Source organism: Pseudomonas sp. S36, assembly GCF_016647875.1.
GTDB lineage: Bacteria > Pseudomonadota > Gammaproteobacteria > Pseudomonadales > Pseudomonadaceae > Aquipseudomonas > Aquipseudomonas parafulva.
On sequence record NZ_JACVVG010000040.1, the window covers coordinates 1 to 42,911 of the forward strand.

Consider the following 42,911-nt stretch of genomic DNA (forward strand, 5'->3'; position numbering starts at 1 on the left):
CAGATCGAGCGCCGCCCGCGCGGCGCATCGCGAGCTGCGCTCGCTCCTACATTTGTTTCGGGCCAATGATGCCTGGGGCGTATGTGCGCGAACGCCTTTGCGCAGGGCGCGATATATTGCCGTACGAACCAGGCAGGCGCTGCGCAGCGCTGCCGCTCAGTGCCCCCCCAGGTAAGCGCTGCGCACCTCTTCGTTCACCAACAACTCCTGCCCCGTCCCGGTCATGCGGATCTGCCCGTTGACCATCACATAGGCGCGGTCCGACAGTTTCAGCGCATGGTTGGCGTTCTGCTCCACCAGAAAAATAGTCATCCCGGTCTTGGCCAGCTCACGCAGGGTGGCGAAAATCTGCTTGACCACAATCGGCGCCAGCCCCAGCGAAGGTTCGTCCAGCAGCAGCAACTTCGGCCGGCTCATCAGTGCGCGGGCAATCGCCAGCATCTGCTGCTCACCCCCGGACATGGTCATGGCACGCTGGTTGCGCCGCTCCTTGAGGCGCGGGAACAGTTCGTACATGCGCTGCATATCCTCGTCGGCGTGCTTGTCGCCGATGGGGATGGTGCCCATCATCAGGTTTTCTTCCACGCTCATGTCCGGGAACACCCGCCGCCCCTCGGGGGATTGGGCAATGCCGTTGGCCGCGATGTAGTGCGTGGACTTGCGGGTGATGTCCGTCCCCCGGTAAATGATCTGCCCGGCAGCGGCGCGCGGTTGGCCGAAGATGGACATCAACAAGGTGGACTTGCCTGCCCCGTTAGCGCCAATCAGGCTCACCGTCTCACCTTCATCGATGTGCATGGACACTTGCTTGAGGGCTTGGATCGGGCCGTAGAACACGTCCAGGTCGCGCAGCTCGAGAATGGGTGCAGTCATACCAGTTCCTCTTCGTCGGCACCCAGGTAGGCAGCGATCACGGTCGGGTTGTTGCGGATATCCTGCGGGGCGCCTTCGGCGATCACGTTGCCGTGGTCCAGCACGACGATATGGTCGGAAATGCTCATGACCATGCCCATGTCGTGCTCGATCAGCACCACCGTGATGTCGTGCTCGTCACGCAGCACCCGCACCATACGGCTGAGCGCCTCGGTTTCCTGCGGGTTCAGGCCGGCCGCCGGCTCGTCCAGGCAGATCACCTTGGGCCGCGTGCACATGGCCCGGGCAATCTCCAGGCGCCGCTGCTGCCCGTACGACAGCTCGCCAGCCAGGCGGTTGGCACAGTCGACCAGGTCGACCACCTCCAACCAGTAGAAGGCGTGGTCCAGCGCATCGCTCTCGGACTTGCGGTAGGCCTTGGTGTTGAGTACCCCGGCCAGCAGGTTGCGGTTTACCCACATGTGCTGCGCCACCAGCAGGTTCTCGATGACCGACATCTCCTTGAACAGGCGGATGTTCTGGAACGTACGGGCCAGGCCTGCGCGGTTCACCAGGTGTGTGCCACCGAACATCTTGTAGTACAGCCGGCTGGCGAAACGGGACGGGGAGACAAAATCCGCCGCCTGGAAGCTTTCGCCCAGCAACTGGATAACGTTGGTGTGGCCGCCCCGCACGTTCAGCTCGATGCGCCCGCCACTGGGCTTGTAGAAGCCGGTAAGGCAGTTGAAAACCGTGGTCTTGCCGGCGCCATTGGGGCCGATCAAGGCGAAGATCTGGTTGCGCCTGACCTTCAGGCTAACGTCGCTGAGCGCCTTGATGCCACCGAACTGCATCATCAGGTTATCCACAGACAGAATGATTTCGTCGCTCATGGCGCCACTCCTTTACGTGGGGTCACACCGGTACGGCTGATGCGAATCAGGCCCCGCGGTCGCCAGATCATCATCAGCACCATCAGCACGCCGAACAGCAGCACCCGGTATTCCGAGAAGCTGCGCAGCAACTCGGGGGCGACGGTGAGCACGAAGGCCGCGATGACCACGCCCACGGTCGAACCCATGCCGCCCAGCACGACGATGGCCAGAATGAGCGCCGACTCGAAGAAGGTGAACGAGGACGGGTTGACGAAGCCCTGGTAGGTGGCGAAAAACACACCGGCAAGGCCTGCAGTCGATGCGCCCAAAGTGAAGGCCGACAGCTTGACCAGCACATGGTTGAGCCCCATGGAACGGCAGGCGATCTCGTCCTCGCGCAGCGCTTCCCAGGCTCGCCCAACCGGCATCCGGGTTAGCCGGTGCTTGATGTAGAGCACCGCCAGCACGACCAGAAACAGCACACCATAAATGAACACGAACTTGAGGTTGGCGTTGTAATCGAAGCCGAAGAACTCGTGAATCGGCACGCCGCCGTCCTTGGCACGCCGCCCGAACTCCAGGCCGAAGAAGGTCGGCGAAGGCGCCGGCATGCCGTTGGGCCCGCCCGTGAACGACAACCAGTTGTTCAGCACCAGGCGGATGATTTCACCAAAGCCCAGGGTGACGATGGCCAGGTAGTCGCCGTGCATGCGTAATACCGGGAACCCCAGGATGCACCCGGCCAACGCAGCGGCGATGGCCGCAAGCGGCAGTACGCTCCAGAAGCCCAGCCCCAGGTACTGGTAACCCAGCGCCAGGCCATAGGCGCCGATGGCGTAGAACGCCACGTAGCCCAGGTCGAGCAGGCCTGCCAGGCCCACCACGATGTTCAACCCAAGGCCCAGCAAGACGTAGATCAGCCCCAGGATGACCACGGTCAGCAGGTACTTGTTGGCAAAGATGGGGAACACGATGGCGATGATCACCAGCGCCGGGATGATATAGCGCAGGCGCGACTTGTAGTCCGGTGCGTTGACGTGCACGCCCGAGCCACCGCTGTCGAAGCCCTGCAGCATGCGCCGGCCAGCGGCGGTCTGCAGGTACAGGCTGAGCAGAAAGCGCCCCACCATCACCCCGCCAACCAGCCAGGCCACACGGCGCGGCTCGGCGTTGAAACTGTAGCCATCGAGCACCACGCCCACTACCGGGCCAAACACGATCAGCGCCAGCAGCCCTGCGACCAGGGTTTCCAGCAGGCTGCGCTTCAGGTCGAAACCCTTGGTTTCGGAAACAGAGGCAATTTTGGCAACGGACATGATCACACCTTAGCCACGAGTGGGCGACCCAGCAGGCCTTGAGGGCGGAAGATAAGGATGAGCACCAGCAGCGAGAAGCTGAATACGTCCTTGTAGTCCGAGTTGATCAGCCCCGAGAACAGCGATTCGGAAATCCCCAGGATGATGCCGCCAAGCATCGCCCCCGGCAGCGAGCCGATGCCGCCGAGCACGGCGGCGGTAAATGCCTTGATGCCGATGATGAAGCCTGCATAGAAGTCGAAAGTGCCATAGTTCATGGTGATCAGCACACCGGCCAGCGCGGCCATCACCGCCCCGATCACGAATACGTAGGAAATCACCCGGTCGGTGTTGATCCCCAGAATCGACGCCATCTTGCGGTCCTGCTGGGTGGCACGGCACATGCGCCCAAGCTTGGTGTACTTGATGACATAGGTCAGCAGGCCCATGCCGACGAACGCAGCCACCAGGATGAAGATCTTGGTGTAGGTCAATTGTACGAAGCCACTGCCCACATCGACGCGCCAGGCGCCTTCGAGCAACGTAGGTACACCCTGCTGGCGGGCGCCCTGGCTGATCTGCGCATAGTTTTGCAGGATAAGCGAAATGCCGATGGCACTGATCAGCGGTGCCAGGCGGGTGGAGTTACGCAGGGGTTTATAAGCGATGCGCTCGATGGTGAAGCCATACACCCCGGTGACCACGATGGTGAACAACAGCGTGCCCAGCATCAACAGGGGGAAGGATTCGATACCGAAGTAAGCCAGCAATGCCAGGCTGATCGCCGCCAGGTAAGCGGAGATCATGTACACCTCGCCGTGCGCGAAGTTGATCATGCCGATGATGCCATAGACCATTGTGTAGCCGATGGCGATCAGGCCATAGACCGACCCAAGGGTCAGGCCATTGACCAGTTGCTGCAGGAAAATACCATCCATAACGCAATCTCACCTGATGGAGACTGCACGGGCGCCGCCCACGGCGGGCCCGGGTCAAGGCGGCCCTCGCAGTGCAGACCCGTGCAGGTCTACGAATAAAGACAGGTACCGCAGGGGCCCGGGCCCAGGGCGTGTGCACCTGGGCCTTGGGCCGTTGTTATTGTTGTTTTTCCAGCTGGTGGTACTTGCCGTCCTTATCCCACTGGTAGACCACGTAGTCGGACACCGTCAGGTCGCCCTTGCTGTCCCACTTCTTCTCACCCATCACGGTCTGCACCGGGTTGGCTTTCAGCCATTTGGCGGCGTCCTCGCCCTTGTTCGACTTGGCGCCGTTGAACGCCGCTGCCAACGCCTGCAGCGAGGCATAGGCATACAGGGTGTAGCCTTCAGGCTCGGTGCCGGCCTTGCGGAATGCTTCCACCACCGCCTTGCTGTCCGGCAGCAGGCGCGGGTCGGCGCCGAAGGTCATGTACACGCCATCGACGTACTGCGCGCCGCCAGCAGTAGACACCAGCTCGTCGGTGACGATGCCGTCGTCAGACATGAACTTCACGTCCTTCAGGCCCTGCTCGCGCAGTTGCCGAACCAGCGGCCCGGCCTCTGGGTGAAGGCCGCCGAAGTACACCACGTCGGCGCCCACGGAGCGGATCTTGGTGACCACGGCGCTGAAATCTTTTTCGCCACGGGTCAGGCCTTCATACAGCACCGGTTTCACGCCGCGCTTTTCCAGCTGCGCCTTGGTCGCATCGGCCAGGCCTTGGCCGTAGGTGTCCTTGTCGTGCAACACCGCCACCTTCTTGCCCTTGAGCACATCGACGATGTAGTTGCCCGCGACCACGCCCTGCTGGTCGTCCCGGCCGCACATGCGGAACATGGCAGAAAGGCCACGCTCGGTGACCTGCGGGTTGGTCGAGCCGGGGGTGATGGCGATCACGCCTGCTTCGTCATACACCTCCGAAGCCGGGATGGTGTTGGACGAACAGAAATGGCCGACCACGCCAATGACCTTGTCCTGGTCCACCAACCGGTTGGCCACGGCCACGGCCTGCTTGGGTTCGCAGGCATCATCGCCCTTCACCAGCACGATCTTCTCGCCGTTCACGCCACCTGCCGCGTTGATCTTGTCGGCGGCGGCCTGGGCCCCCTTCATGTACTGCTCGCCAAACGCTGCGTTCGCCCCGGTCATCGGGCCCGCGACACCGATCTTCACGTCGGCCTGAACATACGAAGAAACACCCAGTGCCGTGGCGACGGCCAGGGCCAGAAAACCTTTCTTGTAAAACGTCTGCGACATGAGGTGGTGCTCCTGAATTTTTTTAGTTGGCACTACAACGACTCAGCCCTGTCCTCCGAGCAAGGGCCGTGCCATCAGTTTTACATCGCTGTTAAACACTTCGTTTAACAGGCGTGCCAGCCCGGCATGGCCTTTTGTTACTGAGCGTGCAACCGTCTGCGACGCGCAAGGCGCCACCTTCATCCAGCAGCCAGGGCAACTCCACCCTGCCATCATTGCAACCCTGCCCCACACCACCGTGCAACCCGCCTGTAACAAACAACGTCACCGAACTGCACACACGTGGTGCGCCACTGCTACAGCCGGCACCGTTTCAAGGCTGGCCGAAACATCAAAGTGAAAAGGCTGGCACAATGGCCGCCATTCGCCGTTTCTGGAGTCACCCCTGATGAGCGAGAGCGCATTCGCCGAGCGCATCGTGCATAACCTGCTCGACACCGATTTCTACAAACTCACCATGATGCAGGCTGTGTTGCACAACTACCCGGATGCCGACGTGGAATGGGAGTTCCGCTGCCGCAACGGCGAGGACCTGCGCCCGTACCTTGGCGAAATCCGTCAGCAGCTCGAACGGCTCAGCGACCTGACCCTGGATGACGGGCAGTTGGGCTTCCTGGAACGCATCAGCTTTCTGAAGCCGGACTTTCTGCGGTTTCTGCGGTTGTTCCGCTTCAACCTGCGTTACGTCCAACTGGGCATCGAGGACGATCAGCTGTGCCTGCGCCTCAAAGGCCCCTGGCTGCATGTGATTCTGTTCGAAGTTCCGCTGCTGGCCATCATCAGCGAGGTCCGTAACCGCCACCTGCACCCGCACATGCGGCTGTCGGAGGCACGCGACCAGCTCTATCGCAAATTCGACTGGCTCAATGCCAATGCCAGCGGTGACGAGCTGGCCGAGATGCAGGTCGCCGACTTCGGTACCCGCCGGCGTTTTTCCAGCCGCGTGCAACAGGAGGTGGTGCGGGTGCTGCGCGATGACTTCCCGGCCCGCTTCGTGGGCACCAGCAACGTCGACCTAGCCTGGAAGCTGGATATCAAACCCCTGGGCACCATGGCCCACGAATGGATCATGGCCCATCAGCAGCTCGGCCCCCGGCTGATCGATAGCCAGATCGCCGCACTGGACTGCTGGGTGCGGGAGTACCGCGGCTTGCTGGGCATCGCCCTGACCGACTGCGTCACCATGGACGCCTTCCTCGGTGACTTCGACCTGTATTTCGCCAAGCTCTTCGACGGCCTGCGCCATGACTCTGGCGAGCCGGTGGCCTGGGCGGAAAAAGCCATCGCCCACTACCAGCACCTGGGCATCGACCCGATGACCAAGACCTTGGTGTTCTCCGATGGCCTGGACCTGCCCCGGGCGCTGCAAATCTTCCGTGCGCTGCGCGGTCGCATCAACGTAAGCTTTGGTATCGGCACCAACCTGACATGCGACATCCCGGGGGTGGCGCCGATGAGCATCGTGCTCAAGATGACCGACTGCAACGGCGCCCCGGTGGCGAAGATTTCCGACGAGGCGGCCAAGACCCAGTGCCGCGACCCGAATTTCGTCGCCTACTTGCGTCATGTATTCAAAGTCCCCAGCAAGGAGTAACCCATGCAAGCGGTTCAACAGGAAATTGCCCAGGCCCTGAAGGTACAGCCGCCGTTCGCCGACGCCGCTGCCCTGGACGCCGAAGTCGCCCGGCGTGTGGCGTTCATCAAGGGCTGCCTGGCCAACGCCCGCCTCAAGACCCTGGTGCTGGGCATCAGCGGCGGTGTCGATTCACTCACCGCTGCACTGCTCGCCCAGCGCGCCATCAACGAGCTGCGTGCAGAAACCGGCGACAAGGCCTACACCTTCATCGCCGTACGCCTGCCCTACCACGTCCAGCACGATGAACATGACGCCCAGGCCTGCCTGGAAGTGATCAAGGCCGACGAAGTACACACCGTCGACATTGCCCCTGCGGTGAAGGCACTGGCCGCCGAGGTGGTCGAGCTGAAGGCCGGTTCGCCCACCCTGGTGGACTTCGTGGTCGGCAACGTCAAGGCGCGTACGCGCATGGTGGCGCAATACACCATTGCCGGCGCCCGTGCGGGGCTGGTGATCGGTACCGACCACGCCGCCGAAGCGGTAATGGGCTTCTTTACCAAATTTGGTGACGGTGCCTGCGACCTGGCCCCGTTGAGCGGCCTGGTGAAGCGCCAGGTACGGGCGATTGCGCGCAGCTTCGGGGCGCCCGAGTCACTGGTGGAGAAGGTGCCAACGGCTGACCTGGAAGACCTGGAACCGGGCAAGCCGGACGAAGCGTCGCACGGTGTGACATACCAGCAGATCGACGACTTCCTGCAGGGGCAACCCATCGATCAGGCGGCGTTCGACATCATCGTCGCCAACTACCGCAAGACCCAGCACAAGCGCGAGCTGCCGTTTGCGCCGTAACAATGCATTGGGGCCGCAAAGCGGCCCCAATGACACGTACCCACGCGCTTTAGATCACTTGACGACAACCTTGCCCTTCATCATCGAGATGTGGCCAGGGAAGGTGCAGAAGAAGCTGTAGTCACCGCCGGCATCCAGCTTGGAGGTGTCGAACTTGATCTCGGTTTCTTTCTCAGGCGCACCAATCATCTTGGTGTGGGCAATGATCGCGGCGTTGTCGGCCTTGATGTAGTCCTTCTCCAGGCCCTGGCTCATGCCTTCGGTCGCAATGCCCTGCATGTCGGCAGTCTTGCTGATGACCAGGTTATGGCCCATGACGTTCTTCGGCAGGTTGCCGGAGTGCGTCAGTTTTACCGTGAACTCCTTGCAGCTCTTATCGACGGTAATTTCCTTGGTGTTGTACGACATCTGGTCGGTGGAATCGACAGTCACCGAACACTCGGCTGCGAAGACAGAGGCGCTGGCGAGGGTCAGCAGGGATACCGCTACAGCTTTCGCAAACATCATGAATCTCCTTGGCAGGGTTTTATCAATTGCGAGACTGCCTTAAACCGTTCAGCCCCTCGCTGATGTGGGTCAAGGGGGTGTCAATAGGCCAGGCAGTTGAATTGTTCAATGGATTGTATACAACCAATCTAAGGGCACATCATGCCCCTTTATTAGACGATGGGACAACCACTCATTTAGGAGCAATACCAAATGCCCATGTCCAGCCTCATCAACAGCCTGCTCGCCGCTTACGCACACGCAGCCACCGGGGCGATCTGCGAATTCTCGCGCCCGGAATAACAACTGATTGAAGGATTCACAGTGTTGCGGGGCCGCCAGGCGGCCCCGAACGAGGTCGACTAGCGCGGGATGACCGGCTGACGCGGTTTCTTGCCTTTGCCCGCTTTACCACCTTTGCCTGCATCCTTGCGCTCTTTGGCGGCTTGCTGGTTGCGCGCGAATGCTTCGGCCTTGGCCTTTTCTCGCTTGTCCCAAGGCTTGCTGCCATCACTGGCACGCGGCGGCAGGCCGGTGTGCTGGGTCAGCACCTTCTGCTCCTTGGCCACCTTGTGGCTACCTGCAGGCGTGGAGTTCTTGCGCCGAGCACTCTGGTAGGTGTCCGATTGCGGCTGGTGCAGGGGGATCAGCTGGTGCTTGCCCGGGCCGATCAGGTCGGCGCGGCCCATGCGCTCCAGCGCCTCACGCAACATCGGCCAGCCCTTGGGGTCGTGATAGCGCAAGAATGCCTTGTGCAGCCGGCGTTGCTCGTCGCTCTTGACGATATCCACGCCTTCGCTCTTGTAGGTCACCTTGCGCAGCGGGTTCTTGCCCGAATGGTACATGGCCGTGGCCGAGGCCATCGGCGAGGGGTAGAACGCCTGCACCTGGTCGGCGCGGAAGCCGTTGCCCTTGAGCCACAGGGCCAGGTTCATCATGTCTTCATCGGTGGTGCCTGGGTGCGCGGCGATGAAGTACGGGATCAGGTACTGCTCCTTGCCCGCTTCTTTCGAGAACTTCTCGAACATGCGCTTGAAGCGGTCGTAGGTGCCGATACCCGGCTTCATCATCTTGTCCAGCGGGCCACGCTCGGTGTGCTCCGGGGCAATCTTGAGGTAACCGCCCACGTGGTGGGTGACCAGCTCCTTCACGTATTCCGGCGACTCGACCGCCAGGTCGTAGCGCAGGCCCGAGGCAATCAGGATTTTCTTCACACCTGGCAAGGCACGGGCCTTGCGGTACAGCTCGATCAACGAGCTATGGTCGGTGTTGAGGTTCTCGCAAATACCGGGGAACACGCACGACGGCTTGCGGCAGTGCTTCTCGATGTCCGGGCTTTTACAGGCGATGCGGTACATGTTGGCGGTCGGGCCGCCCAGGTCAGACACCACGCCGGTGAAGCCAGGCACCTTGTCGCGCATTTCTTCGATCTCGTGGAGGATCGACTCGTGCGAACGGTTCTGGATGATCCGGCCTTCGTGCTCGGTGATCGAGCAGAAGGTGCAGCCGCCAAAGCAGCCGCGCATGATGTTCACCGAGAAACGGATCATCTCGTAGGCCGGAATGCGCTCCTTGCCGTAGGCAGGGTGCGGCACACGCGCATACGGCATGCCGAACACGTAGTCCATTTCTTCGGTGCTCATGGGGATGGGTGGCGGGTTGAACCACACATCCACTTCGCCGTGTTTTTGCACCAGGGCGCGGGCGTTGCCGGGGTTGGTCTCCAGGTGCAGCACGCGGTTGGCGTGGGCATACAGCACCGGGTCGTTGCGCACTTTCTCGAACGAGGGCAGGCGGATCACCGACTTGTCGCGGGTCATGCGCGGGCTGTCGAGAATCTGCACCACCTTGGCTTCGTTCGGGTCTTCCTGGTCGCCTTTGGCCTGCTCGATGGCGCAGGCCTGGGTGTCCTGCGTATTCACGTAGGGGTTGATGATCTTGTCGACACGGCCCGGGCGGTCGATGCGGGTGGAGTCGATCTCGTACCAGCCTTGCGGGGTATCGCGGCGCACGAACGCGGTGCCACGTACGTCGGTGATGGTGTCGATGCGCTCGCCGCTGGACAGGCGCTGGGCCACTTCGACCACGGCCCGCTCGGCGTTGCCGAACAGCAGGATGTCGGCGCTGGCGTCGATCAGGATCGAGTGCCGGACCTTGTCCTGCCAGTAGTCGTAATGCGCGATACGGCGCAGCGAGGCCTCGATGCCGCCCAGCACGATCGGCACGTGCTTGTAGGCTTCCTTGCAGCGCTGGCTGTACACCAAGCTGGCACGGTCAGGGCGGCTGCCGGCCAACCCGCCCGGGGTGTAGGCGTCATCGGAGCGGATTTTCTTGTCCGCGGTGTAGCGGTTGATCATCGAGTCCATGTTGCCTGCAGCCACCCCGAAGAACAGGTTCGGCTCGCCCAGTTTCATGAAGTCGTCTTTGGACTGCCAGTTCGGCTGGGCAATGATGCCCACACGGAAGCCCTGGGCCTCCAGCAGGCGACCGATGATGGCCATGCCGAACGACGGATGGTCGACGTAGGCGTCCCCGGTCACGATGATGATGTCGCAGGAATCCCAGCCGAGCAGATCCATCTCCTCCCTGCTCATTGGCAGGAAAGGTGCTGGCCCGAAGCATTCGGCCCAGTACTTGGGATAGTCGTAGAGTGGTTTGGCTGCTTGCATGTCAGTGACCGGTTCTGGTGTGCAGGAAAATCGCGGGCGCGAAATATAGCACAAATTTTAACCAAGTCCGACTGGAATCGTAGGGGATAGGTGGGTTGCGCGACAGTTGGTGTAAAGGCCTACGGGTACCCGCCGCGATGATGGCTTCGCTTGTCAGATCGAGCGCCGCCCTCGCGGCGCTTGAACTCAACAACACTGAAACTCCCAAGGCGAACGCCTGGTCGAGCCTTACTCGTCGTCGTCGAAGTTATACATCCCCGGCGCCAGGTTCTCGAAGCGGGTGTATTTACCAATAAACGCCAGCCGCACAAAACCAATCGGCCCGTTACGCTGTTTACCGATGATGATTTCCGCCACGCCCTTGTGTTCGGTTTCGGGGTGGTACACCTCGTCACGGTAGACGAACATGATCACGTCGGCGTCCTGCTCGATTGCACCGGATTCACGCAAGTCGGAGTTCACCGGGCGCTTGTTCGGGCGCTGCTCCAGGGATCGGTTCAGCTGGGAGAGCGCGATGACCGGGCAGTTGAACTCCTTCGCCAGCGCTTTCAGCGAGCGGGAAATCTCGGAAATTTCATTGGTACGGTTATCACCGGCCGACCCCGGGATCTGCATCAGCTGCAGGTAGTCGACCATGATCAGGGCAATTTCGCCGTGTTCGCGGGCCAGGCGCCGGGTACGCGCACGCATCTCCGATGGGCTGATGCCGGCGGTATCGTCGATGAACAGCTTGCGGTCGTTGAGCAGGTTCACAGCCGAGGTCAGGCGCGGCCAGTCGTCATCGTCCAGTTGCCCGGAACGCACCTTGGTCTGGTCGATACGGCCCAGCGACGACAGCATACGCATGACCAGCGATTCGCCTGGCATCTCCAGCGAGAACACCAGCACTGCCTTGTCGGTACGCAGCACCGCGTTTTCAACCAGGTTCATGGCGAAGGTGGTTTTACCCATGGAGGGTCGACCCGCAACGATGACCAGGTCGGCCGGCTGCAGGCCGCTGGTTTTCCCGTCCAGGTCGGTAAAGCCGGTGGATACCCCGGTGATATCGCTGTCGGAGTTGAACAGTGTATCGATACGGTCGATGGCCTTGGTCAACAGCTCGTTGACCCCCACCGGGCCACCGGTCTTGGGCCGCGCCTCGGCGATCTGGAAGATCTGCCGCTCGGCATCGTCGAGAATTTCCGCGGCATCGCGCCCCTGCGGGTTGAACGCGTTGTCGGCGATGTCGGTACTGATGCTGATCAGCTGGCGCAGCGTGGCCCGCTCGCGAATGATCGCGGCGTACGCCTTGATGTTGGCCACCGACGGCGTGTTCTTGGCCAGTTCGGCGAGGTACGCCAAGCCACCCACCTGCGTGGACAGGCCTTCCTTGTCCAGCTGCTCGTGCAGGGTCACCACGTCGAATGGCTGGTTGGCGTCGGCCAACTTGTGCACGGCACGGAAGATCAAACGGTGGTCATGCCGATAGAAGTCACCATCCGACACCTGGTCCAGCACACGCTCCCAGGCATTGTTATCCAGCATCAGGCCACCGAGCACGGCCTGTTCGGCCTCGATGGAATGCGGCGGCACCTTCAGGGCTGCGGTTTGCAGGTCAAGCTGTTCGGAGGAAGTGATCTCGTTCATGTCCACGGAAGAATTCTGGAGGATTAGAAACACAAAGGGCACGGCCTGTCGAAGACAGGACCGTGCCCGATGTTAACCGGCTGACACCTGACGGGCCAGCCGGTCAGCGCAGCTTAGGCAGCTACGACGACCACACGTACGGTGGCTTCAACGTCGCTGTGCAGGTGCACGGCTACGTCGTATTCGCCAACCTGACGGATGGTGCCGTTCGGCAGACGCACTTCAGCTTTGGCCACTTCAACGCCAGAGGCGGTCAGGGCGTCAGCGATGTCGTGGGTGCCGATCGAACCGAACAGCTTGCCTTCGTCGCCAGCGGTGGCAGTGATGGTCACTTCCAGCTCGGCCAGTTGGGCAGCGCGGCTTTCAGCCGAAGCTTTCTTGTCAGCGGCTGCTTTTTCCAGCTCGGCGCGACGCTCTTCGAACGCAGCCAGGTTGGCGGCGGTCGCAGCGGTGGCCTTGCCGAATGGCAGCAGGTAGTTACGGCCGTAGCCAGCCTTAACATTTACTTTGTCGCCCAGGTTACCCAGGTTGGCGACTTTTTCCAGCAGGATCAGTTCCATTTGGTAAAACCTCTTAACTTTTAACCTTCACCGTTCGCGGAGTCATTCCCCTTGGGGGACTTGCGACCGCGAAAATCAATCAGGCTGTCGACAATGGCCAAAACCACCAGCAACGGATAAATCAGCTGCATGATCAGCGGCAACGTCACGTACATCCCCACCAGCCAGAAACCAGCCAGTCGGCCCTGTGCCACGAGCCCATGCATCAACGCGATGCCGGCCAGCACCAGTACCAGGCTCGAAGCCGATGCCAGGATGATGAACTGCGGCCCGATGAACGGAGCCACCACCATCACTGCCACCAAGACCGCCATGGTCTGTTTCGGCAACTTCAGTGCGCGAAATTCGCGACCGAAGCCTCCAGGGTTGTACAACGCTGCCTGCCAATAACGCGCCAGCACCAAAGCCAGCACGCAGAACAATTGCACCGTCACGGCTGTGGAAGCGACCAGCACAGGGCGGATCGTTTCGCCGGAGAGCACCGGTTGCCCCTCGACCTGCGGCATGGCGTCGGAAAACGCCTTGGCCAGCGCATCGAAGGTCGGGGCCAGCGCCAGATCGAGCACGTGGCTGAAAACCACGGCGAACACGGCGCTGACCACCAGAACCCGGCTCCAGGAATGCTCGGCACGCAACATGGCGGCCAAGGCCAGGGCACCGGCGATCACCATGAAGGTGATCGGATCGCCCATGACCCACACGGCCAGCCCGGCGAGCAAGCCGCCGGCGATGACCGTTGTAGCATCCTTGAAACCCCGCCGCAGCAGCACAAGGCTGCCGGCAGCGGCACTCAACCAGAACAGCAGCGGCAGTACCGCGCTGATGACCACCACGAGGGTGGCCTGCACACGACCGCGCATGATGAAACTCGCTAACGCTCGCATGCTAATCCCTTACTGCTTGTCGACGACCCGGTCTCAGCGGCCGTGGCTGTCGGTGTAGGGCAGCAGGGCCAGGAAGCGGGCGCGCTTGATAGCGGTAGCCAGCTGACGCTGATAACGAGCTTTGGTACCGGTGATACGGCTTGGAACGATCTTGCCGGTTTCGGATACGTAAGCTTTCAGGGTGTTGAGATCTTTGAAGTCGATCTCTTTCACGTCTTCAGCAGTGAAGCGGCAGAATTTACGACGACGGAAGAAACGTGCCATTTAATAGGCTCCTCTAAAGGTCCGTGGATTACTCGTCAGCGTTATCGCTGGAGTCGCTGTCATTGCTGTCGTCGCCATCGGCGGACTCGGCATGCTCAGGACGCTCGCGACGCTCACGGCGCTCGCTGCGGTTTTCTTCAGCCTTCAGCATCTCGGACTGACCGGTAACGGCTTCGTCACGACGGATGACCAGGTTACGGATAACGGCATCGTTGTAGCGGAAGTTGTCTTCCAGCTCGGCCAGGGCCTTGCCAGTGCACTCAACGTTCAGCATCACGTAGTGAGCCTTGTGAACATTGTTGATTGCGTAGGCCAGTTGACGACGGCCCCAGTCTTCCAGGCGGTGGATCTTGCCACCATCTTCTTCGATCAGCTTGGTGTAACGCTCAACCATGCCGCCGACTTGCTCGCTCTGGTCCGGGTGAACCAGGAAGATGATTTCGTAATGACGCATGAATGCTCCTTACGGGTTAGTAGTCTGCCAGCGAATCTGGTCAGACAAGGAGTGAATGACACTGTATGTCTTGCACGGTGGGGAGGCACATGCGCGCCTGCCAGGTCGGCAAGGGGCGCAATTGTAGAGAAGGCCGCGCGTACAAGCAAGGTGATTGGTGATTATTTGAACAGCCAGGCGTGAGCTGCGATGAGATAGGGGCTGGGAGCTCACGCTCCGACACCGAACGCTGGCTTGTTCGCTTGAGCGACGACGTCGCCGTCCACTCTCCGTCCGCCTGCCGGGAAACTGGCCCATCCTGGTGAGCGGACCAGTACCTCGATCCTGTACAGCTAGGAAGCTCAGCACCCCGCCAGCTCATAGGCCGAGCGAAAGGGTATAAAAGCCCTGAGATGCCAAGCCCCACCCACTGCGCTTGAGCCCCTCAGGCAAAGGATTCAAGTTTTGAAACTGAGGAATGGAAAAGTCACCTCGGTAATCCCCGCCATAGCAGCGCCTGGTCCCCGTCCCTGAAAGGCATAACTGCCCCATGCTAGGCACATACCCACGCACTTTCATCGACATATAATAATTGTTGGCTTGACGAGGGCATTTCGACCTGTCGATCCACGTTTTCTCGGCCCCAGGCAGTACATAGAGCGAGCAGGCCTCACCGGTGTATGAATGCCCCCTGAAGAGTTCAACGTGCAGCGAATCATTCGGAGGGGGTGGCGCAGGCCCAAAGCGGACGAACGATTCGCCTGCATCTGCAGTATTTACGACATTCTTGACGTGAAGAATATTCTCGTGCCAATCAAAATACAGGGCAAGGTAGGACCGGTCGAGCAGCGCCCCCGTTTGAAAAACAGGCACTTTCCCAATCGTCGTCTTACGGCCAATTTGAGTATGATAGTGCCCCGCAAACACTGCGATCACCCCCGTCTCTTCCAGGAGGGCCCTGAACGCACCGGTCTGCACTTGCGGATCCTTCCAACCTGTTCGTTTATGCAAATTTACAATACTGACCTGACCTCGGCGTTTGGCATCGCGCAAATCTGCACTTAGCCAATTCATGGAATTCTGGATCTCGAAATAAATGGGATAATCAAGCGTGCCACCCTCAAACTGTCTTGTGTACGTGGGTTCGAGATTCAACTGCACGATGTGCAACTTCCCCACATCGACTGAGTACGAGAGGGACCCGGTATGTTTCGAGGGGGCTCCGCCGCCAGAGGTGAACCTGTGATCGAAATTGACCCCCCGGGATTTACTCTGGATTATCTCAACCCACGCAATATGGTCACACACCGCATCGCGAGCACACCCGTTATTGGTGCAATCATCTACATTTTGATCGTAATCATGGTTACCCAGTCCAGGCAAAATCAAGGGCCCTGGCTTCAAGGAGGGGGCCATTTTGAAGCGGCCCTGCACCGCGCTTCGCTCCTTACCATGCCCGAAGTCAGTTATATCGCCATTGATGATAAGGGGAACATACGCATCCCCCTGCCGCTGGATGCGTAAACTGGCCATGTAGCTTTCACCCAACACCGCCTTCCATTTTGTTTCATCCCTGGATTCATCATAGGGATTTCGGCTAGTGACTACACGAAACGCTTGGGGATCTGATGCGATGATTACTTTTTGCAACTGACCCGGGACTGGCGTCTGCCAGTCACCGGCTATGTAGGAGGCATAGTTGTCAGTGCTCGTTTGCGGACAACCACTTACCCCGCCTAACGGCTCAGTACTTGCGCCGGCCGCAACAGCCTGACCAGGTACCAGCGCAGAGAGCAACGACACTGTACAAAACATTTTCCACGTGTTCGAAACCCGCATGATGCAAATCTCCCATTTACCCCCAACGGCCCTTACCCGAAAGCAAACAGTGGCGACTAGATAGACGCATGGGTAATTAGTACAAGCAGATGGAGCGCCCCTCAACTGGCAGAACTGCCAGGTGTAAACGAAGGATGTTTGCAACCATGCAGCTATAATCGGACACAGGCGGCACTGCCACTCAGCCCACTAATGAAGGCACTCGGTAACACGCGACTGGCGTTGAAGACCAAGTGCCTTACATGTGGAGAATGGAGACAAGCAAGAGCGGACAGGAAGTATCAGCGCTTGGCCTGGCGCTGACGCACGGCTTCGAACAGGCAAACCCCGGTGGCCACCGACACATTCAGGCTGCTGACACTGCCGCCCATCGGCAACTTGACCAGGAAATCACAATGCTCACGGGTCAGGCGGCGCATGCCCCTGCCCTCTGCGCCCATGATCATCACCAGCGGGCCGGTCAGGTCCTGCTGGTAGATCTCCTGCTCAGCCTCACCGGCGGTACCCACGACCCACAAACCGCGTTGCTGCAGTTTCTCGAGCGTGCGTGCCAAATTGGTTACAGCTACCAGCGGGATCACCTCTGCGGCTCCGCAGGCCACCTTGCGCACCACGGGCGTCAGGGTGGCGGACTTGTCCTTGGGCACCACCACCGCCGTCGCACCGGCCGCATCGGCAGTGCGCAGGCAGGCGCCCAGGTTGTGCGGGTCGGTCACGCCATCGAGCACCAGGATCAGCGGCGGGGTTTCGGTGCGCTCGAGCAACTCTTCGAGCATCAACTCACCCCACACCTGGCTAGGGCTCACCTCGGCGACCACGCCCTGGTGAACGCCCTCGACCCAGGCATCAAGTTCGCGGCGCTCGGCCTGGCCGACCGCCACGCGGTTGTCGGCAGCCAGCGCCAGCAAGGCCTGCAGGCGCGGCTCGCTGCGCCCTTCCGACAGCCAGATCTGCTTGACCCGTTTCGGATGGTGCTGCAGCAATGCCTGCACGGCATGCACGCCGTAGATTTTTTCCAGCTGACTCATGACTTGCTCTTGCTCTTGCGTTGGGTACCGGACTTCGACGGGCCTTTACGGTGCTTGGTGGGCTTGCCGGTGGCCTTGCTGCCCTTGTCGGACTTGCCACTGGCACTACCGCCGCTGCGGGCCTCGGTCATCAACGCCTTTTTCATTTCGCGGCTTTTGCGCACTTCGCTGTTGCGCTGCACGGCGTCCTTGGGGAAGTACGCTTCGGCGGTTTCGCTCTTGCGGCTGCGCGGCTTCGGCGTGGCCTTGGCTTCCACCGGTTGCGCCTGCTCGGCCGGGGCGCCGGCAGGGACTGCGCCACGCTGCTTGCGGCCAATCGGCGCGGCCAGGGTCTTGTCGGCCACCTCGAAGTCGATCTTGCGCTCGTCCAGGTCGACGCGCATGACCTTCACCTCGATGGTGTCACCCAGGCGGAAGCTGCGGCCAGTGCGCTCGCCGGACAGGCGGTGGTGCACAGGGTCGAAGTGGTAGTAGTCGCCCGGCAGGGCGCTGACGTGCACCAGCCCTTCCACATAGATGTCAGTCAGCTCGACGAACAGGCCAAAGCCCGTCACCGCCGTGATTACACCCGGGAAGGTTTCGCCCACACGGTCCTTCATGAACTCGCACTTGAGCCAGTTGACCACGTCACGGGTCGCTTCATCGGCCCGGCGTTCGGTCATCGAGCACTGCTCACCCAACTGCTCGAGGGTGTTCTCGTCGTACGGGTAAATGCGGGCTTTGGGGATGCTCATGGCGCCGGCACGCTTGACGTGCGGGGTATCCACCTTGGAGCGGATGATGCTGCGGATGGCGCGGTGCACCAACAGGTCGGGGTAACGGCGAATCGGCGAGGTGAAGTGGGTGTACGCCTCGTAGTTCAGGCCGAAGTGGCCGTTGTTGTCGGTGCTGTACACCGCCTGGCTCAACGAGCGCAGCATCACCGTCTGGATCAGGTGGAAGTCCGGGCGCTCGGCAATGCTCGCCAGCAGGGCCTGGTAATCCTTCGGCGACGGGTCCTTGCCCTTGTGCAGCGACAGGCCCAGCTCGCCCAGGAAGGCGCGCAGTTTTTCCAGCCGCTCCGGCGGCGGGCCGTCGTGCACGCGGTACAGGGCCGGTACGCCGTGCTTCTGCAGGAACTCGGCAGTGGCCACGTTGGCAGCCAGCATGCACTCTTCGATCAGCTTGTGCGCATCGTTACGCACAGTGGGGCGAATTTCCGCGATTTTGCGTTCTTCGCCGAAGATGATGCGGGTTTCCTGGGTTTCGAAGTCGATGGCACCGCGGGTATGGCGGGCATCCAGAAGCACCTTGTACAGGTTGTAGAGGTTCTTCAGGTCTGGCACGACCGCCTTGTATTCCTCGCGCAGGGCTTTGCCTTCACGGGTGCGGGAATGCTCGAGCATGCTGCTGACCTTGTTGTAGGTCAGGCGGGCATGGGAATGGATCACCCCTTCATAGAACTGGTAGTCGACCATCTGCCCAGCCTTGTTCATGGTCATTTCGCACACCATGGCCAAGCGATCGACATGCGGGTTCAGCGAGCAGAGGCCGTTGGACAGCTCCTCCGGCAGCATCGGCACCACACGCTCCGGGAAGTACACCGAGTTACCCCGCTGCTGGGCTTCCACATCCAGGGCCGAACCCAGGCGAACGTAACTGGAGACGTCAGCGATGGCCACGTACAGGCGCCAGCCACCGGAGAACATGCGCAGCTTGCCCAGCGGCTCGCAATACACGGCATCGTCGAAGTCGCGGGCATCTTCGCCGTCGATGGTGACGAACGGCAGATGGCGCAGGTCAACGCGCTTCTCCTTGTCCTTCTCCTCGACTTCGGAGCGGAACTTGCGCGCTTCCTTGATCACGTCCTGGGGCCATACGTGGGGGATATCGTAGCTGCGCAGGGCAACGTCGATTTCCATGCCTGGGGCCATGTAGTTACCGATGACCTCCACCACGTCGCCTTGCGGCTGGAAGCGCGGGGTTGGCCAGTGGGTGATCTTGATCTCGACGAACTGGCCGATTTTTGCCCCGCCATTACGCCCCGCCGTTACCAGCACTTCCTGCTGGATCTTGGGGTTGTCGGGGGTCACGTAGCCGATGCCGCCTTCTTCGAAATAGCGGCCCACCACGCTTTCGTGGCCTCGGGAAATGACTTCGACCAGCACGCCTTCGCGCCGGCCGCGGCGGTCGACGCCCGAGACACGGGCAAGGCCGCGGTCGCCGTCGAACACCAGGCGCATCTGCGAGGGGCTGAGGAACAGGTCTTCGCTACCGTCATCGGGGATGAGGAAGCCGAAGCCATCGCGGTGGCCGGACACGCGGCCGCAGATCAAGTCCAGCTTGTCCACCGGGGCATAAGTGCCGCGCCGGGTATAGATAAGCTGGCCATCGCGCTCCATGGCCCGCAGGCGCCGACGCAGGGCTTCGATCTGGTCTTCTTCGTGCAGACCGAACTCTGCCGCCAGCTCCTCGCGTGCGGCCGGTTCGCCACGGTCGGCGAGGCGCTGCAGGATCAGCTCACGGCTGGGAATGGGGTTGTCGTATTTTTCCGCTTCGCGAGCGGCCTCGGGATCGAGGGATTGCCAATCGGCCATCAGAAGGGGTTCACCTTGGGGTATATAGATAGGAATTCTGGCATAGGCGTATTGAAACCGGAAATGTCAGCCTTGGACAGCCCCAGTGGCGTGTCCGGCGAACGGGAATAGGCTCGTGAAATCAACAAGTTGAATTTTTTGAGATTTTTTTTGATCGGGGGCTTTACAGCCCTCGGAGGCATCCGTATAGTGCGCACCACAACGACGGACAACCCCGCAGTTGTAGTAGAGATGAACGGCGCTGTAAAGCATCTTTTATCTCGAATGTGTGCCCAGGTGGCGGAATTGGTAGACGCGCTGGTTTCAGGTATCAGTGACTTAACGGTCGTGGAAGTTCGAGTCTTCTCCTGGGCACCAAGATTTTCAAGTAATAGATGACCAAGGATCTGTTACTACTGTGTGAAGCGAACAATAATCGCCTTCACCAGACGATGTAAAGCTTTGCCCAGGTGGCGGAATTGGTAGACGCGCTGGTTTCAGGTATCAGTGACTTAACGGTCGTGGAAGTTCGAGTCTTCTCCTGGGCACCATACAAAAACCCACTAGCTTGCTAGTGGGTTTTTTCTTGCCTGCTGGTTTTGTAATGTCCAGCCGGATTTGCAATACAGAATCATTCTCATCTAGCATCTGGCTTTCTCTCATGGAGCGAGCCTGCAATGAGCATGGACCTGACTACCCCTCACCCGCTTCAAGCCTGCTGGGACCTGCAACTGGCAGGCCTGGCCGCCGACGCCCTGCGCACGGCACTCACGGTTGAACTGTTCGATCACCTGCAGCACTTCACTGCCCCCGCGCAATTGGCCAAGGCGCTGGATCTTGAGCCCTTCAACACGGGCTACCTGCTGGAAATGCTCTGGGCCCAAGGGCTGCTGGAGCGTGATGAGCAAGGCAACCAGTACCGCAATGGCGATACAGCCCGCCGTTACCTGAGCCGCAGCGCCGATGATTACTGCGGTGACGCCCTACTGTTTCGACACCAGGTACTGCGCCAGGCAGGCGCTCCCCTGGAGCAGGCGCTACGTAACGGCCTGCCGCCGGCTGCAGCGCCCGGCCCAGAGATGGCCCGCCGCTGGGCAGAGGCAGCACGGGTGCAGATCGCCCAGGAGCAGCAAGCGGTGACAGCCGACGTTGCGTGCCAGTTGGTCGACCGGCTGCCGCACGCCACGCGCCTGAAACACATGCTGGACCTGGGCGGCGGGCCAGGCCTGGTTGCCATCGCCCTCGCTGAACGGTTCACGGCATTGCAGGGCACGGTGTTCGACTTCGCCGAAACCGCCGCCGTTGCCCAGGACAATATTCTGCGCGCCGGGCTGGAGAAGCGCCTGAATATCATTGGTGGTGATCTGGACCATGACGGGTTTGGCAGTGGCTATGACCTGATCTGGTGCTCGTCGGTGTTCCACTTCGCCCGTGACCTCGATGGGCTGATACGCCGACTTCATACGGCGCTCAACCCCGGCGGTGTGCTGATGTGCTGCCACGCCGAAGTGCCACGCAACCGGCACACGGCAGCGCGGGTACTGCCTTATTACCTGCATATGCGCATGCAAGGGCGGCATGTATTGCCAGCCGGCGAACTGGCGCAGCGGCTGCGCAATGCCGGGTTCGTGGATGTTCGCCAGGAGGATGGCCTGAGGTACCCGGTGGCGCCGGTGACGGCAGTGGTTGCCTGTAAGTGATGGCGGCACCCAACCATGAATTTCTTCTCACGTGGCCACTTGAGAAACGATTTCGTTTACCATTGTTTCCAAATATGTAGCCGTAAGCGAGGAAGTACCCGCATGACGATCCGCCCGCAACCGCTGATGCGCACCCTGGCTGCCGCCGTGCTGAGCCTGGTCATCGGCGCTCCGGCCGCCATGGCAGACGCCCCGGTCACCCTGACCATGTACAACGGTCAGCACAAGGAAATCGGCGAAGCCATCGCCAAGGCCTACGAGGCCAAGACCGGCATCCATATCAATATTCGCAAAGGCAGCAGTAACCAGCTGGCCAGCCAGATCATCGAGGAAGGCGACCGCTCGCCCGCCGACATCATCTACACCGAAGAGTCGCCGCCGCTGAACAACCTGGGCGAACTGGGCCTGCTGGCCAAGATCGACGACGCTACCCTGAACATGCTGCCCAAGGAATATGTGGCCGCCAACGGCAGCTGGATGGGCGTTACCGCCCGTACCCGTGTGGTGGTGTTCAACCCTAAGAAGATCGACGAGAAAGACCTGCCCACCACGGTAATGGACTTTGCCGACCCTGAATGGGACGGGCGCGTCGGCTTCGTGCCGACCAGCGGTGCATTCCAGGAGCAGGCCGTGGCCATCCTCAAGATGCATGGCCGCGAGGCCACCGAAGAATGGCTCACGGGCCTGAAAGCATTCGGCAAGACCTACACCAACAACATGGTGGCGCTGAAAGCCGTTGAAAAAGGTGAAGTGGCTGCGGTGCTGGTGAACAACTACTACTGGTACGCCCTGGAGCGCGAGCGCGGCAAGCTCGACTCCAAGCTGTACTACCTGGCCGATGGCGATGCCGGCAACCTGGTGACCATCTCTGGTGCTGCGGCCGTGAAGGCCAGCAAACACCCCAAGGAGGCCCAGGCCCTGCTGAACTGGATGGCCAGCGAAGAAGGCCAGCGGGTGATCACCCAGACCACCGCCGAGTACCCACTGCACAAAGGCATGGTGTCTGACCGCGGCCTCAAGCCGTTCGAAGACCTGCGCCCACCTAAGATATCGCCAGCCGACCTGGGCAACGCAGAGGAAGCGATTGAACTCGAACGTGAGGTCGGCCTGCTCTGATGACTGCCGCCTTGACCCAGCCGGCGCCGGTACGCTTCGTGCCGCGCCGCAAGCGCCCCTCTGTCTGGGTGGTGCTGCCCGTACTGTTCCTGGTCGCCATGAGCCTGCTGCCCTTGCTCTACGTGGCCATCAAGGCCTGGGAAGCCGGCTGGCGAGAGGCGCTGCACCTGCTGTGGCGGCCCTTCGTATGGGGGTTGATGCGCAACACCCTGCTGTTGATGGTGGGGGTAACGCTGACCTGCATGGTGGTGGGCCTGGCGCTGGCCTGGCTGCTCGAGCGCAGCAACCTGCGCGGTCGCAGGCTTTGGGGGGTAGTGCTGTGCCTGCCCTTTGCGGTGCCATCCTTTGTCAGCAGCTTCACCTGGGTATCGCTGAGCTCGGACTTCGAAGGCCTGGGCGGGGCGATCCTGGTAATGGCCCTGTCAAAGTACCCCTTGGTGTTCTTGCCCGTGGCAGCCACCCTGCGCAACCTCGACACCTCCCTGGAAGAGTCGGCGCGTACCCTGGGCTGCAGCCGCTGGGGGGTGTACCTCAAGGTCACCCTGCCACTGCTTTGGCCGTCGATGCTCGGTGGCGCACTGCTGATTGCCTTGCACATGCTGGTGGAATTCGGCGCCCTTTCGATCCTCGGTTTGCAGACCTTCACCACGGCGATTTACCAACAGTTCGAACTGGAGTTCAGCAACGCCAATGCCGCCATGCTGTCCGCCGTGCTGCTGGCAATGTGCCTGGTGATGCTGTGGCTGGAACTGCGTGTACGCGGCAAGGCTCGCCATGTGCGCATCGGCCAGGGCGTGGCGCGCCGGGCGCAACCTGTTCGGCTGGGCGGTTGGGCACTGCCCGCGCAGTTGTTCTGCCTGGGCCTGGCGGTACTGGGCAGCGGCATCCCATTGGCGATGCTCGGTTACTGGTTGAGTGTGGGTTCGTCGGCCGCCTTTCCGGTAGCAGCCATCTCCAAGGCCCTGTTCACATCGCTTTCGGTATCGCTGGGCGGCGCAGGCTTCTGCGTACTGCTGGCTTTGCCGATCAGCTTCCTGGTGGTGCGCTACAAAGGCCGCCTGGCCATCTGGGCAGAGCGCCTGCCGTACCTGCTGCACGCCCTGCCCGGGCTGGTGATCGCCCTGACGCTGGTGTTCTTCGCTCTGCACTACGTGCCGGCGCTGTACCAGACGTCGGCACTGTTGCTGCTGGCCTATGCGCTGCTGTTCCTGCCGTTGGCCCAGTCACCCGTACGCACCGCGCTGAACAAGGCCTCGCCGACGCTTGAAGAGGCCGCCAGAACGCTGGGCGCGAGCAGCTTCACGGCATTTTGCAGGGTCACGTTGCCGATCATCTTCCCCGCCATGGCGGCCGCCTTTGCCCTGGTGTTCCTGGATGCCATGAAGGAACTGACCGCCACATTGCTGCTAAGCCCGACCGGCATGACTACCCTGGCCACCGAGGTTTGGGCGCACACGGCCAATGTCGAGTTCGCGGCAGCGGCGCCGTATGCGGCGCTGCTGATTGTGGTGTCGGGGTTGCCGGTGTATTTGCTGACTACGCGGATGTATCTGAACAAGGCCTGACCAGCGCACAACGTCAGGCATAGCGCGGCGCGCTCCCACAGTGATTGCGCCAGCTTTGAGACCTTGTGGAAGACAGCTTCATCTACAAGGATTGCGCAATTTTTCTGACTAGCAGTGTGGGTGCCTCTATGGGAGCCTGATTCTGCTGTCTGTCTCGTTGGTGACCTTCTTCGTCTGGTACTTCAGCCGCCAACGCCCCGCAGCCCTGCTGCGACGCCAAGGCCAGTTGGGCGCTTCCGCCTGATCATGCGCTTTCGCCGGTGAACCCCCATCCTGTGGGAGCGGGCTCACCCGCGATGCAGGCAGCGCGGTGCATGGCACCGGCTTCGCCGGTGTTCGCGGGTAAACCCGCTCCCACAGTGATGGACTGCCCCACAAAAGTTGGACAGTTTCAGCTAGCAGCCTTGAGGCCATGAGTCCTGTATCCCACAGGGGTGGCGTGGGTGCCTGGGATAGCTCAGGCACGGAACTGGCCCAAGCTTGCCCGCAACTGCGCCGCCAGGTCATCCAGTACCTTGCTGCTGGCGGTGGTCTGCATCACCACCTCGGCCGAGCGCTCGGCCTGGACGTGGATGGTTTCGACCCGCCCCCGCACCGCCTGGGCCCCACTCGCCTGTTGCTCAGCCGCACGGGTGGCCAAACCGATGGCCGCGTGCACCTGCTCCACCGCCGCCTGTACCGACTGCTGACGGCGCTCGTTGTCACGCAGCACCAGCAACCCTTCATTGGCCTTCACCCCCGCTTGGCTGATAGTGGCGACGGCTTCCTTGGCACCCTTCTGCAGGGCGGCGATATGTGCCTGGATGTCCCCGGTAGAGCTCTGGGTCTTGCTCGCCAGGGCACGCACCTCGTCAGCGACCACGGCGAAGCCCCGGCCCGTTTCACCGGCACGCGCGGCTTCGATGGCGGCGTTCAAGGCCAACAGGTTGGTCTGCTCGGCGATGCCATGGATCACCGTCAGCACCACCTCGATCTGCTCGCTCTGCTTGGCCAGCCTTTCGATTACCTGGGAGCCCGCATCCACCTGGCCAGCCAGGTTCTCGATCAGGCCGGCCAACTGGGTAGAAGTGCGGGTGTTTTCATCGGTCGCCTGGCGGATATCCACCACCTGCTGCAGCGCGGCCTGCATCGCATGGCTTTCGGCCTGGGCCTCGTCGGCCATGCTCGACAAGTCGCGCAGGCTGGCAGCCACTTCATCACGCTGCAGCGCGGCAGCCGCATCGGCGCCGGCGTTACGCTGGGCCATGGCGCCGATCTCCACCCCGGTGCGCTGGGCCACCTCACCGGCCTCGCGAACGATGGGCTGCAACTTGTCGACAAAACGGTTCACGGCCGAGGCCATGTCGCCGATCTCGTCACGGCTGTCCATACGCACCCGCTTGGTCAGGTCGCCTTCACCGGCTGCCAGGTCGTCGAGCGCCGCAATCAGCAGGCGCAGCTTGCTCACTACCCGCCGGCCCAGCACCACGGCCACCACCAGCAACACCCCCAGCCCTACCATTACCAGGCCCAGGCCAATGCGCCAGCGCAGCTCGCCTGCTGCATCACGAACCGTCTGTGCGGTATTGGCCTGCATCGCGGCGGCGCTGCCTTGCGCCTTTTCCAGGCGCTCACGCAAGGTCTTGCCGCTGTCGGCGGCAGCGCCCACCAGGCTGTCGCCCACCAGCTGCTCGCCACTGGCAATCAGGGCAGCGAAACGTTGGTCGAGGGCCGCCAGCTGCTGGTCGATGCCCGCTGTCGACACCCCCATCAGTACCTTGCCGATCTCCGCACCATTGGGGTTGATGGGTGCCTCCACGACATACACAGCCGGGTCGCGGCGGGCCGCCTCGATGACCTTGTCCAGCGCACGCTCACCCTGCCCCTTTTCCATCAGGGCCTGGTTGATGGGGTTTTGCCGGTTCAGGTAGCGGGTCAGGTGCTGGCCCTGGGCGTCGTCGTAGATGACGAACAGCACGTTGGGGTTGCGCTGGGCACGCCGGGCGAAATCGGAAAGCACCGGTACATCGTTGTCCCAGATGGCCCGGGGCGCCACCGAAGCCAGCAGTTCGGCCATATCGTTGGCCGATTCCTTCAGGCTTTTTTCGAGGGTGGCGCGCAGTTGCTGCTGTTCGGCCTGCAGGCGCTCCGAAAGGCCTGCACTCAAGCGCTGGCGGGTACTGCTGGACAACCCGTCAAGGCCGGCGCGCACATCTTGCCCGGCCTGCTCCAGGTCGCCAGTGAGTTGCTGGCTGTCCTGGCCCAGCCGCTCGCTCAGGTCGGCCTCAAGGGCAGTGACTGTGCTTCGCGTGAGGGCAACAGCCACCAGTACCTGCACCAAAAGGGCGATACCCAGGGCCACAAAGACAGGCCGCAAGAGGCGGCTTCGTAACAGTGAGAGGATGGCAGACACGGTGTAACCCTCGTGTTTTCTGGCGCCACTATTTTGATGGCATCGACAGATATTTCTTACAGCAAGGGTTGTGCCGGGGCAGCGGGGATAAGCGCCAAGGTTGAGCAATCTGCGAGAGGGGGAGACGGTTGCCCGCAACAGGCATTGCACAATGTAAAACGCCGCGCCCCCTTGCAGGGACGCGGCGTCAGGTCAACCTGGCAGGCCGATCAGGCGAACGGATGGCGCAACACGATGGTTTCGTTGCGGTCCGGGCCGGTGGAGATGATGTCGATCGGCGCGCCAATCAGCTCCTCAATGCGGGTGATGTAGGCACGCGCATTGGCGGGCAGTTCTTCCAGGGTCTTGGCACCCAGGGTCGACTCGCTCCAGCCCGGCAGTTGCTCGTACACCGGCTGCAGGCCGATGTAGCTGTCGGCGTCGGTCGGTGCTTCGATCACTTCGCCGTTGGCATCCTTGTAACCTACGCAGATGCTGATGGTGTCCAGGCCGTCGAGCACGTCCAGCTTGGTCAGGCAGATGCCCGAGATGCTGTTGACGTCGATGGCGCGGCGCAGGATGACGGCGTCGAACCAGCCACAACGGCGGGCACGGCCAGTAGTGGAGCCAAACTCATGGCCACGCTTGGCCAGGGTAGCGCCAGTTTCATCGAACAGTTCGGTCGGGAACGGGCCAGAGCCCACGCGCGTGGTGTAGGCCTTGGTGATACCGAGGATGTAGTCCAGGTACATCGGGCCAACGCCGGAGCCGGTGGAAATACCGCCAGCGGTGGTGTTGGAGCTGGTGACGTACGGGTAGGTACCGTGGTCGATGTCCAGCAGCGAGCCTTGGGCGCCCTCGAACATGATGTCCTTGCCGGCACGGCGCAGCTTGTGCAGCTCGGCGGTGACGTCGAGCATCATCGGCTTGAGCTGCTCGGCATAGGCCATGCACTCGTCCAGGGTCTGCTGGAAGTCGATGGCAGGCTCTTTGTAGTAATTCACCAGCTGGAAGTTATGGTAGTCCAGCAGCTCACCCAGCTTGGCGGCGAAACGCTCACGGTGGAACAGGTCGCCCACGCGCAGGCCACGGCGTGCCACTTTGTCTTCGTAAGCGGGGCCGATACCACGGCCGGTGGTGCCAATCTTGGCTTCGCCACGGGCTTTTTCACGGGCCTGGTCCAGCGCCACGTGGTAAGACAGGATCAGCGGTGCAGCCGGGGAAATGCGCAGGCGCTCGCGCACCGGTACGCCCTTCTCTTCCAGCTTGGTGATTTCACGCATCAGTGCATCCGGGGCAACGACCACGCCGTTGCCGATCAGGCACTGCACGCCTTCACGCAGGATGCCGGACGGAATCAGGTGCAGAACGGTCTTTTCACCGTTGATCACCAGGGTGTGGCCCGCGTTGTGGCCACCCTGGTAGCGCACTACGGCGGCAGCATGTTCGGTCAGCAGATCGACGATCTTGCCTTTGCCCTCATCACCCCATTGGGTGCCCAGGACGACGACATTCTTACCCATTACATTGGTCCTCATTCACGCAAACTTGGTTGCCGGCCTTTGCCGACGCAGAAACTCACTGGGCCAGCGGCAGAACCTGCCAGCGCCCGTCTTGCTGAATCAATTGCCGATCACAATCCGCTTCGAAGGCAGCACTCAACGGCTGGCCAGGCAGCGCCTGGACCACTCGCTGGCCCTCGTTGCGCAACTGGCAGACTTGCTGCCAGAGGGCCGCATCGCCACTGTCCGGCATCCAGATGCCGCCCGTGGGCAATACGACCTCCGCTCGCCCCAGTGTGACCAGGGTCTTCAAATCCGTGGAGAAACCAGTGGCCGGGCGCGCCCGACCGAAATCAGCGCCAATGTCATCATAGCGCCCACCCTGGGCGATCGATTGACCTTCGCCCGGCACGAACACCGCAAACACCACACCCGTGTGGTAGTTGTAACCGCGCAACTCGCCCAGGTCGAAGTACAGCGGCAGGGCCGGGTAGCGCGACGCCAGGCGATCCGCGATCGCCAGCAGGTCGTCCAGCGCGGCCAGTACGCTGGCCGGAGCACGGCCCAGGCGTACGCGGGCCTCGGCCAGCACCTCGCGGCCGCCGCACAACTCGACCAACGCGCGCAACATGTTGCCCAGGTCTTTGGGCAAGTCGGCGGTCAAGGCCTGCACTTCATCCACGGCCTTGCGCTGCATGGCGTCGAACAGTTGCTGTTCCACAGCGCCGGACAACCCGGCAGCATGGGCCAGGCCGCGGTAGATGCCCACGTGGCCCAGGTCCATGTGCACGTCGGGCACATCGGCCAGTTGCAGCGTGGCCAGCATCAGGCTGATGACTTCGACGTCACTGGTGGGGCTGGCATCGCCGTACAGCTCTGCGCCCAACTGGATCGGGCTGCGCGAGGTGGACAAGGCCCGCGGCTGGGCATGCAGCACGCTGCCGGCGTAGCACAGGCGGCTTGGGCCTTCACGGCGCAAGGTATGGGCATCGATGCGTGCCACTTGCGGGGTGAAGTCGGCGCGGAAGCCCATCAGGCGGCCGGACTGCGGGTCCACCACCTTGAAGGTGCGTTGGTCCAGGTCCTGGCCGGCGCCGGTGAGCAGCGACTCCAGGTACTCGATATGCGGCGTGACGACCAGTTCGTAGCCCCAACTCTGGAACAGGTCCAACACCTGGCGCCGCGCGATTTCGATGCGCGCAGCCTCAGGTGGCAGTACTTCCTCGATGCCATCTGGCAGCAGCCAGCGGTCTACCGTTGCCATTACGCCATTTCCCCTCTGGTCCGGGCGGCCGCCCGCAGGCCAGCCGTCAGTAAAGCCGGTATCGCGCACAGCAACGGGCAGCACTGATCCCAGCGCAGCCACCGTACCCGATACCCTCGAATTGCCTTGCGCGCTGAGCAAACCGTCAACCGGCGCGTGCCAATCAACCTTGCAGACGCAAAAAAGCCGGGAAATTTCCCGGCTGACTCATGATACACCCGTTTTCATTCAGGATGCACCCCGCCAGGCGTTTTAGCTGCCAGGCGGGGCACCAACCCGAACGAGCCTCAGGGCCGGCTCTTGTCCATGAAGCGGAAGAACTCGTTCTTCGGGTCCAGGACCAATACATCGCTCTTGCTCGAGAAGCTGTCACGGTACGCTTGCAGGCTACGGTAGAACGCGTAGAAATCGGCGTCCTGGGTGTAGGCCTTGGCGTAGATGGCAGCGGCCTGGGCATCACCGTCACCGCGGGTTTCCTCGGCTTCACGGTAGGCCTCGGCCAGCAGTACGCGGCGCTGGCGATCAGCGTCGGCACGGATGCCTTCTGCCAACTCGTTACCCTTGGCGCGGTGCTCGCGGGCTTCACGCTCACGCTCGGTGCTCATGCGGTCGAACACGCTGCGGTTGACTTCCTTCGGCAGGTCGATGGCCTTGACGCGAACGTCGACAACCTCGATACCCAGCTCCTTGTTGGCCATGCGGTTGAGCGAAGCGGTGATGTCTGCCATCAACGCGTCACGCTCACCGGACACCACCTCGTGCAGGGTGCGTTTACCGAACTGGTCACGCAGGCCGCTTTCCAGGCGACGGGACAGACGCTCGTCGGCGATCTGCTTCATGCCGGAAGTGGCGGTATAGAAACGCTCGGCGTCCTTGACGCGCCATTTGGCGTACGCATCGACCATCACCGCTTTTTTCTCCAGGGTCAGGAACCGCTGAGTGGGGGCGTCGAGGGTCATGAGGCGTGCGTCGAACTTGCGCACCTGGTTCACGTACGGAATCTTCACGTGCAGGCCAGGCTGCACATCCGCCTGGACCACCTTACCGAAGCGCAGCAGCACTGCCCGTTCGGTCTGGGCGACGATGTAGAAGCTGTTCCAGGCCACAATACCCAGTACCACAGCGACGATCAGGGCGATCAGCGATCGGTTGCTCATCAGCGGCTCTCCCTAGTGCGCAGCGGTTGCTGTTGCTGTTGCGTGTCCTGCGCCGCACGGGCGGCGGCTGCATCATTCGCCGACGATACGCCGCTGCTTGGCGCGACCGGGTTGCGGCTGCCTTCGACCATCTTGTCCAGTGGCAGGTAGAGCAGGTTGTTCTGCCCGTCCTTGGTGGCCACCATGACTTTGCTCGAGTTGCTGTAAACCTCTTGCATGGTCTCCAGGTACAAACGCTGGCGGGTCACGTCAGGCGCCTTGCGGTACTCGGTGACCAGCTTGACGAAGCGGTCGGCCTCACCTTTGGCACGGGCGATGACTTCGTCTCGATAACCGTTGGCGTCTTCGATGATGCGCTGGGCCTGACCACGGGCCTCGGGTACCACGCCATTGGCGTAGGACTCGGCCTGGTTGCGGGCACGCTGCTCGTCTTCGCGGGCACGGATCACGTCATCGAAGGCTTCCTGCACTTCACGCGGGGCTGCCGCGCTCTGTACGTTGACCTGGGTCACGGTGATGCCGGTACGGTAGTTGTCGAGGAAGCGCTGCAGGCGTTCGCGGATATCCACGGCCATCTGCTCACGGCCTTCGGTCAGCACCTGGTCCATCGAAGTGGAGCCCACCACATGGCGCAGGGCACTGTCGGTCGCGTGCTGCAGGCTCACCTCAGGCTGGTCGACGTTGAGCACGAAGTCCTGCAAATTGGTGATCTTGTACTGCACGGTCAGCGGCACTTCGACGATGTTCTCGTCTTCGGTCAGCATCTGGCCCTGCTTGGTGTAGGCACGCTCACGCGTGACGTTTTCCATGTACTTGCGATCGATGGGCGGGAAGTAGATGTTCAGGCCGGGACCGACTGTTTCATAGTACTTGCCGAAGCGCAGCACCACGGCCTGCTCCTGCTCGTCGACCACGTAGACAGCGCTATACAGCCAGATGGCAGCCAGCACGGCCAGGCCGATGCCCAGCAGGCCCAGGCCACCACCCTTGCCGACATTGCGGTCACCGCCGCCGCCACGTTTTTTATTACCGCCGAACATGCCATTCAGGCTGTCCTGCAGTTTGCGGAAGGCCTCGTCCAGATCCGGTGGCCCTTTTTTGTCACCGCCACCGCCGCCGCCACCATTACCACGGCGACCGCCCCAGGGATCCTGATTGTTCGAGTTGCCACCCGGCTCGTTCCAAGCCATAGCGCTCTCCATCTGATAAAGCAAAGACGCGCCCACGGCGCGCCGTCCAATGCTACAGAATGCCTGTCATTGCTGCCCGGCGACGTCGACGAGCATTTATTGCAAAGTGTGTTGCTCGACAAACACTTGCGGCTCCATGCCTTCCCGGCTGACCAGGCGGTTGAGCTCGACCCAGGGCAGCCGCACACTCAGCAGGCTGCGCCCTTCTTCATCATGCGCTTCACTCTGCACCGCGCCCAGGTCAAAGAATTGCGCGCGCAAGCGGGCAAAACGCTGCTCCAGGCACAGGGTGCCAACAAACAGATCATCGCCGAGCAGCTCGGCAACCGCCTGGCCAACCAGCTCCAGGCCACGCCCATCGCGCGCCGACACCCAGACCCGCTCGGGTTTGCCGTCGGCATTGCGCTGGATCTGCGGCTCGACATCTTCAAGCAGGTCGAGTTTGTTATACACCTCGAGGATCGGCAAGCCTTCGGCGCCAATCTCTCCCAACACCGCCAGCACCTGCTCGATCTGCTCCATGCGCTCGGGCTCATGGGCATCGATGACGTGCAGCAGCAGGTCGGAGTTGCTCGACTCTTCGAGCGTAGCCCTAAAAGCCTCGACCAGCTTGTGCGGCAAGTGGCGGATAAAGCCCACCGTGTCGGCCAATACGATTGGCCCCAGGTCGTCCAGTTGCAGGCGGCGCAGGGTTGGGTCGAGCGTGGCGAACAGTTGGTCGGCGGCGTACACCTCGGACTGAGTCAAGGCGTTGAACAGCGTGGACTTGCCGGCGTTGGTATAGCCCACCAGCGAAACCGAAGGGATATCTGCCCGCTTGCGGCCGCGACGCGCCTGCTCACGCTGGCTGCGCACCTTTTCCAGGCGTGACTTGATCTGGCGTATGCGCACCCGAAGCAGGCGGCGGTCTGTTTCCAGCTGGGTTTCACCCGGCCCGCGCAGGCCGATACCGCCTTTTTGCCGCTCAAGGTGCGTCCAGCCGCGTACCAGACGGGTACTCATGTGCTCCAGCTGGGCCAGTTCGACCTGCAGCTTGCCTTCATGGGTACGCGCCCGCTGGGCGAAAATATCGAGGATCAGCCCGGTGCGGTCGAGCACACGGCACTCGAACACGCGCTCGAGGTTGCGCTCCTGGCTGGGCGTGAGGGTGTGATTGAAAATCACCAGGTCTACCTGTTCGGCATGGACCAGGTCGTGCAATTCCTCGACCTTGCCACTGCCAATCAGGTATTTGGCGGAAGGCTGATGCCTTGTCACCGTGACCAGCGAGACGATGTCGGCACCTGCCGACAGCGCCAGCTCCTGAAACTCCTGCGGGTCTTCACGCGCCTCAGGGTTCTGACCTTCCAAGTGAACGAGCAGGGCCCGTTCACCACCACCGTGGCGCTCAAAGAACAATGCAGGCTCCTATCAGGCGTTGCCTGGCTCGCTGTCGCCGTTCTCGGAATCGGACGGGCTTGGCAGACGAACCGGACGGGCAGGTACGACAGTGGAAATGGCGTGCTTGTAGACCATCTGGCTGACGGTGTTTTTCAGCAGTACCACGAACTGGTCGAAGGATTCGATCGAGCCCTGCAGCTTGATACCGTTGACCAGGTAGATCGAAACCGGAACCTTTTCTTTTCTCAAGGTGTTCAAGTAAGGGTCTTGTAGCGAATGCCCTTTTGACATATGCCGCACTCCTGTAAGGATAAATAATTGGAAAATCTGGAAAAACGATAAATTGGGCCGCCCATCGCAAGGATAGACGGCAATCAGCAGGGACTCAGCTCAATATGGAGATGGCCCCGAGGTATTTCAAGGTGCGGGACAGATTGTCGCAGGCAAGGCTGTCGAGCCACTGCACGCCCGGCCAGCCACGCAACCAGGTGAACTGCCGCTTGGCCAGCTGCCGGGTGGCAATGATACCGCGCTCGCGCATCTCATTCTCATCCAGTGTGCCGTCCAGGTAGTCCCAGACTTGCCGATACCCCACAGCCCGTATAGACGGCAACCCGGCGTGCAAGTCACTTCTGGCTCGCAGCATTCGGACCTCGTCGACAAAGCCCTGTTCCAACATCTGTGAAAATCGTAACGCAATTCGGTGATGCAGAATGTGACGATCTGTAGGCGCTATCGCCAAACTCGCGACAGTATAGGGCAAATGGCTGCCCGCGCCTGCGTCTGCGCCGCTACTTTCAGCCAATTGACGCTGGCGATGGGCCGTCATGCTCTGGCCGCTGACCCGGTACACCTCAAGCGCCCTGATCAACCGCTGAGGGTCGTTGGGGTGAATGCGGGCAGCTGATTCCGGGTCGACCTCGGCCAGTTGCCGGTGCAGCGCCGCCAGGCCCTGCGCCTGCGCCAGGGCTTCCAGCTCAGCGCGCACCTCGGCGTCCGCTGCCGGCATGTCCGCCAGGCCGTCGATCAAGGCCTTGTAGTAGAGCATGGTGCCGCCCACCAGCAGCGGGATGTTGCCCCGCGCGGTGATCTCGCCCATGACCTGGAGGGCGTCGGCGCGAAACTGCGCCGCCGAGTAGCTTTCGGCAGGGTCGCGAATATCGATCAGGTGGTGCGGGTGAGCCGCCAGCACGGCCTTGGACGGCTTGGCCGAGCCGATGTCCATGCCCCGGTACACCAACGCCGAATCAACGCTCACCAGTTCACAGGGCATGACCTTGCTCAGCTCGATGGCCAGGTCGGTCTTGCCGGACGCCGTCGGGCCCATCAGGAAGATTGCAGGGGGCTTGCCACTCATGTCATCGGCCGCGCAAAAAGAGTTTGTCCAGGTCATCCAGGCCCATCTGCGTCCAGGTAGGGCGCCCATGGTTGCACTGGCCGCTGCGCTCGGTGTTTTCCATGTCACGCAGCAGAGCGTTCATCTCTGGGATCGCCAGGCGCCGGTTGGCACGCACTGCACCGTGGCAAGCCATGGTGCCGAGCAGTTCGTTGAGGTGCGCCTGAATGCGATCGCTGGTGCCGTATTCCATCAGGTCGGCCAGTACGTCTTGCACCAGGCGGTTGGCCTCGGCCTGCTTGAGCAGTGCCGGGATCTGGCGAATCGCCAGGGTTTCCGGGCCAAGGCGCTGCAACTCGAAGCCCAACCGCTGGAACCATTGGCCATGTTCCTCGGCGCAGTCGGCTTCGCGCTGGCTCAAGGCCAGGGTTTCGGGCACCAGCAACGGCTGGCCACTGAGGCCTTCGCTGGCCATGGCCACCTTCAGCCGTTCGTACATGATGCGTTCATGGGCCGCATGCATGTCCACCAACACCAGGCCGACCGCGTTTTCGGCCAGGATGTAGATACCCTTGAGTTGCGCCAGGGCATAGCCCAGCGGCGGAATATCGCCCTGGCTCTCCGGCAGCGCGGCAGGCGCGGTGGCGCCTTCGGCCAGCGGCTTGTAGAACTCGCGGTACACCGCCTGTGCCTCAGCGGCGGGCAACGGCTGCGACGGGCGCGGCGTGTACTGGTACTGGTAGCCGGCGCCGCTGCCCCCATTGCTGAACGACGGCTGGGCACGGGGTGGTTCCAGCACCGCAGCCGCCAGGCGCATTTCGCCTTGCGGGCCGAATTCGCCAGCCTGCTGGCCGGTGGGGCGCACAGCCTCGGGCACGGCAGCCGGGGCAGCCAACTGGTCCTCTGGCCGCACATCGGCCAGGGCGCGGTGCAAGGTGCCGTAGAGGAAGTCGTGCACCGAACGCCCTTCACGGAAGCGCACTTCGTGCTTGGTGGGGTGCACGTTGACGTCGACGCCGTTGGGCTCAAGCTCAAGGAACAGTACGAACGTGGGGTGCCGGCCATTGAACAGCACATCACGGTAAGCCTGCCGCACGGCATGGGCCACCAGCTTGTCACGCACCGCACGGCCATTGACGAAGAAATACTGCAGGTCGGCCTGGCTGCGCGAGAACGTCGGCAGCCCAACCCAGCCCCACAAGCGCAGGCCGTTGCGCTCTACCTCGATGGGCAGCGCCTGCTCCATGAAGCCCGGGCCGCAGATGGCGCCTACCCGCCGCGCACGGGCCGTTTCGTCATGAGCCTCGTGCAGGCTGAGAATGCTCTTGCCGTTGTGGCGCAGGTGGAAGGCAACATCAAAACGCGCCAGCGCCAGGCGGCGCACCACTTCCTGCAGGTGATCGAACTCGGTTTTTTCGGCCTTGAGAAACTTGCGCCGGGCCGGGGTATTGAAAAACAGGTCGCGCACTTCCACCGACGTGCCCACCGGGTGAGCCGCCGGCTGCACCCGCGGGGTCATCTCACGGCCTTCGGTTTCCACCTGCCAGGCTTCGCTGGCACTGGCGGTACGCGAGGTGAGGGTCAGGCGGGCAACGGAGCTGATCGAGGCCAGCGCCTCGCCCCGAAAGCCCAGGCTCAGTACCCCTTCGAGGTCTTCCAGCTCGCGGATCTTGCTGGTGGCGTGCCGCGCCAGCGCCAGCGGCAGGTCGTCGGCAGAAATCCCGCCGCCGTCATCGCGCACCTTCAACAACTTCACTCCGCCCTGCTCCACCTCCACGTCGATACGACGGGCCCCGGAGTCCAGGCTGTTTTCCAGCAGTTCCTTGGCGACCGAGGCAGGCCGCTCGACCACCTCACCCGCCGCAATCTGGTTGGCCAGCCGCGGGCTGAGCAGCTGGATGCGGGAACCGCCGCTCATTGCGAGGCCAACGTGGTAGCAGGGATATCCAGGCGCTGGCCCACCTTCAGTTCATCGGTCTTCAGGCTGTTGGTGTTGCGCAGGCTGCTCACACTGACCTGGTAGCGCACAGCCAGCATGGCCAGGGTCTCGCCGGGGCGGACCGTGTGCTCACGTGGGCCCTGGGCGATCTTGCCGCTGTCACGCAGCCAGGCGATATAGGTGCCTGGCGGCGGGTTTTGCTGGAAGTACTGGCGCACGCCGGTATGGATCGAACGGGCAAGCGCCTGCTGATGGCTGCGGGTCGACAGCTTGGCGGCCTCGGCATTGTTGGAGATGAACCCGGTTTCCACCAGAATCGAAGGGATATCGGGCGACTTCAATACCATGAAGCCCGCTTGCTCGACCCGCTGCTTGTGCAGCGATGTGATGCGCCCCATGTTGCCCAGCACCTTCTGCCCCACGTTGAGGCTGGAGCTGAGCGTGGCGGTCATCGACAGGTCCAGCAGTACACCTGCCAGCATGCGGTCCTTGTCATCCAGGCTGACGTTGCCTGCCCCCCCGATCAGGTCGGAGCGGTTTTCCGTGTCGGCCAGCCAACGTGCGGTTTCGGACGTGGCGCCACGGTCAGACAAGGCGAACACCGATGCGCCGAAGGCAGCACGGGACGGCGCGGCATCGGCATGGATCGAAATGAACAGGTCGGCGCCTTTCTTGCGCGCGATTTCGGTGCGTTTGCGCAACGGGATGAAATAATCGCCCGTACGCGTCAGCTCGGCCCGGAAGCCCTTTTCGGCACTGATCTGGCGTTGCAGCTCGCGGGCGATCTGCAGCACGATATCTTTTTCATGCTGACCACTGGACCCGGACGCGCCAGGGTCTTCGCCGCCGTGACCGGCGTCAATGGCGACCACGATATCGCGCTTGCCACTGGGTACCGGCGGTAACTTGATGGCAGGCTGCGTGGGCGTCACCGGCACAGCCGGGGTGGTTGCCGGCGCCTGCACCGGTGGTGGAGCCGGCGGCGGCGCAGTGGCGGCGATGGCGTCGGCTTCCTGGTCATACAGGTCGACCACCAGGCGGTTGCCATATTGTGCGTTGGGCGCCAAGGTGAAGCTCTTGGGGGTCACCGACTTTTTCAGGTCGACCACCACCCGCAAATCGGTAGGGGTACGCTGGGCAGAGCGCACGCTGCTGATTGGCGTGTTCGAGGTGGCAACCTTCAACGGGGCGGCCAGTGTCGCACCATTGATGTCGATAACCAGCCGGTCCGGTGCGCTCAGGGTAAAGACGCTGTGCTGCACGGGGCCAGACAGGTCGAAAACCAGCCGTGTGTTGTCCGGCGCGCGCCACAGGCGCACGCTCTTGACTTGAGTGACGGCCAGAGCGTCAACGGTCACCGTTGTCAGCAGCAGCCCAACGATGGCGACCAGTGCGCGTATGCGCATACCTACCCCACTTACTGTTTATAGTGTTCGGCCAGTGCCACGCACCAGGCCTCGCCACGAGCCCCCTGCGGCGACAGGTCAAGCGAGCGTCCGCCAGCTTGGGGGCTTATGGTAATGGTCAGGTCGGGCTTTGGCAAAACGCCCGCACCCTTTTGTGGCCACTCGAACAGGCACAGTGGGTCCCCCTCGAAATAGTCACGAATACCCATGAACTCAAGCTCCTCTGGATCGACCAGCCGATAAAGGTCGAAGTGAAAAGCTCGGACATCACCGATCTCGTAGGGTTCGACAACGGTGAACGTCGGGCTTTTCACTGCACCAGTATGGCCCAGGCCACGGATCAGGCCACGTGACAACGTGGTCTTGCCCGCGCCCAGGTCCCCTTCAAGAAAAATCACACCGCGACCATCGGTGACAGTGGCCAGGTGTGCGCCGAAGGCGACAGTGGCCGCTTCGTCGGCCAGAAACAGGTTTAAGCCAGGCACGCGCTGTGCTCCTCCAACAAATAACGAATGACAGGTATCAGGTCACTGGCTGCCAGCCCCCGGCCTTCACTGCCCAGGCGTTCACCGGCACGGGCGTGCAGCCACACCCCCAGCCCTGCGGTTTCCCAGGCGCTCAGGCCCTGCGCCAGCAGCGCGGCCAGCACGCCACTGAGTACATCGCCCAGGCCAGCGCCGGCCATGGCCGGGTGGCCACGGTCGCAAAGCATCAGTTGCCCATCCGGGTCGGCCACCAAGGTACCGGCGCCCTTCAGCACGCACACGCTGTTGTAGCGCCGCGCCAGCTTGCGCGCAGCCCCCGGCCGGTCGGCCTGCACCGCTTCGGTAGAAATGCCCAGCAGCCGCGCAGCCTCCCCCGGGTGCGGCGTGAGCACGCTGCCGCTGGGCAGCGCCAGGGGCGCACTGGCCAGCAGGTTCAGGGCGTCGGCATCCCATACCTGCGGGCGGTCGGCATTGGCCACCGCCGACAGCAGGCTGCGCCCCCACCCCGCCTGCCCCAGGCCAGGGCCCACCACCAGCACCGAGGCGCGCTCCAGCACGCCCATCAGCTGGTTGGCCGACTGCACCCCCAGGCACATGGTTTCAGGCAGGCGGGCGAGGCCTGCGGCAACGTGCTCCGGGCGCGTTGCAAGGCTGACCAGCCCTGCCCCGCAGCGCAGCGCCGCCTCGCCGGCAAGCAGCACAGCGCCCCCGGTGCCCAGGTCGCCGCCTACCACCAGCACATGGCCGAAGTCGCCTTTATGGGCCTGCGCAGGCCGCGGCGGCAGGTGCGCGACGGTGAGGCTGCTGAGCAGCTGCGGGGCAGGGTTTGGGTGTTTGGTCTGTGGCATGGGGTCAAAAGCTCCAATGTCTGGCAGAATTATACGCACCTGAGCCCGTATTGCTTGCCCATCCATGCCCGCCTCCACACCCGACCTCGAACAGTTGGCCCAATCGATCAAGATGTGGGGCCAGGAACTCGGCTTTGCCCACGTAGGCATCGCCGGGGTCGACCTTGGTGAACACGAACACCACCTGCAGCGCTGGCTTGATGCTGGCTACCAGGGCGAGATGGAATACCTGGGCGCCCATGGCAGCAAGCGCGCCCACCCCGAGCAGTTGATCCCCGGCACGGTACGGGTGGTGTCGCTGCGCATGGATTACCTGCCCGGCGACACGCAGATGGCGCAGCGCCTGGCCCAACCCGAAAAAGCCTACGTGTCCCGCTATGCCCTGGGCCGCGATTACCACAAGCTGGTGCGCAAGCGCGTGCAGTTTCTGGCCGACCGCATCCAGGAAGCCATCGGCCCGTTCGGTTACCGGGCCTTTGTCGACAGCGCCCCGGTGCTGGAAAAAGCCCTGGCCGAACAGGCCGGGCTGGGCTGGATTGGCAAGAACACCCTGCTGCTCAACCGCAAGGCCGGCAGTTACTTTTTTCTTGCCGAGCTGTTCGTCGACCTGCCGCTGCCGGTGGACCCGGCCACCACCAGCGAGCACTGCGGGCGCTGCCAGGCCTGCCTGGACATCTGCCCGACCCAGGCTTTCGTCGGGCCGTACGTGCTGGACGCGCGCCGCTGCATTTCCTACCTCACCATCGAGCTGAAGGGCCCGATACCGGTGGAGCTGCGCCCCATGATGGGCAACCGGGTATTCGGCTGCGACGACTGCCAGATCGTGTGCCCCTGGAACCGCTTTGCCAAAGCCACCCGCGAGCAGGACTTCCAGCCACGCCATGGGCTGGAGAATGCCGAACTGGCCGAGATGTTTCTGTGGGACGAGAAAACCTTCCTGCGCAAGACCGAGGGCGGCCCCTTGCGCAGGGCGGGGTACGAGCGCTGGCTGCGCAACCTGGCAGTGGGGCTGGGCAATGCGCCGTCGACGATCCCGGTGATCGAGGCGCTGAAGGCACGCCGTGACGATGGCTCGGAGCTGGTGCGTGAGCATGTGGCGTGGGCATTGGCCCAGCACCACATTCATTAGCCCCGTGCCCAAGCCTGCGGCATCAGGCCTGAAAATGGCCTATTGCTGGTCGTTGTAGTGGAACTTGGGCATTTCCCAGTGAAAACGGATGGCCAGCAACCGCACCAGGAACCCGCCGAACAATGTCAGCAGCATGGCCTGCTCGGCAGGCACGTTGAAATACACGCACCCCAGGTAGAACCACGCGGCTGCGAACGACACACTGGCATACAGCTCGCGGCGGAAGACCAGAGGGATATCGTTGCAGAAGATATCCCGCAAAATCCCGCCGAACACCCCGGTGATGACCCCGCTGATCGACGCCACCAACATGCCCTGCCCCATTTCCAGGGCAGTCATGCAGCCGATCAGCGTGAACGCCACCAACCCCAGGGCATCGAGCACCAGAAACAACGAGCGCAGGCGGCGCATCATCGGTGCGATGAAGATGGTGAACAGTGCCGCGCAACTGGTAAGCACCAGGTATTCAGGGTGCTTGACCCAGGTCAGCGGGTAATGGCCAAGCAGCACATCCCGTACCGAGCCGCCGCCCAGTGCCGTCACGCAGGCAATCAGCACCACACCGAACCAGTCCATGCCACGACGCCCGGCAGACAGCGCGCCCGTCATCGCTTCAGCGGTGATGGCGATCAGGTAAAGCATCAACAACATGAAGCACATTCCTTGAAGCGACAAGCGGCAAGTGGCAAGTGCAAATGGCAAGCGTTAGGCGGCAAACGCCGCCTTCGGTCTGCTGGCTGATGCTCAGAACTTGATGAAGTGCTCGCGATAGTGGCGCAGCTCGGCGATGGACTCGCGAATGTCGTCCAGTGCCAGGTGGGTGCCGCCCTTGACGAAGCTGTCGCGCACCTCTGGTGCCCAGCGTGCGGCGAGCTCCTTCAGCGTGGACACGTCCAGGTTGCGGTAGTGGAAGTAGTTTTCCAGGTTGCGCATGTGACGGTAGAGGAAGCGGCGGTCCTGGCAGATGCTGTTGCCGCAGATCGGCGACTTGCCCTTGGGCACCCACTGTTCGAGGAAGGCGATGGTCTGCGCCTCGGCCTCGGCCATACTGATCGTGCTTTCGCGCACCCGCTGGGTCAGGCCCGAAGCGCCATGGGTACGGGTGTTCCAGTCGTCCATGCGCGCCAGCACCTCATCGCTGTGGTGGATGGCGATCACCGGGCCTTCGGCCAGGGTATTCAGGTCGCTGTCGGTGACGATGGTGGCCATCTCGATGATGACATCGCTGTCCGGATCCAGGCCGGTCATTTCCAGGTCGATCCAGATCAGGTTCTGTGGGTTTTGCATGGGGCGCTCCTCGAATAGGCGCTCATTTTAGCCCAGACGCCCCGGTACCGGTCAAAAAGCCAAGCGCACAGGCCGTGGGGCCGACGTGCTAGACTGCCTGCCGATTTCAACGCCCCGCGTGGGGCTCTCCTACGGAGCGTTCATGGCCAAACGCCAGCTCAACCGCCGTCAGAACTGGCGTATCGAAAAAATCCAGAACGAACGCGCTGCCCGTGCAGCCAAGCGTGAGCAGCACGTGCTGCACGAACTGGAAGGTGGTGACCTGGGGCCGGAACAACTGGGCCTGGTAATTGCGCACTTTGGCGTCCAGGTCGAAGTGGAAGCCCAGGACGGCGACACCGCCGGCCAGGTGTTCCGCTGCCACCTGCGGGCCAACCTGCCAGCACTGGTGACCGGCGACCGGGTAGTCTGGCGGGCGGGCAACCAGGGTATCGGCGTGATCGTGGCGCAGATGCCTCGCAGCACCGAGCTGTGCCGGCCCAACAACCACGGCCAGCTGAAGCCGGTGGCGGCCAACGTCGACCTTATCGTCATTGTCTTCGCACCCGCCCCCGAGCCACACCCAAACCTTATCGACCGCTACCTGGTGGCCGCAGAACACGCGGGCCTGCGCCCGTTGTTGCTGCTGAACAAGGCGGACCTGATCGACGAACAGAACGGCCCCGGCCTGCACCAGTTGCTTGAGGTGTACCGCGAACTGGGCTACCCGCTGCTGGAGGTATCCGCGCACCAGGGCGACGGCATGCAGCGCCTGCAGCAGACGCTCGACGGCCACATCAGTGTGTTCGTTGGCCAGTCGGGCGTGGGCAAGTCTTCCCTCGTCAACAGCCTGCTGCCCGATGCCGGCACGCGCGTGGGCGACCTGTCGGAGTGGTCAGGCCAGGGCACCCACACCACCACCACCGCCCGCCTGTACCACTTCCCCAATGGCGGTGACCTGATCGACTCGCCGGGCATCCGTGAGTTCGGCCTGGGTCACGTCAGCCGTACCGACGTGGAAGAGGGTTTCATCGAGTTCCGCGACCTGTTCGGCACTTGCCGCTTCCGCGACTGCAAGCATGACCGCGAACCGGGCTGCGCACTGCTCAAGGCACTGGATGACGGGCGTATAAAGCCGCAGCGCATGAATAGCTACCGCTCGATCATCGCCAGCCTGACCTAAGGTAGATGCTCTCGCCGTTACAGGTGCAGCGCCTGGGCGATCGAGCGCCGC

At 62.4% G+C, this 42,911-nt stretch carries 36 protein-coding genes and 2 tRNA genes; 9 read left to right on the forward strand and 29 right to left on the reverse strand.

Features of this window, described 5'->3' with window-relative positions; genetic code table 11:
- Positions 1-156: 156 nt before the first annotated feature.
- The 5 genes from IAE36_RS18885 to IAE36_RS18905 all read right to left on the reverse strand — a co-directional run bounded on the left by IAE36_RS18885 (position 157) and on the right by IAE36_RS18905 (position 5,254).
- Entirely contained in the window at positions 157-873 is a 717-nt protein-coding gene (locus IAE36_RS18885; protein WP_028631812.1) for an ABC transporter ATP-binding protein, read from the reverse strand.
- Positions 870-1,745, reverse strand: coding sequence for an ABC transporter ATP-binding protein (locus IAE36_RS18890; RefSeq protein WP_028631813.1), 876 nt, complete (start codon positions 1,743-1,745; stop codon positions 870-872). Before IAE36_RS18890 ends, IAE36_RS18885 begins: the two co-directional genes overlap by 4 nt.
- A complete protein-coding gene (gene livM, locus IAE36_RS18895) occupies positions 1,742-3,043 on the reverse strand; it encodes a high-affinity branched-chain amino acid ABC transporter permease LivM (RefSeq protein WP_028631814.1) in 1,302 nt (433 codons plus the stop codon). Before livM ends, IAE36_RS18890 begins: the two co-directional genes overlap by 4 nt.
- A gap of 2 nt (positions 3,044-3,045) precedes the next feature.
- Positions 3,046-3,960 carry an ABC transporter permease subunit gene (locus IAE36_RS18900; protein WP_028631815.1) on the reverse strand — a complete coding sequence of 305 codons (915 nt, stop codon included), beginning with the start codon at positions 3,958-3,960 and terminating at the stop codon, positions 3,046-3,048.
- Positions 3,961-4,117: 157 nt separating this feature from the next.
- On the reverse strand, positions 4,118-5,254 hold the full coding sequence (locus IAE36_RS18905) for a branched-chain amino acid ABC transporter substrate-binding protein (RefSeq protein WP_060480676.1): 1,137 nt from the start codon (positions 5,252-5,254) through the stop codon (positions 4,118-4,120).
- 388 nt (positions 5,255-5,642) lie between these two features.
- Here IAE36_RS18905 and pncB point away from each other — a divergent pair, with 388 nt between their 5' ends.
- On the forward strand, positions 5,643-6,848 hold the full coding sequence (gene pncB / locus IAE36_RS18910) for a nicotinate phosphoribosyltransferase (RefSeq protein ID WP_060480677.1): 1,206 nt from the start codon (positions 5,643-5,645) through the stop codon (positions 6,846-6,848).
- A gap of 3 nt (positions 6,849-6,851) precedes the next feature.
- Positions 6,852-7,679 (forward strand): ammonia-dependent NAD(+) synthetase, encoded by an 828-nt coding sequence (nadE, locus tag IAE36_RS18915; protein ID WP_028631818.1) that lies wholly within the window; start codon positions 6,852-6,854, stop codon positions 7,677-7,679.
- 54 nt (positions 7,680-7,733) lie between these two features.
- Here nadE and azu read toward each other — a convergent pair whose 3' ends face one another.
- The 10 genes from azu to rnr all read right to left on the reverse strand — a co-directional run bounded on the left by azu (position 7,734) and on the right by rnr (position 20,044).
- On the reverse strand, positions 7,734-8,183 hold the full coding sequence (gene azu, locus IAE36_RS18920; RefSeq protein WP_028631819.1) for an azurin: 450 nt from the start codon (positions 8,181-8,183) through the stop codon (positions 7,734-7,736).
- A 344-nt stretch (positions 8,184-8,527) separates the two neighbouring features.
- A complete protein-coding gene (locus IAE36_RS18925) occupies positions 8,528-10,834 on the reverse strand; it encodes a YgiQ family radical SAM protein (RefSeq protein WP_201214000.1) in 2,307 nt (768 codons plus the stop codon).
- 228 nt (positions 10,835-11,062) lie between these two features.
- On the reverse strand, positions 11,063-12,460 hold the full coding sequence (gene dnaB, locus IAE36_RS18930; protein WP_028631821.1) for a replicative DNA helicase: 1,398 nt from the start codon (positions 12,458-12,460) through the stop codon (positions 11,063-11,065).
- A gap of 113 nt (positions 12,461-12,573) precedes the next feature.
- Positions 12,574-13,020: a 50S ribosomal protein L9 gene (gene rplI / locus IAE36_RS18935; protein WP_028631822.1), complete on the reverse strand. Its 447-nt coding sequence runs from the start codon at positions 13,018-13,020 to the stop codon at positions 12,574-12,576.
- A gap of 20 nt (positions 13,021-13,040) precedes the next feature.
- Positions 13,041-13,904 carry a hypothetical protein gene (locus tag IAE36_RS18940; protein ID WP_060480680.1) on the reverse strand — a complete coding sequence of 288 codons (864 nt, stop codon included), beginning with the start codon at positions 13,902-13,904 and terminating at the stop codon, positions 13,041-13,043.
- A gap of 33 nt (positions 13,905-13,937) precedes the next feature.
- Positions 13,938-14,168 (reverse strand): 30S ribosomal protein S18, encoded by a 231-nt coding sequence (gene rpsR / locus IAE36_RS18945; protein ID WP_003249563.1) that lies wholly within the window; start codon positions 14,166-14,168, stop codon positions 13,938-13,940.
- Positions 14,169-14,196: 28 nt separating this feature from the next.
- Complete coding sequence (rpsF, locus tag IAE36_RS18950; RefSeq protein WP_013974420.1) at positions 14,197-14,622, reverse strand: 30S ribosomal protein S6; 426 nt, start codon at positions 14,620-14,622, stop codon at positions 14,197-14,199.
- Between the two features lie 357 nt (positions 14,623-14,979).
- Entirely contained in the window at positions 14,980-16,440 is a 1,461-nt protein-coding gene (locus tag IAE36_RS18955; RefSeq protein ID WP_201214001.1) for a metallophosphoesterase, read from the reverse strand.
- 281 nt (positions 16,441-16,721) lie between these two features.
- Positions 16,722-17,468: a 23S rRNA (guanosine(2251)-2'-O)-methyltransferase RlmB gene (gene rlmB / locus IAE36_RS18960; protein WP_028631824.1), complete on the reverse strand. Its 747-nt coding sequence runs from the start codon at positions 17,466-17,468 to the stop codon at positions 16,722-16,724.
- Positions 17,465-20,044, reverse strand: coding sequence for a ribonuclease R (rnr, locus tag IAE36_RS18965; RefSeq protein ID WP_201214002.1), 2,580 nt, complete (start codon positions 20,042-20,044; stop codon positions 17,465-17,467). Before rnr ends, rlmB begins: the two co-directional genes overlap by 4 nt.
- 270 nt (positions 20,045-20,314) lie before the next feature.
- Here rnr and IAE36_RS18970 point away from each other — a divergent pair.
- The 5 genes from IAE36_RS18970 (at position 20,315) to IAE36_RS18990 (ending at position 24,404) form a co-directional block, all read left to right on the forward strand.
- A tRNA-Leu gene (locus tag IAE36_RS18970) sits at positions 20,315-20,401 on the forward strand.
- Between the two features lie 86 nt (positions 20,402-20,487).
- A tRNA-Leu gene (locus IAE36_RS18975) sits at positions 20,488-20,574 on the forward strand.
- A gap of 126 nt (positions 20,575-20,700) precedes the next feature.
- Complete coding sequence (locus IAE36_RS18980; RefSeq protein ID WP_201214004.1) at positions 20,701-21,723, forward strand: methyltransferase domain-containing protein; 1,023 nt, start codon at positions 20,701-20,703, stop codon at positions 21,721-21,723.
- Between the two features lie 102 nt (positions 21,724-21,825).
- Entirely contained in the window at positions 21,826-22,839 is a 1,014-nt protein-coding gene (locus IAE36_RS18985; protein ID WP_028631827.1) for an extracellular solute-binding protein, read from the forward strand.
- Positions 22,839-24,404 (forward strand): ABC transporter permease, encoded by a 1,566-nt coding sequence (locus tag IAE36_RS18990; protein WP_028631828.1) that lies wholly within the window; start codon positions 22,839-22,841, stop codon positions 24,402-24,404. The genes IAE36_RS18985 and IAE36_RS18990 overlap by 1 nt, the downstream gene beginning before the upstream one ends.
- Positions 24,405-24,861: 457 nt before the next feature.
- Here the strand turns inward: IAE36_RS18990 and IAE36_RS18995 are convergent, their stop codons facing one another.
- The 12 genes from IAE36_RS18995 to IAE36_RS19050 form a co-directional block, all read right to left on the reverse strand.
- A complete protein-coding gene (locus tag IAE36_RS18995) occupies positions 24,862-26,796 on the reverse strand; it encodes a methyl-accepting chemotaxis protein (protein WP_201214006.1) in 1,935 nt (644 codons plus the stop codon).
- A gap of 209 nt (positions 26,797-27,005) precedes the next feature.
- The gene (locus IAE36_RS19000) at positions 27,006-28,298 is read right to left on the reverse strand and encodes an adenylosuccinate synthase (RefSeq protein ID WP_060480686.1); all 1,293 of its coding nucleotides are present in this window, start codon (positions 28,296-28,298) and stop codon (positions 27,006-27,008) included.
- Positions 28,299-28,353: 55 nt separating this feature from the next.
- Complete coding sequence (locus IAE36_RS19005) at positions 28,354-29,541, reverse strand: ATP phosphoribosyltransferase regulatory subunit (RefSeq protein WP_201214008.1); 1,188 nt, start codon at positions 29,539-29,541, stop codon at positions 28,354-28,356.
- A gap of 287 nt (positions 29,542-29,828) precedes the next feature.
- Entirely contained in the window at positions 29,829-30,698 is an 870-nt protein-coding gene (gene hflC / locus IAE36_RS19010) for a protease modulator HflC (RefSeq protein WP_028631832.1), read from the reverse strand.
- Positions 30,698-31,888: an FtsH protease activity modulator HflK gene (gene hflK, locus IAE36_RS19015; RefSeq protein ID WP_201214010.1), complete on the reverse strand. Its 1,191-nt coding sequence runs from the start codon at positions 31,886-31,888 to the stop codon at positions 30,698-30,700. Before hflK ends, hflC begins: the two co-directional genes overlap by 1 nt.
- A 96-nt stretch (positions 31,889-31,984) precedes the next feature.
- Positions 31,985-33,286 (reverse strand): ribosome rescue GTPase HflX, encoded by a 1,302-nt coding sequence (gene hflX / locus IAE36_RS19020; RefSeq protein ID WP_028631834.1) that lies wholly within the window; start codon positions 33,284-33,286, stop codon positions 31,985-31,987.
- Positions 33,287-33,298: 12 nt separating this feature from the next.
- Positions 33,299-33,559 (reverse strand): RNA chaperone Hfq, encoded by a 261-nt coding sequence (hfq, locus tag IAE36_RS19025; RefSeq protein WP_060480687.1) that lies wholly within the window; start codon positions 33,557-33,559, stop codon positions 33,299-33,301.
- A 94-nt stretch (positions 33,560-33,653) separates the two neighbouring features.
- Positions 33,654-34,625, reverse strand: a complete 972-nt coding sequence (gene miaA, locus IAE36_RS19030; RefSeq protein ID WP_201214011.1) for a tRNA (adenosine(37)-N6)-dimethylallyltransferase MiaA — start codon at positions 34,623-34,625, stop codon at positions 33,654-33,656.
- A gap of 1 nt (position 34,626) precedes the next feature.
- Positions 34,627-36,522 carry a DNA mismatch repair endonuclease MutL gene (gene mutL / locus IAE36_RS19035; protein ID WP_060480689.1) on the reverse strand — a complete coding sequence of 632 codons (1,896 nt, stop codon included), beginning with the start codon at positions 36,520-36,522 and terminating at the stop codon, positions 34,627-34,629.
- On the reverse strand, positions 36,519-37,949 hold the full coding sequence (locus IAE36_RS19040; RefSeq protein WP_028631838.1) for an N-acetylmuramoyl-L-alanine amidase: 1,431 nt from the start codon (positions 37,947-37,949) through the stop codon (positions 36,519-36,521). Before IAE36_RS19040 ends, mutL begins: the two co-directional genes overlap by 4 nt.
- An 11-nt stretch (positions 37,950-37,960) precedes the next feature.
- Positions 37,961-38,413 carry a tRNA (adenosine(37)-N6)-threonylcarbamoyltransferase complex ATPase subunit type 1 TsaE gene (gene tsaE / locus IAE36_RS19045; RefSeq protein WP_371262487.1) on the reverse strand — a complete coding sequence of 151 codons (453 nt, stop codon included), beginning with the start codon at positions 38,411-38,413 and terminating at the stop codon, positions 37,961-37,963.
- An 8-nt stretch (positions 38,414-38,421) separates the two neighbouring features.
- A complete protein-coding gene (locus IAE36_RS19050; protein WP_201214012.1) occupies positions 38,422-39,282 on the reverse strand; it encodes an NAD(P)H-hydrate dehydratase in 861 nt (286 codons plus the stop codon).
- 64 nt (positions 39,283-39,346) lie between these two features.
- Here IAE36_RS19050 and queG point away from each other — a divergent pair, with 64 nt between their 5' ends.
- Positions 39,347-40,411, forward strand: coding sequence for a tRNA epoxyqueuosine(34) reductase QueG (gene queG / locus IAE36_RS19055; protein WP_201214013.1), 1,065 nt, complete (start codon positions 39,347-39,349; stop codon positions 40,409-40,411).
- Positions 40,412-40,450: 39 nt separating this feature from the next.
- Here the strand turns inward: queG and IAE36_RS19060 are convergent, their stop codons facing one another.
- Together IAE36_RS19060 and orn are read right to left on the reverse strand one after the other, a co-directional pair.
- Positions 40,451-41,062 (reverse strand): trimeric intracellular cation channel family protein, encoded by a 612-nt coding sequence (locus IAE36_RS19060; RefSeq protein ID WP_028631842.1) that lies wholly within the window; start codon positions 41,060-41,062, stop codon positions 40,451-40,453.
- A gap of 93 nt (positions 41,063-41,155) precedes the next feature.
- Complete coding sequence (gene orn / locus IAE36_RS19065) at positions 41,156-41,698, reverse strand: oligoribonuclease (protein WP_201214014.1); 543 nt, start codon at positions 41,696-41,698, stop codon at positions 41,156-41,158.
- A gap of 142 nt (positions 41,699-41,840) precedes the next feature.
- On the opposite strand from orn, the gene rsgA reads away from it, so the two are divergent.
- The gene (gene rsgA / locus IAE36_RS19070; protein WP_028631844.1) at positions 41,841-42,860 is read left to right on the forward strand and encodes a small ribosomal subunit biogenesis GTPase RsgA; all 1,020 of its coding nucleotides are present in this window, start codon (positions 41,841-41,843) and stop codon (positions 42,858-42,860) included.
- The last annotated feature ends 51 nt before the right edge of the window (positions 42,861-42,911 follow it).

Bases quoted from the DNA above. Each gene is read 5' to 3' on its own strand.
- hfq (WP_060480687.1), bottom strand. From the start codon at position 33,559: ATGTCAAAAGGGCATTCGCTACAAGACCCTTACTTGAACACCTTGAGA.
- azu (WP_028631819.1), bottom strand. From the start codon at position 8,183: ATGTTTGCGAAAGCTGTAGCGGTATCCCTGCTGACCCTCGCCAGCGCC.
- mutL (WP_060480689.1), bottom strand. From the start codon at position 36,522: ATGAGCGGCGGTTCCCGCATCCAGCTGCTCAGCCCGCGGCTGGCCAAC.
- IAE36_RS18905 (WP_060480676.1), bottom strand. From the start codon at position 5,254: ATGTCGCAGACGTTTTACAAGAAAGGTTTTCTGGCCCTGGCCGTCGCC.
- rsgA (WP_028631844.1), top strand. From the start codon at position 41,841: ATGGCCAAACGCCAGCTCAACCGCCGTCAGAACTGGCGTATCGAAAAA.
- IAE36_RS18890 (WP_028631813.1), bottom strand. From the start codon at position 1,745: ATGAGCGACGAAATCATTCTGTCTGTGGATAACCTGATGATGCAGTTC.
- IAE36_RS18940 (WP_060480680.1), bottom strand. From the start codon at position 13,904: ATGCGAGCGTTAGCGAGTTTCATCATGCGCGGTCGTGTGCAGGCCACC.
- IAE36_RS18985 (WP_028631827.1), top strand. From the start codon at position 21,826: ATGACGATCCGCCCGCAACCGCTGATGCGCACCCTGGCTGCCGCCGTG.
- IAE36_RS19050 (WP_201214012.1), bottom strand. From the start codon at position 39,282: ATGCCACAGACCAAACACCCAAACCCTGCCCCGCAGCTGCTCAGCAGC.
- dnaB (WP_028631821.1), bottom strand. From the start codon at position 12,460: ATGAACGAGATCACTTCCTCCGAACAGCTTGACCTGCAAACCGCAGCC.
- rpsR (WP_003249563.1), bottom strand. From the start codon at position 14,168: ATGGCACGTTTCTTCCGTCGTCGTAAATTCTGCCGCTTCACTGCTGAA.
- IAE36_RS18955 (WP_201214001.1), bottom strand. From the start codon at position 16,440: ATGCGGGTTTCGAACACGTGGAAAATGTTTTGTACAGTGTCGTTGCTC.
- queG (WP_201214013.1), top strand. From the start codon at position 39,347: ATGCCCGCCTCCACACCCGACCTCGAACAGTTGGCCCAATCGATCAAG.
- IAE36_RS18990 (WP_028631828.1), top strand. From the start codon at position 22,839: ATGACTGCCGCCTTGACCCAGCCGGCGCCGGTACGCTTCGTGCCGCGC.
- miaA (WP_201214011.1), bottom strand. From the start codon at position 34,625: ATGAGTGGCAAGCCCCCTGCAATCTTCCTGATGGGCCCGACGGCGTCC.
- IAE36_RS19000 (WP_060480686.1), bottom strand. From the start codon at position 28,298: ATGGGTAAGAATGTCGTCGTCCTGGGCACCCAATGGGGTGATGAGGGC.
- nadE (WP_028631818.1), top strand. From the start codon at position 6,852: ATGCAAGCGGTTCAACAGGAAATTGCCCAGGCCCTGAAGGTACAGCCG.
- pncB (WP_060480677.1), top strand. From the start codon at position 5,643: ATGAGCGAGAGCGCATTCGCCGAGCGCATCGTGCATAACCTGCTCGAC.
- IAE36_RS19005 (WP_201214008.1), bottom strand. From the start codon at position 29,541: ATGGCAACGGTAGACCGCTGGCTGCTGCCAGATGGCATCGAGGAAGTA.
- hflK (WP_201214010.1), bottom strand. From the start codon at position 31,888: ATGGCTTGGAACGAGCCGGGTGGCAACTCGAACAATCAGGATCCCTGG.
- IAE36_RS18925 (WP_201214000.1), bottom strand. From the start codon at position 10,834: ATGCAAGCAGCCAAACCACTCTACGACTATCCCAAGTACTGGGCCGAA.
- livM (WP_028631814.1), bottom strand. From the start codon at position 3,043: ATGTCCGTTGCCAAAATTGCCTCTGTTTCCGAAACCAAGGGTTTCGAC.
- hflC (WP_028631832.1), bottom strand. From the start codon at position 30,698: ATGAGCAACCGATCGCTGATCGCCCTGATCGTCGCTGTGGTACTGGGT.
- rplI (WP_028631822.1), bottom strand. From the start codon at position 13,020: ATGGAACTGATCCTGCTGGAAAAAGTCGCCAACCTGGGTAACCTGGGC.
- orn (WP_201214014.1), bottom strand. From the start codon at position 41,698: ATGCAAAACCCACAGAACCTGATCTGGATCGACCTGGAAATGACCGGC.
- IAE36_RS18885 (WP_028631812.1), bottom strand. From the start codon at position 873: ATGACTGCACCCATTCTCGAGCTGCGCGACCTGGACGTGTTCTACGGC.
- rlmB (WP_028631824.1), bottom strand. From the start codon at position 17,468: ATGAGTCAGCTGGAAAAAATCTACGGCGTGCATGCCGTGCAGGCATTG.
- IAE36_RS19060 (WP_028631842.1), bottom strand. From the start codon at position 41,062: ATGTTGTTGATGCTTTACCTGATCGCCATCACCGCTGAAGCGATGACG.
- IAE36_RS18980 (WP_201214004.1), top strand. From the start codon at position 20,701: ATGAGCATGGACCTGACTACCCCTCACCCGCTTCAAGCCTGCTGGGAC.
- rpsF (WP_013974420.1), bottom strand. From the start codon at position 14,622: ATGCGTCATTACGAAATCATCTTCCTGGTTCACCCGGACCAGAGCGAG.
- IAE36_RS19040 (WP_028631838.1), bottom strand. From the start codon at position 37,949: ATGCGCATACGCGCACTGGTCGCCATCGTTGGGCTGCTGCTGACAACG.
- rnr (WP_201214002.1), bottom strand. From the start codon at position 20,044: ATGGCCGATTGGCAATCCCTCGATCCCGAGGCCGCTCGCGAAGCGGAA.
- IAE36_RS18900 (WP_028631815.1), bottom strand. From the start codon at position 3,960: ATGGATGGTATTTTCCTGCAGCAACTGGTCAATGGCCTGACCCTTGGG.